Raw genomic sequence first — 57,671 nt, 5'->3', positions numbered from 1 at the left:
TGCGGGGGGCGGCGGGCGAGGAGTCCTCGAGGGAGCCGCTCTCGCGCTGCCGGTTGGTCGCGCTCCTGCTGGCCTACTGCCGCGGCGAGTGGGACGGGCTGGAGCAGGAGACCGCGCTGCTTCTCGAGGAGTACGGCGGCCGCCCGTTCGACCGCATCACCGCCGAGACCGTCGCGGCCTGCCTGGCGCTCGCGCACGGCGACCTCGACACCGCCCGGCGCGATCTGCCCGACGTCGTCCAGCGCGTTCTGGTCCTGGGCGGCTACGAGTTGCTTCCGCTGTCCGTCGCCGGGTTCCTCAGGCTGTCCACCGCACGCGGCGAGCCCGAGGCGGCGCTGGCGGCGACCGGCGCGGCGGTCGCGGTGTGGGAGACCAAGGGGCTCTGGCCGATGGCGGTACGGGCGCTGCCCGCGCTGGCCGAGGCGATGGCGGCCGCGGGCAGGCTCGACGAGGCGGCCCGCCTGGTCGATCGGCTGTCCGTGCAGCTCGACGGCCTGGACGCGCCGATGACCGCGGCCGCGGTGCCGCACGCGCGCGGGCATCTCGCGGCCGGAGAGGCGGCCGCCGCGGCGGAGTACCTCATGGCCGCGGCCGCCTACGACCGGCTGGGCGCGCCGTACGAGGCGGCCCAGGCGCGCGAGCTGGCTGCCTGGCGGCTGTTCGCCGCTGGGGACCCGCGAGCCGAGGAGCCGCTGCGCGCGGCGATCACGACGTTCCAGGAACTGGCCGCCCGGTGGGACCTGGACCGCGCGGCGCAGCTGGCCCGCAGGCACGGGGTGACGGTGCGGGGCCGCTACCCCGGTGGCCCGCAGGGTTACGGGGCGGACCTGTCACCCAGGGAGCGGGAGATCGCCGAGATGGCCGCCGCGGGGCTGACCAACAGGGAGATCGGCCAGCAGCTGTTCGTCTCGCCCAGAACGGTCGAGAAGCATCTCGGCGCCGCGCTGCGCAAGCTCGGGCTGCGCTCCCGTGCCGCACTCGGCGCGCACCTGGGCGTCGAGCGCTGAGCCCGCCGTACCCCCGTAGTGCCCTGCCCGGCCTCGGCCCGCTGAATGGGGTGCCCTACCCATAGTCCCCGCGGGCCGCGCAGGCGACGCTTACGGCATGTCCGAAACCGACTCCACGGATGGCCGTCCGGCCGACACCGCCCCAGAGGCCGGCGCAGACCAGAAAGGACCGGTGTCTTCGCCGGACGAGCCGGCCGTCGAACCCCTCGACGACGCCCCCGAGGGATTCGAGCCCGTCTGATCTCCCCTCCCCCTTCAGTAGCCGAAAGGGCAGTTCCGCATGTCCCCACGCAGATCACCTGACCGTCCTCCCCCCTTCCTCCGCCGCAGGAGCGCGCTCCTCGCGGCCTCGACCCTGGTGCTGGGCACCCTGGTGGCGCCGGGCACGGCCGCCGTCGCCCAGGAACAGGAGCCGGCACCCGCCGCCCCCCTTCCCGGCCAGGTCACCGGCCCGATCGCGCTGAGCGGGGTGGGCCCGGGCTCGCGCACGATCACCCTGGTCACCGGGGACAAGGTGCGGCTGAGCGACGCCGGCGGCGGCAAGTACGCCGTGAACCCCGAGGCGAGCATCCGCCCCGACGGGACCCGTGCCCGTTTATCCACCCTGGCCACCCCGGACGGGGTGTACGTCACCCCCAGCGACGCCGCTCCGGCCATCCAGGCCGGACGCCTGGACCGGGAGCTGTTCAACGTCACCTACCTGGCGGAGAACGGCTACGCCGACGACGCGGCCAAGCACCTTCCTGTCATCGTGCAGTACCCGAAGCAGCAGAGCGACGCCGCCGTCGCCTCCGCCGCCAAGGCGATTCCGGCCAGCGAGCCGGTGCTCACCCTGGAGAGCGTCAATGCCTCCGCGGTCAAGGTCACCAAGGCCGAGGCGGGCACGTTCTGGAACTTCGTGCGGGCCGTACCGGAGAAGAAGGGCGCGGACGGGATCGCGGGGCTGGCCAACGTGCCGGACACCCTGCGCGGCGGCATCGCCAAGGTGTGGCTGGACCGCAAGGTCAAGGCCGACCTGGACGTCAGTGTGCCGATGATCGGCGCGCCACAAGCGTGGGCGGGCGGGCACGACGGCACCGGCGTGAAGGTGGCCGTCCTGGACACCGGCATCGACACCACCCACCCCGACCTGGCCGGCAAGGTCGTCGCCGGCAAGTCCTTCATTCCCGGTGAGGAGATCAAGGACGGGCACGGTCACGGCACCCACGTGGCCTCCACCATCGCCGGGTCGGGCGCGGCGGCGAACGGCAAGTACAAGGGCGTCGCACCGGGCGCCCAGCTGATCATCGGCAAGGTCCTCGACAGCGCGGGCTCCGGCACGGACTCCGGCGCCATCGAGGGCATGGAATGGGCCGTGGCCAGCGGCGCCAAGGTGGTCAGCATGAGCCTGGGCAGCGGCCCCACCGACGGGACCGACCCGGCGAGCCAGGCGGTCAACGCGCTGAGCGCCTCCAGCGGCGCGCTGTTCGTGATCGCCGCGGGCAACTCCGGCGCCTCCGGCACCGAGACGGTCTCCTCCCCCGGTTCGGCCGACGCTGCCCTGACCGTGGCCGCGGTCGACAAGGAGGACAAGTGGGCGAGTTTCTCCAGCCAGGGGCCGCGCTTCGGTGATGGCGGGCTCAAGCCGGACATCGCCGCACCCGGCGTGGCGATCATCGCCGCGCGTGCCGCGGGCACCACGATGGGCACGCCGTTCGACGAGCACTACACGGCCGCGGCAGGCACCTCGATGGCCACCCCGCACGTGGCGGGAGCGGTGGCGATCCTGGCCCAGCAGCACCCGGACTGGACCGGCCAGCAGATCAAGGCCGCGCTGATGTCGACGTCCAAGGACGACGAGCTCAGTGTGTACAAGCAGGGAGCGGGCCGGGTCGACGTGGCCAGGGCGCACGCCCAGCAGGTCTTCGCCACCACCACCGGGCTCGACTTCGGCGCCCTCACGGACGAGGGCGAGCCCGCGAGCCGGAACCTGACCTACACCAACCTGAGCGGCCAGCCCGTCACCCTGACCCTCACGCCTGGCCTGCGCAAGTCCGACGGGAGCGTGGTGGAGGGCGCGCTCAGCGTGGCCGACACGACGCTGACCGTGCCCGCCTCGGGGACCGCGACGACCACCGTCAGCCTCGACTCCAAGGGCCTGGCCCTGGACACCTACACGGGTGTGGTGACCGCGGCCGCCGACGGCGTCCAGCTGCGCACCCCCGCCGGTGCGGTGCGCGAGGCGCCCAAGGCCACGCTCACCATCCACACCCTGGGCCGGGACGGCAAGCCGTACAGCCCCTGGGGCCAGGACACCATCGACGTGTCCGGCCACAAGGGCGTCATCGGCGGCACCGTGCTGACCGAGGTGGGGACCACGGTCGTCCGCGTCCCGCAGGGCGTCGTCAGCGTGACGCAGGGACTGGACTGGGTCGGCGACGACGACCGGTTCAACCTTGCGTTCCTGTTCCAGCCCGAGATCATCGTGAACGGTGACACGGAGATCACGCTCGATGCCCGGAAGCTGTCCGAGGTGCGCTTCACCACCCCGAAACCGGCCGAACCGCTGAACAACTCCCCCACCATGGCCTACCAGCGCACCGTGGCCGACGGCACCTCCTTCATGGGGGCCATATCGACGAACACGCCGATCGGCTCGTGGGCCCGGCTGTGGGCCCTGCCCACGGAGAAGGTCGCCAAGGGCGGGTTCCGCTTCCACTCCCGCTTCACCCTCGGCCAAAGCGAGGTGGCCATGAGCGTGCGCGGGCGGGGCGGGCTCACCCTGCACCCGGCCGCGCCGATGCACGGCTTCGACGTCTACGGAGAGCACCGGCAGCAGGACATCTTCCCCGACTTCCGGCCGTTCACCGGCACCCGTGATCTGGACGTCGTCGACGTCGGCGAGGGCAGGCCCGAGGACATCGCCGGACGTGACCTGCGCGGCAAGCTCGTCCTCATGGAGGCACCGAAGGCGGCGGGCCTGTTCGGCGACGTCTGCGGAGCGCAGATCGAGCGGATCGGCCCGATCCGCGACGCCGGCGCGGCCGCGATCGCGCACTTCCCGAAGCCCGGAACCGACTGCGCCATCCCCCTGAGCATCACGCAGAAGCCGTTCACCGGAGAGCCCAAGCCGGTCGGCATCCCCAACGTGTCCCTGCCTTCCCTCGAGGCGCTCGACCTGCGCGAGCGGCTCGCCGGCGGGGAGCGGCTCACCATTCAGGTGACCGGAACCGAGGAGTCGCCCTACACCTACACCTTCGCCCCGTACGAAGAGGGCCGCGTGCCCCGCTCGTTGCACTACACCTTCACCGAGCGCGACCTGGCCCGGATCGACTTGGACATCCACACTGTCGCACCGCAGCGCTACGGCGACTGGCGGTACGCGTGGAAGACCGACGACCTCCTCCCGCTGGTGTCGCAGCCTTCGGAGTGGGGCGCCCCCAGGCTCACCCTGCCGAAACGGCGTGACTGGGTCGGACCGCTCGACCCCGAGGTCGTCAGCTCGCACGGCATGTGGGAGATCTCCGATCCGCTGAGCTTCGACGATGCGCGACCGCAGTGGGCCCTGGAGGTGTTCGACAAGCCGATCCGCACCCGGCAGTCGTGGCTGACCGCCCCGTTCACGCCCGGCGCCGCGACCGGCTCGGACGCCCTCTACAAGCTCGCCAAACCGGGCGCGAACCTCGCCTGGAGCTTCCGGTGCATGATCTGCGTTCAGGGCGACAGCCTGTGGGCGGAATTCGAGCTCAGCAACGGCTCGCCGGGCACCAGACAGTACAGCGCCGACTACTGGGCCAACCCCTTCGAGCCCGGCATCGACGTCCGCCTCTACCGGGACGGCAAGGAGATCCCGCGCGCCCGCGTCGGCGGCACCGACGTCCTGCCGCTCTTCACCATGCCCGAAGGCCCGGGCAGCTACCGGCTGACCGCCAAGAACGCCCAGCACGACACCGAGTGGACCTTCACCACCCCGGTCGCGGCCGACCCCCTGCCCGGATCCTTCTGCTCCCTCGAAGCGCTGTACGGCACCGCGAAGCCCTGCAAGCCGGCCCCGGTCGTGTTCGTCGGCTACGACCTGGGCGACACCCTGGACGCCGCCAACAGTGTGCGTGCGGGCCGTACGCACCGCTTCACCGTCTCCCCCTACCACTCCCCGTCCGCCTCGAAGATGCCCGACATCGCCGGCCTGAAGCTCTGGGCCAGCACCGACGACGGCGCCACCTACACCCGCGTCGACGTCAAGCGTGAGAAGGACGGCACCTACACGGCGAAGGCCCGCTACGGGTCAGCCAAGGGCGCCGTCACCCTCAAGGTCGAGGCCTGGGACAAGGCAGGCAACACCGTCAAGCAGACCACCGTCCGCGCCTTCAACCTCCGCGACTAGCAGCCACTGGGAGCGGGCGGACCCCGGGTCCGCCCGCTCACTCACGCTCCCATCAGCACGGTCTCGATGAAATCGCGGCGCTTCGGAGGCGGCGCGGGCCAGCCGCAGGGTCGACTGCCATCGGGCTGAACGACGCAAAGCGCGGGATCTGATCGAGGCGACCTTGAATTTCTGCGAGCTGGAGGGCCGGTTCCCCGAGGAGCGCCCCGCGCCTATACGCCGAGGAGCCCCAGTGCGGCCTTGAGTGCCGTGTCGAGTGCCTGGTCCGCCGAGACGGGTACATCGGGGACCACTCCAACGCCTTCCCAGTTGGTGCCGGTGACGCTGTTGATGGTCCGGGCGGTCGGTACTGTCACGAGGATGTGCTCGGTGACCGCGTGGCGGGCCGTCGGATGCGCCCCGCCACGTGTCGTCTCACCAACGAGGACCGCCCGGCCGTGCGCCTGAAGGGTGTACGCCACGTCCTCGCCCCCGGAGAACGTGATCGCGCTGGTGAGCACATAGACCGGGCGGTCCGCATAGCGCGGCGCGGGAAGGTGCGCGGTCGTCCAGAACTGGCGTGTGGCACCGGTGGACCGCTCGTAAATGTCGTTGAGGTGCACCTGGTCATCGCGGAAGAAGTAGCTGCACCACATCGCGGCCCCCTCCGGGGCCCCGCCAAGGCATGCGCGCAGGTCCAGGATGAGCGCGGAGCTGTGGGCGACCAGTTGCATGGCCGCGCCGATTGCGCCGGCGCCTTCGTCGGCGTACGCGATGCGCCGGACGTCGATGAGCCCGACGTTCCCGTCCAAGTGCTCGACGCGGCGGACTCCCTGATTCTCCGCCCTGAGCAGCGCGAGGAACGCGGCCCGGCCCTTGTCCTCGTCCGCCGAATCCAGCGACTGCGGCTGGTCCACCCAGAGCAGCCGCAGATGCTTGTCCGGGCACACCTCCTGAAGGTGAGCGGTCACCGTCTCGCAGAGCACCGGCCCGTCCAGGTCGCCGTACTCGCCTGCCGCGAGACGGCGCCGGATCGCGGCGTCGATGTCCACGGTCTTCTCGGGAAAGACGTACCCTGTCTCGATTCGGTCCAGGGCCTGTTCGATAATCTGTTCGTTTGTGAGCACGGCGCGCCATCATAGGCCGCGTACAGCCTCATGACCAGCGATTTGCGGCGAAGCACCACCCCTCCGAGGCCCATGGCATCGACTGCTCGACACGGGCGGACCGGCAGTTGGGCGCAGCAGGCCCTCCCTCATTTCAACAACCCCGAAGATCGTTTCACCGTACTCAACCTCTGTGGTCAGTACACCTAGGACTTGGCCGACCCCACGAAACGGCGTATCGGCCGTGGTGGGAGCGTACGAACGCTGCCGTTCCCGCCAGTCCTATGCTCGTCCGGGAATTGAGCCAGGAGGGATGCCGATGTCGAAGCTGGATGAGGTTGGTGCGTGGCTGGGGCACCGGCTGCCGGATGTGCTCGCCGGAAGCCGGGTGCCGGGGGCGGCGGTGGCGGTCTGCGCGGGTGGCGAGGTGGTCGACGGCGCGGCTGGGGTGCTGAGCACAGCCACGGGCGTCGAGGCCACGGTCGACTCGCTCTTCCAGATCGGCTCGATCACCAAGGTGTTGACCGCGACGCTGGCCATGCAACTGGTCGACGAGGAGAAGCTGGACCTCGACGCCCCGGTGCGGACCTATCTCCCCGAGTTCCGGATCGCCGACGAGCGGGCTGCCGAGCGGGTGACCGTGCGGCAGCTGATGTGTCACGTCGCGGGGTTCGAGGGAGACATCTTCACCGACACCGGCAAGGGCGACGACTGCATCGAGAAGTTCCTGGGCGCTCTGCACCAGGTGCCGCAGCTGTTCGAGCCGGGCGAGATGTTCTCGTACAACAACGCCGGCTTCTGCGTGCTGGGCCGGATCGTCGAGAGCGTCCGGGGGAAACCGTTCGACGACTGCATGAGGACGCACCTGTTCGAGCCCCTGGGCCTGACCCATGCCGCGAACGATCCATACGAGGCGATCATCCACCGTACGGCGGTGGGGCACATCGAGCGGACGCCGGGCGGCCAGCTGGAGCCGACCCACGTCTGGGCGTTGGCCCGCTCGAACGCGCCGGCCGGGTCGATGCTGGCGATGCGTGCTCGCGACCTGCTGGCCTTCGCTCGCATGCACCTCGCCGGTGGCCTGGGTCCGGACGGCAGCCCCGTACTGAGCCCGGCGAGCGTCAGGGCGATGCGGCAGCCGCAGATCGAGCAGCCCGACATCAACCAGGGCGCCGCCTGGGGCCTGGGGTGGGAGCTCTTCGATCTTTCCGGCCCCACCGTTTTCGGCCACGACGGCAACACCATCGGCCAGTCGGCGTTCCTGCGCGTGGTGCCGGAGCGGGACGTGGCGCTGGTGATCGTCACCAATGGCGGGTCGCCGAAGCAGGTGTTCCGCGAGATCGCGGGGCACGTGCTCCACGAGCTTGGCGGTGTCGAACTGCCCAGGCAGCCGGTGCCCGATCCGGCTGCGCCTGCGCTGGACGCCTCTCGGTACGTGGGCACCTATGTGTCGAGCACGAGTGAGACCACGGTGAGCCTGGACGAGGAGGGGCGGCTGTGGTTGGAGCGCATTCCCATGGGAGTCACCGCAGAGCTGGACGAGGCACCGTATCGGACTGAGCTGATCGCCTGGCGCGGCGATGCGTTGCTCCCGGTCGAGCCCGAGGGCGGCGTCCGCGCGCCGCTCGCGTTCCTTGGCGACGACGGAGAGGGACGCGCAGCTTACCTGCACACCGGGCGGGCCGATAAGCGTGTGCCCGGATCGTCCTGATTTTAGTGCCCGCACCCCGACGATCAGTTCGTCCGGGCGGACAAATGCAGGCCCGAAGGTTCGATGGACGCAACAAACACCACCAGGGGGCTTGCGTCCCACTATCGTCGGGTGGATTTGGAGAGCACTACCGTGATCACGGCCGATGGTTCCGGGAACACACGCGGGCCTGCGGACGGCGATCGCGTGCTGACGATTCGCGACCTGTCGGTCGAGATCCGGCGCGGCGAAAGGGGCGTCCGGCCCGTCTCGGACGTCAACCTGGTGCTGAACCGGGGCGAGACCCTGGGCATCGTCGGCGAGACCGGGTCCGGCAAGTCCATGACCGGTCTCGCGATCATGGGCATGCTCCCGGCCGGAGGCCGGGTGACCAGCGGCTCGATCGACTTTGGCGGCAAGGAACTTGTCGGGCTTCCCGCAGCGCAGTACCGGGCCATCCGCGGCAACGACATCGCGATGGTGTTCCAGGACTCGATGACGGCGTTGAACCCGACCCGGCGGATCGGCGAGCAGGTCGCCGAACCGGTGCGCCTGCACCATGGCGCGTCGAAGCGAGCGGCGCGCCGACGCGCTGAGGAGATGCTCGCCCTGGTCGGGCTGCCGCGGCCGGCCGAGCGGCTGGACGATTACCCGCACCAGCTCTCGGGCGGCATGCGGCAACGCGTGATGATCGCGATGGCGCTGGTCTGCCAGCCGCGCGTCGTCATCGCCGACGAACCGACCACGGCGCTCGACGTCACCATCCAGGCGGAGATCCTCGAGCTCCTCGACGACCTCAAGTCCCGGCTGGGCATGTCGATGATCCTCATCACGCACGACATGGGGGTGATCGCCCGGCATGCCGACCGCGTCGGGGTGATGTACGGCGGGCGCGTCGCCGAGACCGGGCCGACGCCCGCGCTCTTCAGCCGGACGCGGCACCGCTACACGCACGCGCTGCTGTCCTCGATCCCTTCGCTCACCCATGACCGGAGCGAGGAGCTCTTCAGCATCCCGGGCGCGCCGCCGGACCTGACCGTGGCCCAGGTCGGCTGTCCCTTCGCGCCGCGCTGTGACGCCGCGACGGACCGGTGCCGCGAGGAGAAGCCCGCACTGTCGGTGGAGGAGGACGGCCACGCCCACGCGTGCTGGCACCCGGCCTCCGGTCCAACGGTCAGGGCCCGCTCGCGGTTCGTCACCTCGCCGGCGATCCTCCCCGAGCAAGGAGCGGCGCCGCGGTTGCGCGTCGTCGACCTCAGGCGCGAGTACCCGGCGGGCAGCGCGGGTCTCTTCGGCGGGCGCCGCACCGTGAAGGCGGTGTCCGGCGTGAGTTTCGAGGTGGCCGATGGCGAGACGTTCGGGCTGGTCGGAGAGTCGGGCTGCGGCAAGTCGTCGCTGGGCAGGATGCTCGTGGCCCTGGACCGGCCCACCTCCGGCGAGGTGATCTTCGATGGCGAATCGGTCACCAGGATGAGCGCGCGTGCGCTCGGGCCCCGCCGTACACAGCTGCAGATGATGTTCCAGGACTCCAACGCCTCCCTCGACCCTCGGATGCGCATCGGCACGATCCTTCGTGAACCCCTGGCGATCCAGGGCGTCGGCAGCCGAGCCGAGAGGACCGCTCGTGCTCACGAGCTGCTGCGGGATGTGGGACTGCCCGCGAGCGTCATGGAGCGCTACCCCTACGAGCTCTCCGGTGGCCAGCGACAGCGTGTCGGCCTGGCCCGCGCGCTCGCCCTGGACCCGAAGGTGCTGGTCGCCGACGAGCCGGTCAGCGCGCTGGACGTCTCCATCCGCTCCCAGGTCCTCAACCTGATGCGCCGCCTCCAACTCGAGCGCGGGCTCAGCAGTGTGGTGATCTCCCACGACCTCGCGGTCGTGCGGTACCTGGCCGACCGGGTCGGTGTCATGTACCTGGGCAAGCTAGTCGAGACCGGCACCACCGAGGAGGTGTACGGCTCCGCCGCGCACCCCTACACGGCGGGGCTGCTCGCGGCGGTCCCGGACGCGGACCCGGAGACGCGGCGTCCGCAGGTGAGCGCGAGGGTGCGCGGTGAGCTGCCGAGCCCCATCGATCCGCCCAGCGGCTGCCGGTTCCGAACCCGGTGCGCGCTGGCGACCGAGCTGTGCGCCGAGGTGGAGCCCCCCTTGCAGCCGGTCACCGACACCCAGCAGGTCGCCTGCCACCACCCGTTGCAGCCGAAGCAGATCTCGCGGAGAGGGGAATCGCACCCATGACGTGGTACGTGGTCCGACGTCTGGCGATCTCGCTCCTAGTCCTGCTCGGGATTTCCGTGGCCGTCTTCCTCCTTCTGCACCTCGTGTCGGACAGCCCCGGGCGCGTCGTCCTGGGACAGCGCGCCTCGCCCGAGGCGGTGGCGGACTTCAACCGCGAGCACGGGTTCGACCGCCCGGTCGTCGTGCAGTACGTCAGCTACCTCGACCAGCTGATGCACGGCGACCTGGGGAGGTCCTACAAGCTCAACGAGAACGTGGGGACCCTGTTGTGGCAGAACGCCGGCCGTAGCGCGATGCTCTCGCTGGCCGGCCTGGTCCTGGCGCTGCTGATCGCCATCCCGCTCGGTATCCTGCAGGCGGTCAAACGCAACAGCTTCGCCGACCGGGTCGCCACAGCGGCGTCGTACGTGCTCTACGCGACGCCGTCGTTCCTGCTCGGGCTGATACTGATCGCGCTCTTCAGCCAGTCCCTGCCCATCTTCCCGGCCGAGGCGTCCCAGTCGCACTCGCCGTGGGTGGTCTTCACCGATCCGCGAGCCATGGCGCTTCCCGTGGTCACGCTCGCCGTGACCAGCGTCGCGATCTTCGCCCAGTACCAGCGCTCCTCCGCCCTGGACCAGCTCGGTCAGGACTACATCAGGGTCGCGCGAGCCAAGGGACTCCCGGAGCGGCTGATCTTGATACGCCACCTGCTGCGGAACGCCTGCCTGCCGCTGATCATGCTGGTCGGCACGCTCATTCCGACGCTCCTGGCGGGCAACCTGATCGTCGAGTCGCTCTTCAACTACCCCGGCCTGGGTCTGCTGTTCCTCAACAGCCTGCAGCGCGAGGACTACCCGGTGCTCCTGGCCTACACCCTCATCGGCGGCGTCCTGACCGTGGCCGGCAACTTCATCGCCGACATCATGGTCGCGGCCGCCGACCGCCGAATCGAGCTGAGAAAATGACCTCACACGATGTGGACGCCATGACCGCCGCGACGGACACGGCGGTGCGGAACCCGGTCTCGATCCGGTCGGTGCCGCGCTGGTTGCGGCAGAATCCGCTCGGTCTCACCGGCGGCCTGCTCCTGGTGCTCCTGGTCGGGTTCTGCTTTCTCGGCCCGCTGTTCTACCAGACCAACCAGACCGATGTGGACCTGGTCAACGCGGCCCTGCCCCCTGGCCCGGGACACCCGCTCGGGACGGACACGAACGGGTTCGACGTGCTCGGGCGGCTGATGGCAGGCGGCCAGGTCTCCCTGCAGATCGGGCTCCTCGCCGCGCTCTTCGCGACCACGATCGGCACCGTCTACGGCGCCGTCGCCGGACTCGCCGGGGGAGTGGTCGACGGGTTCCTGATGCGGCTGGTCGACATCATGCTGTCGATTCCCTTCCTGTTCTTCGTCCTGATCCTGTCGGCTCGCTTCCACGCGAACGCCCTGTCGTTGAGTCTCGTCATCGGCGGCTTCTCCTGGCTCGTCTCCGCCCGGCTGGTCCGCGGTGAGGTCCTGACGCTGCGGGTCCGGGAGTTCGTGCTGGCCGCGAAGGTGATGGGGGCGTCCCGCCGACGGATCATCCTCACCCACCTGATCCCGAACGCGCTCGGGGTGATCATCGTCAACATCACCTTCCAGGTCGCCGACGCGGTCCTCGTCGTCGCCGCCCTGGGATTCCTGGGCTTCGGCCTGACCTACCCCACAGCGGACTGGGGCAGTCAGCTCGCCAGCGGCGTCACCTACATCTCCGCCGACTACTGGTGGCTGATCTACCCCGCCGGTGCCTGCGTCATCCTCACCGTGCTGGCGCTCAACCTGCTCGCGGACGCGCTCCGGGACGCGGTCGGGCGACGGGGCGATTGAGGACCTGTCCACCACGACGGACGCGGGTACGCGGAATTGTCGGGCCGACCAAACACGGGTGGATGCCGGTGGGGCATCTTCGACCCACGCCGCGGAGGTCCCGGCCACGTGTCCACACCCCTCCGCACATCTCCACCCCACATGTAGGGAGCTATCAATGACGCACGTGTCCGGCATGCAGCGAGGACGTCTCGCCGTGGCGCTCGCCGCCGTGGTCGCCATGCTCGCTACAGCGTGCAGCGGCGGCGGCGGCGGGGGCACGACGAAGGACGTCGCCAGCAGCTACAACACTCCGCCGAAGCAGACGGGCAGCCCCAAGGACGGCGGGACGGCGACGGTCGCGTTGACCCCGGGTCTCAGCCCCAACTACATCTACCCCTACCCGCCGGCGGCCGCCAACGGGACCGTCATCGCCCGCGGGCTGATGTGGCGTTCCCTCTACCGGCCCAGCGGAGAGGGCGACCAGATCGCGGACGCCGAGCTGAGCCTGGCCGAGCCGCCCACCTACAGCCCCGACCGCAAGACCGTGACCATCAAGATGAAGGACTACAAGTGGTCCAACGGCACCCCGGTCACAGCCGATGACGTCGTCTTCTCCCTGGCGCTGCTCAAGGCCGCACTCGCGGAGAGCCCGGCCAACTGGAGCTTCTACACCCCGGGCCAGTTCCCCGACGGAGTCACCGCGCAGGCCACCAAGCCGGACACGCTCACCCTCAAGCTGGAGACCGCGTACAACCCGTCGTACCTGCTGTCCATGCTGACGCTGCTGTACGTGATGCCCTCCACGGAGTGGAACATCGCCGGCTCCGGGGGCCCGCACCTGGACTACAAGCAGCCGAAGCACGCGAAGGCGATCTACAAGTACCTCACGAAGGAGTCCGAGTCCCAGTCCACGTTCGCCGGCAACCCGCTCTGGCAGGTGGTCAACGGCCCGTACCGGCTCAAGAGCTTCGACCCGACGACCGGTTCGTTCTCCCTGGCCCGCAACGAGTCCTACAGCGGTCCCGGCGAGTCGCGGCTCGACCAGATCGACTTCAAGGCCTTCACCTCCGCCGCCGCGGTGCTCAACCAGTTCAAGGCCGGCAACCTGACCGTCGGCACGCTGGACTCCAGCTACGTCACCCAGATCGACGCGCTGAAGGCCAAGGGCTACAACGTCTACGGCGCCCCCGCGCCCGCCCGGTTCGACTCGTTGACCATCAACTTCAAGAACACCGTCGACAACTTCGACAAGGTCATCTCGCAGGCGTACGTCCGGCAGGCCCTGCAGCGCCTGATCGACCAGCAGGGTTACATCGCCAGCAGGGGCATCTACAACGGCGCCGGCTCCCCGAACTACAGCACGGCGGGCAACGACTCCCCCTACCCGCCAGCGTTCGGCGACCAGCCGCCTTACCCGTACGACCCCGCCGCCGCCGAGAAGCTGCTCACCGACAACGGCTGGAAGGTGGCGCCGAACGGCTCCACCACCTGTGAGCGCCCCGGCACCGGGACCGGCGAGTGCGGCGCCGGCATCCCGAAGGGGCAGACGATCAGCTTCACCCTGGCCTCCGCCAACAGCCCGGCCTTCGTCGGCGCCCGCGACGTCGCGTTCGCGTCGGCGGCCAAGAAGCTCGGCATCGAGGTCAAGATCGTGACCAAGTCGCTCAACTACATGTACGCCAACTACGGCAACACCTTCGCACCCGCCACCAAGAACCAGTGGGCGATGCAGGACTACGGGCCCCTGTACCTGGCGGCGGGGTACCCGAGCAGCAACACGGTGTTCAACACGGACGGCAGCTTCAACCTGGGCAGCTACCAGAACGCCGAGGTGGACAAGTTGATCAAGGCCTCGACCTTCGGGGCGGACGAGAAGTCCCTCGCGACCGAGGTGAACGCCCTCGCCGAGGACCTGCCCGTCCTCTTCTTCCCGACCCCGCACACCCTGGTCGTGTGGAAGGACACACTGTCCGGTCCGCAGTCGTCGTTCAACGCCCTGATCAGCTTCCTCTACACCCCAGAACTGTGGTACTTCCACCGCTAGGAGCACCTGTGATCCTCGACCTCGACAATCTCGACATGGTGCGTGACCTGGTCGGCGATGCGCGGGTGGTGGCCCTCGGCGAGGGCGCGCACAACATCACGGAGTTCTACGAGCTCAAGGACCGGCTGCTGCGGACTCTCGTCCGGGAGCTCGGGTTCTCGGGCTTCGTGATGGAGTCCGGCTTCGCCGAGGGACTGACCGTCAACGAGTGGATCCACGAAGGTCCGGGCGAGGTCGAGGCGGTCGCCCGGACCGGCATCACCTACGGGTTCGGCGAGTGCGAGGCGATGCGGCGGCAGTTGCGCTGGATGCGCCGGTGGAACTCCGAGAGCCCGGCGAAGGTCAACTTCTACGGGATGGACCTTCCCGGCTCCTCCACCTCACCCGGGCCGGCCGTACGCGCCTGCCTCGACCGGATGCCGGGACGCCCGGGTGATGAGGAGATCCTTCGCCTGAGCGACCTGGGGGGGCGGACGGAGGCGGCGGTCCGCTACCAGGCCATGCCCGCCACCGATCGGGCCCGCTTGATCGAGGGCCTGCGTGCTCTGGTTGAGCGCGCGGCCTTGCACGACGACGAGGTCGTGCGCCGGTGCGCGGCCTCGCTCCACGCCTTCGTCGCGGAACTGGACGCACCCGCGGCTGGGCCGTACCCAAGGGAGGTGTTCATGGCGGAGACCGTGAGCTGGGTCCTGGAGCGAGAGCGGCGCATCGTCGTGAGCGCCCACAACGCCCATGTCCGGCGCACGCCGTTCCTGGGCCGGCCGATGATGGGCGGCCTGCTCGCCTCCTCGCTCGGCGCCGGCCTGGTCGTCATCGGGATGACCTACGGCTCCGGTCCGGAGGTCCGGTTCACGCAGCGCTCGCCGCGCCCGTTCGACTGCGACGTCTCCCTCGAAGCGCGAACCCTGCCGCCGCCGAACTGCATCGAGTCGCGGCTGGACCGCCTCGGCCCGCCGGTGGCCGCCGTCGACCTCCGCCGTGCGCCGAGCGAGTTCTTCGACGGCGTCGACGGCACGCTCGCCAACGGTGGTCTCGACCCCGTCGACGACTTTCCGGCGGCCTACGACGCGGTCATCCACGTCCGCGGGGCCACCCGGGTCCCCGGTGCGTTCGAGCGGCTCCGCGCGGAGCTCGGGGCAGCCGACGCAAGCCAGTCCCTTGAAGAGCCGGAGTCACTGTGACCGTTCCTTACCCGCCCACTCGCACCGTCGAGGTCTTCGAGGACGTCGCGGGCGTCCGCGTCCCGGATCCGTACCGCTGGCTGGAGGGGGAGAGCCAGGACGTACGGCGATGGCAGCGGCGGCAGGCCGAGCTCGCCACCGCCCTCATCTACGACGGGCAGGACCCGGCGGCCGTCCGGGACCTGATCCAGGCGTACGACACCGGCTCCCGTCCGGCCCTGCCGAAGTACGCGGCCGGCCGCTGGTTCCGCGCCGTGACCCCGCCGGACAGTGCGGCGCCCACGGTGGTCGTCGCCGACCAGCCGTTCGGCGCCGGACGACCGGTGATCGACCTGGCGGAGTTCGGCAGCGACGAGAACCCGGCGTTCCTGTCCTGGCTGGCGCCCGCGCCGGACGGCCGCGTCCTGGCCCTGGGCATCTGCACCGACGGCAGCGAGCACAACACCATCCGGCTCGTCGAGGTGGCCTCGGGGCGGCTGCACGACGGCGCGCCCGAGCAGGTCCTGCACAGCGCGTGGGCCGGCGGTGTCTCGTGGCTGCCCGACAGCAGCGGCTTCTACTTCTTCGCCCTCACCGGCTCACCGCAGGAGTTCCGGCAAGCGGTGTTCCTCCACCGGCTCGGCACGCTGCCAGGGAAGACCACCGTGGAACCGATCCCGGTCGGAGAAGGTTCCCGGGAGTACACGCTCGTCCAGATGTCGCCGGACAGCCGGTGGGCCGTCGCCAGCCATCGAGTGGGCAGCCCGATCCCTGTCGCGGTTCGCGACCTGTCCGAGCCGGGGACGGCGTGGCGTCCCTTCGTCACCGAGTGTCCCGGGACGATCGCCGGCCATGTCGTCGGCGACCGCTACATCGCCGTGACCGATGTCGCAGCCCCTCGCGGGCGAGTGGTCGCCATCCCGCTCGACGCGGCGAATCCCCACGACCCGGCAGAGTGGACCGAGCTCGTCCCGGAAGGCGACACGGTGCTGCGGTCCCTCTTCCCGGTCGGTGAGCACCTGTACCTCAGCGAGTTCGACCAGACGTTCGCCAAGGTCCGAATCATCGATCACTCGGGCGCCACCACCGGTGAGGTCCCCCTCCCCGGCCGCGGCGCGCTCGCCGCTCCCTTCTTCGCGCTGACCGCCCTGGCCGTCGGCGCTCCCGCGGCCGACTTCGTCTTCGCCTTCTCCACACTGACCAGCTCCTGGGGCGTCTACCGGCACCGCCCAGGCGAGACGGAGCTCGAGACGCTGTCAGCCCCGACGGTCACCCTCGACGCCGAGCTGGAAGCGGGGTGGGCCGTCGCACCTGACGGCGTCGCGGTCCCGTACCACGTGGTGCGCCCGGCTGGGAGCGACGCGACGCGCGCGGCACCGACACTGATCTCCGCGTACGGCGCGGCGAACGTGCCCCTCCTGCCCCAGTACCAGCCCGACATGGCCGCCTTCGTCGCCGCCGGCGGCGTCCTCGTCCAGGCGTACCTGCGCGGGGGCGGTGAGTTCGGCCGGGACTGGTACCAGGCCGCACATCGGGAGAAGCGACACGTCCGCGACTCCGACCTCGTCGCGGTCGCCGAGCACCTCATCGCCAAGGGCCTCACGACCGCCGACCAGCTCGCGTTGACCGGGGGGTCCGACGGCGGCCTGATGTGCGGAGTCGCCGTCACCACGCGGCCCGACCTGTGGCGTGCCGTACTGCCGCGAGCGCCTCTGCTGGATCTCATCGGCGGCACCCGCGACCCCTACCTCGACTTCGTCATCCGCAAAGCCTGGGCGGACCCGGACGATCCGGCGGAGGTCCACCGGCTCCTCGGGCTGTCGCCGTACCATCTGGTCAGCCCCGGTGTCTTTCCGGCGGTCTACATCCAGGCCGGGGCGACCGATCCGCGGTGCCGGCCCTGGCACGCGCGCAAGTTCGCCGCACGGATGCAGGCCGCCCAGGAGGGAGAGGCACCGATCCTGCTGCATGTCTTCGGCAACGCCGGCCACGGCGCGGCGACCCCCCATGACGTCGCGGTCGCGCAGGACGCCGAATGGTTGGCGTTCCTGGTCAAGACACTCGACCTGCGGGGCCGTCTCAGTCGTCCGGGGCCGACCTGATGGACATCAGGCGCAGCTGCAGCATGGCCGACAGGCGCGCGTTCGGGTCTTTGAGGTCGATGCGGCCGACCTCGGCCGCGCGACGCAGCCGGTAGCGGAACGTGTTGGGGTGCACGAACATCGTGGCGGAAGCCACTGCGACGTCGCCGAAGGCGTCGAGCCAGGTGCGCAGCGTCTCGACCAGACTGGTCTGCTGCTCCTTGTCGTAGGCGACGATGCGCGCGACGGAGCCGCTGGGGATGTCTCCGCGCGGAACGAGATCGGCGAGCTCGAGCAACAGCGCCTCGACGTGGACGTCGTCCAGGAGAGCCACCTGCTGCCCGGCGATTCCGGACCGCAGGACGCGCAACGCTCGTTCGGCCCCCGAGCGCGATCGGGCGAGTGCCGAACTGTCCTTGGCGAGCTGTCCCACCCCGACCAGTGGGCGCAGGCGGGAACCGACGCGAGCCAGGAACTCGGTGGCGATCCAGACGGCACGTTCCTCGGCGTCCTGCCGGTTCTGCGGAAGGGGGAGGATGCCGTAGGCGACGTCGCCGATCAGCGCTGCGGTGGCGCGCGGGTGCACGGCGGACAGGTGCATGGCGAACGCGTCGGCGAGCCGCTTCCGTTCGGTGGCGAGCTGCGCCGGCAGGGGATGCTCGGTCGTCGAACCGACGACGGTGAGCGCGAGGACGACCGCAGGCTCGTCCTTCAGGCCGAGACGGCGAACCGCGTCGAGCGATCCCGGTGCGCTTTCGAGGGCGGTGCTCAACAGCTCCGCCCGCAGCCGTCGCTCCATGTCCGCGTCGGCACGCTGCCACACCATGTGCATCGCGACGAGCTTGGACGCCTCGTAGAGCGCTTGGCTGCGTTCCTCGCTCAGGGGCTCGGGAACGACCACCCAGATCGTGCCGAGAATCTCGTCCCCGGCGCGCACCGCAATCGCCGCACGGGGCATCTCGGGCGGCTGCAACGTGTCGCCCGTCTCGGGCAGAGGTGCCACGAAAACGGGTCTGTCGCTGCGATACATCGCCTGGAACACCCCGCGCTCCTCCAGGATGCGGGTGTATTGCTCCGGGACCTGCCGACCGAGGATCGTCTGGACCCGTGACGGGTCCACCTCCTCCTGTCGACTCGAGAAGGCCAGCAGGCGCGAGTTGCGGTCCTCGATGGTGACGGGTGCGTCGAGCAGTGCGGCAATGGCGTTGGCGACCGCGAAGAGATCACCGGACCGGATCCGGCCGAACGTGGGGGCATCGGTGTTGTACAGGCCGCTCTCGGCGGTCAACGTCCGGAGCATCCCCGTCAGGTGCGTCCACGATGCACCGCGGGCGAACGCGAGGACCGCCACACCCGATGCGCGTGCCGCCGCGACGAGCCGCTCATCGGGTACGACAGGCGCACGGACCACCAGCCCGGCGGCATCGCGCTGCCCGAGCCGGGTCACGACCCGCGCGATGTCGGCGAGATCATGCAGGCCGACGCCCATCACCAGCGCGTTCCTCGGCAGCTCCGGCTCGTCGAGCGTGTCGTAGATGACGACGCCGCCGATGTCGTGGGCAAGCTCGACGTCGCCACAGACCACGTCGAGCAGCGTGGTACCGAGTTCCTCCAGGACGCGCCCGAGGCCGGCTCGCGGGAGGCTGGTCACGGGGACAAGCACGCGCCTGAAGCTAGCGCAGCGCGGGTGCGTCGTCGTTCGTTCTGCATGACGAAATGATGCTATCCCGTTCGTCGAACGGGACATCTCATCGGGGAGGAACGGGCACCCATGTCGTCATGACCGTGACGGCATCCAGGACGTCCTGGATCGGGGTGACGCCGAGCCCCGGTCCGGTCGGCACAGCGAGGTGTCCGTCCTCGAGGCGGAACGGCGGCGTGATGTCGGTCCGGTAGTAGCGGTCGGACGCCGAGGTGTCGCCGGGCAGGGTGAATCCGGGCAGCGCGGCGAGCGCGACGTTGGCGGCGCGGCCCAATCCCGTTTCGAGCATGCCGCCGCACCAGACCGGGACGCCTTGCGCCGCGCAGACGTCGTGAATCCGCCGGGCTTCGAGGTAACCCCCCACCCGGCCCGGTTTGATGTTCACGACCTGGCAGGCGCCCATCGCGATCGCGTCAGCGGCGGCGCGAGCGGAGACGATCGACTCGTCGAGACAGATCGGCGTGGCGATCTGCTTGGCGAGCCGCGCGTGCCCGAGAAGGTCATCCTCCGCCAGTGGCTGCTCCAGCAGAAGGAGGTCGAACGGGTCGAGCCGGGCCAGGTGCCGGGCGTCGCCGCGCCCGTAGGCGGTGTTCGCGTCGACCTGCAGCAGGATGTCGCCGAACCGTTCGCGCACGGCGCGGACCGGCTCGACGTCCCAGCCAGGCTCGATCTTCAACTTGATCCGCAGGTAGCCCGCGTCCAGGTAGGCGCCGACCGTGTCGAGCAGCTCGGGGATCGACTCCGTGATCCCCACGGACACCCCGCACGGCACGGTGTCGCGGATGGCGCCGAGGGCGTGGCCGAAAGAGACGCCGCGGGCGCGGAGATCCGCGTCCAGCACCGCCGTCTCCAGTGCGGCCTTGGCCATGCGGTGGCCCTTGAACGGCGCCAGGGCCGGGGCGACCTTGTGCGCGGACAGGTCCGTCACCCCGGCCAGCGCCGGGACCAGGTAGCGGCTCAGGGCGTCGGCGGAGGCGTAGGTGTACTCCGAGGAGTACAGCGGCGCCGTGCCCGCGCCGCATTCGCCCCACCCCTCGGCCTCGTCGGTGACGGCGCGCAGCACCAGTGCCTCTCGTACGGTCTCCGTGCCGAACGACGTCCGGAAGGGCGACACAAGCGGCACCTGGATGGTGCGGATCTCGACTCCGGTGAGCTTCACTGCGTCTCCTGTCTGTCCATGATGTACCAGCCTGCGCGGTCGAAGCCGCGCACCCGCGCACCCTCTGAGAGGAGTTCGCCTAGAACGTCCCGCAGTGCCGTACGCCACTCCGCGGCGCAGGCAGGGTCGCTCTCCCGCATGGCCTCGACGTCGCCGGGGACGCCGACGAGCACGGTGCGCGCGTCGGCCCGTCCCACGACCGGCCCGCCCGCGGCGGAAACGCCCAAGGCCGCGACCGCACCTCTCGCGCGGGCAGCCTCCGCATCGGCCGGCCTGGGCCGGCCGTCGCAGGCCGCTTCGGCCTCGGGTGACTCCAGCCGCCACCGGACCAGGACCCGGTCGGTGTCGTCGCTGCGGTTGATGTCGTCGTCCATCGGGCCGTAGAAGTTCGGGAGGTACTCGGCCGGATCGGCGGCCAGCTTGGCGATGTTGAAGTAGGCGTTGCGCCGTACCAGAGGGTCGTACGTCCAGCAGACCTCACTGACGCCGCGCGACATCGCCCAGGCACGTTGGTGCAGCTTCAACGCGAAACCGACGTTGCGTCCCTGCATGCGCGCCAGCACCCCGGCGATGTGACTGTGCAGGGCCCCGCGCGCCGGAGGGGAGAAGAAGCCGAAACAGGCGCCCACCAGCTCGCCCTCGTCGAAGGCGCCGCTCACGTAGCTGCCCGCCTTCGTCATCGCGCGCAGCAGGTCGGCCGTCACCGGAGGGTTGTTCTCGCCCGTGCGCCAGATGTGCTCGTACAGACGGCGGACGGCCTCGAGCTCGCTGACGCTGTCCAGGGGGCGGATGTCGACGCCCGCTATGTGCGCGGCCGCCTCGGCTGCGGCGCATGCCGCATCGACAGGCCGGGACTCGCGACGGTCGCGGATGAGATCAGTCACGCCGGTCATGGTTTCAGCCGGTTCCGCTTCATAGATGGTCCGAGCGCACGGCAGGAGGGGGCCCGTTTCGTTCGGACGGACAACCCGCCGTCGCCAGCAGCTCGGCGACCAGCGCGGTGAGCAGCCGCGTTCTCTTCGGCAGCTCTGCTACGAGCACGTGCTCGTCATCGGCGTGCGCACCGCCGCCGACCGCCCCCAGTCCGTCGAGGGTGGGCGTGCCGACACCCGCGGTGAAGTTCCCGTCAGAGGCACCGCCGACGGCGACCGAGGTGAGCGGGCCGACCCCGAGGTCGTCCGCGAGCCGGCGCGCCCGATCGAACAGGTCCTTCGACGCCGTGGCCGGGAGTGGCGGTCGATTCGGGCCGCCGCTGACCTCCACGCCGGCGCCGGGCAGTTCCGGCCGCAGGCCGTGCAACGCCGCATGGACGCGGTGCTGCTCGGCGGCCTCCCATACCCGGACGTCGACGTCGAAGCGTGCCGATCCGGGAATGGTGTTCGCCGTGGTGCCCGCCTCCAGACGGGTCGGCGTGACGGTCGTGCCCAGCGCGGGATCGCCCAGCTCCACCACGGCCATGATCTGGCGGGCCGCCTCAACCGCCGCGTTCACGCCACGCTCCGGCTCCAGGCCGGTGTGCGCGGCCCGTCCCCGCACCAGCACCTCGTAGCGTGACACGCCCTTGCGTTCGGTCTTCAAGGCCCCGCCGGGCCCGGCGGCTTCCAGGACCAGCGTTGCCGCACACTGTCGCGCCTCGTTCTCGATGAGCTCCCGTGACGAGGGTGACCCCGGCTCCTCGTCACCGGTGACGAGGAGGGTCACACCGTCCAGGTCGTCCAGCGCCGCCAACGCGTGGAACGCCATCACCAGCCCCGCCTTCATGTCGAAGCATCCCGGTCCGCGCAGCACCCCGTCGCGGACCTCGAACGGGTGCCTCTCCAGCGAGCCGACCGGCCACACCGTGTCGTGGTGCCCGATCAGCAGCACCCGCGGTTCGCGGCCGAAGCGCCAACGGACATGGGTGCGCCCGTCGATGACGATGCGCTCCGCCTCCGCTCCCAGGTGCCACGCACCGACCTCAGCGACCATCTCCGCGCTGCGGGCGACCGCGGCCAGGTCGTCGGACGGGGACTCGCAGCGCACGAGCCGTTCGATGTCGGCGATCAACGCAGCTTCGCGCGCTTGTTCGTGGGGCCCGGGCTGAGCACCGGCCCTTCGCAGGTCCCGGTTGGCCACGGCGCGGTGTCCTGTCATGGTGGATACCTCCAGTCGACGCATCGCTCAAGCATCGTCAGTCACACCGCGAGCGGACCTGTCCGGTAGGCCAACATCGGCGCGTGAGGTTGGGATGCGACGATGAATCGAGCCTCGGTGGGGCGCATTCCTGCTGCGACCCGACCAGATGTCGCAATCGAGGACTGCAACGTTCATCGGCTGTCGGATGCCGAAGCGTGGGGTCGAAAGACAGTCTGGCGACCATGGTCGAGGAGAAGATCGTGAGCAAGGTCTACGTCATCGGCGTCGGCATGACGAAGTTCGAGAAGCCCGGACGCCGGGAGGGCTGGGACTACCCGGCGATGGCCAAGGAGTCCGGCACCAAGGCGCTGGAGGACGCCGGGATCGCGTTCGAGGAGATCGAGCAGGCCCACGTCGGGTTCATGTTCGGCGAGTCCACCTCCGGCCAGCGCGCGGTCTACGAGCTCGGCATGACCGGGATCCCGATCACGAACGTGAACAACAACTGCGCCACCGGGTCGACCGCGCTCTACCTGGCAGCGAACGCGATCCGCGGCGGCCTGGCCGACTGTACGCTCGCGCTGGGCTTCGAGAAGATGCGGCCCGGTTCGCTGAGCGCGGCGTACGAGGACCGCGAGTGGCCCCTGAAGAAGCACGTCCAGGCGCTGGCCGAGATGCGTGAGTTCTCCTCCCCGCCGGCCCCGTGGATGTACGGTGTCGCCGGGTTGGAGCACAACGAGAAGTACGGCTCCACGCCGGAGCACTTCGCGAAGATCGCCGAGAAGAACCACCGGCACTCGGCGAACAACCCGTACGCCCAGTTCCAGGACGTCTACACAGTCGAAGACATCATGGACGCCAAGATGGTCTACGCCGAGGCGGGCCTGACCAGGCTGATGTGCTCGCCGACGTCCGACGGCTCCGGCGCCGCGGTGCTCGCCAGCGCGCGGTTCGTCGAGGAGAACGACCTCGGTGACCGCGCGATCGAGATCGTCGGCCAAGCGATGGTCACCGACATGCGCTCGACCTTCGACACCAACAGCGCGATCAACCTGGTCGGCACGGACATGAGCCGGAAGGCGGCGGAGAAGGTCTACGCCCAGTCCGGGCTCACCCCGGACGACGTCGACGTGATCGAGCTGCACGACTGCTTCGCCCCGAACGAGCTGTTCACCTACGAGGCGCTTGGCCTGGCCAAAGAAGGTGAGGCGCACATGCTGGTCGACAACAATGACACCACCTACGGCGGCCGCTGGGTGGTGAACCCGTCCGGCGGCCTCATCTCCAAGGGCCACCCCCTCGGTGCCACCGGCCTCGCCCAGTGCGCCGAGCTCACCTGGCAACTCCGCGGCGAGGCCGACGCCCGCCAGGTGGATGGCGCAGCCGTCGCCCTCCAGCACAACATCGGACTCGGCGGCGCCGTCGTCGTGACCGCCTACCAGCCCGCCAACCGTAGAGGCACGCTGTGACCCCGCTGGCATTCGGAGACACCGATGGCCAGCCAGTCGCTTGTTACGACGCCACGGCCGTGACCCATTCCGCGTCGCGGATGCGCGAGGTGTCCTCCCTGATGGCGGACACCCTGGAAGAGATCCGGCGTGACTACTTCGAAGCGCGGACCGGGGACCCCGGCGCGATCGTCGCGGTTCTGGTCACGCCCGTCCAGAGAGACGCGGACTACGGGCTGGTCTTCGTGGCCGCCGACGGACCACTCGGTGGCTGTGGTGAGGCGAGCATGTTCGCCGCGATGCTCGTTCTCGGGTCCCGACCTGAGGTGAGGCTCGAGACGGGCGCGGGCTTGATCACCGCTCGGTCTTCAGGGGAGGCCGGCATCGTCCTCACCATGCCTCTGGGGACCTCTCGGGTCGACGTCGCCGAAGTCCACTACGAGGGCAAGCAACTCCAGGTCCGTACCGTGACGGCCGGAGGCAACGTCTTCGCCGCGGTTTCCGCGGCCGAGCTGGCGTTGGAGATCTCCGCCGCAGAGGCGCACGCCCTCACTGAGCGTGGCTCAGCTCTGCTCAGAGCCCTCCGCGCGGGCGCGCCGGCCCTAGCGCGACCGAACATGCTCCTGCTCACCACACCGGTGAACTCTGCGCGCACGACGAGCGCGGTGATCTGGGGCGACGCGATCCTGAACATGGGACCGTGCGGCACCGGCACGTGTGCTCGCTACATCCTGGCGGTCGAGGACGGCGACGTGGTTCCGGGCAGCCGCCTGGCGCACGTGAGCCCGTTCGACAATGCCTTCACGGCGAGCTCCGTTGACGGTGATCTGCACGGCTCACCGGACAGGCCGATCCAGATCGAGATCTCAGGCCGTGTGACCGTGACCGGCGGCGAGGCGTCAGGGCGCCCGCCGAGCGGGACTTCCTTCGTCGGCTGAAGCCGATCGCAGCCCCAGGAGGGTCGCGATCTTGAGGCCGAGATGAAAGGCCAGTCGATCCCCGCCGTTCGACAGCTGGGCACCCGTCAACTCCTCGATGCGCTGGAGCCGGTAGTAGAGGGTGGTCCGGTGAACGTACAACTGCTCGGCAGTCGCCGGCCCGTCGCCCGCGTTCTCGAGATACGCCTCAAGCGTGTCGACCAGTTGCTTGCCCTTGGCGCCCGAACTCAGGAGATCAAGGAGTCCCCGCGGCACGCTTGAGGCGCTCAGCTCCCCCTCCGGGATCCGGGCGAGTACGCCGTACACGCCGAGCTGGTCGGCTCGCACGATCGTGCCCAGGCCGTCGACGAGGCGAGCGACCCGCCCCGCCCTTTCGGCATCACGATGGGAGCGGTAGGCGTCCGCGAGATCGTCGACGACCTCGCCGACCCCGATCAACGGGGTCGTACCCGGCAGGTCACGAACCAGGTCCGCGAGCAGATCCTGACAGAGGCGATCCCGTGCGCGACCGCTGATCAGTGGATCCCTGTCCGAGAGCACCAGGAGTCCGTGGTCGCGCCGAGCCAGACCCAGGTGCCGCCGTTCGCTGAGTCTGCGACCGGTGCCGTCGAGTCGACCCTCCAGCGCACTGCGCTCCTCGTCCGACATCGTTCTGCGGCCCGCGTGGAGGGAGACGACGAGGACGAACAGCGGCTCGTTCGGCACGAAGAGCTCGGCCTCCAGCAACTTCTCAGCCGCTGCACGCCGCGCGGGTGCTTCGGAGGCGAAGATCAGCTCGGTCGCCAGCTCCCTGACCTGGGCTCGGTACAGCTCACCGGCCAACTGCTCGCGCTGCATGACCACCGCAAGACTGTCGGCCGCGCTGAGTGCGGTGGCGAGTTCGTCGCCGGAGAGCTCGGTCTCGCCTTCCAGGATCCACAGGAACCCGACCAGAAACCCGTTCCTACGGATCGGAAGGCACAAGCGCTGCTCGGTCCCGCCGATGCCCTCATTGAGCGGAGGACGCAAGGGCCCTCGAGCGTTGAAGGCACCGGCGGAGCGGAGCCACGCGGCCACCTCGGGAGGCAGGTCTCTTCTCAGGATCGTCTGCTGTCGGAGCAGGTCGATCGGTTCGTAGACGTGCGACGAGAACGCGATCTGGTGCATCGTCGGGTCGTCGACGGACACGTTGCGCTTCAGGCTGTGGCCGAGGGCGTCAGTCAGACGCTGGAGTTCGGACGCCATGGTCACCATGCTATCCGCGCCACCCGGCGTCGAAGCTGACAATCAAGCTCCCCTCCGGCGGCCCCACGAGCCTTGCTCAAACCCCGGATCGGTCCTCGCCCCATCCCACGAGGTGGTCGGGAACGGGCATACCCGCCGGCACGTAGTCGTCCGGCACTGGGGAACCAGCGACAACCCTGAGCGGGAGCTGACCTGCCCAGACGGGCCGGGATCGGTCGGCGTCCGCATCATTGGCATCACCGGTGCGTACCTTTGCCGACACCTCGGTGATCGGGAACGAAACGAGGAGCACGGATCGCAGCTCGGCGTCGGTGAGAGGACGAAGGAACGGGAGCCGACCCGGAGCCCACTTGTCGATGAGCGCATGCATCCGCGGCAGCACCTCGTCCAGATCTTCGACGGCTCGTCCCTCCCCCATGACAACAGCGGATCGGTAGTTGACCGAGTTCTGGAGAACGCTGCGTCCCAGGACGACCGAGTCGATCACCGTGGCCTCGATACACACCGGGGCCCCTGCCGCGACCTTGTTCATCATGCGGTTCTGCCGCGCACCATGGATCAGCAACTCGTCACCGATCCTGACGTGCAAGGTCGGCAGTACGACCGGATCCCCGCCGTCTACGAAGGCCACGTGACACAGCAGCGCATCGTCGAAGATCGACCGAACAAGGTCCAGGTCATACGACCCACGCGCGGGACGTCGCCGAATCTTGACCCGCTCACTGACGGGGGCGGGTTTCTGGGCCTTCGACGATCGTTCGGTCATGGAGTAGATGCTTCCGGACCCGAGGTCGCAGCTCTAACGACGAGCGTCGGAAACTTCGGTGCGCCTCCTCGACACGCGACGCAAGCCAAGGACGACACAGCCGCTCTACGGTTCAGGTGACGACCGGCGGCAGCCGTACGTCCCGCAGCCCGAAGTCCGCGAACAGCCCTCACGAAAGAGCCTCCTGGCGTCGTTCGGCGAGCTCGGCCGCGACCCGCTCCGACAGTTCCCTGGTCACGGGGTAGGCGAGGAAGATCGCAGCGCCGGCCAGCAGCACGGCGGCAGGCAGCAGCGTCATCGCGAAGACGATCCCGTCCAGCGCCTGTTCGCTCTGCCGGGCGCCGCCCACGTAACCGGTGAACGCGAGCGTGTAGGCCACCATCGCGCCGCCCAGCCCAGCGCCCGCCTTGGCGGCGAAGGCTGCCAGCGAGGTGAACGCGCCCTCCGCACGGTCGCCGAAGCGCCATTCGGCGTAGTCCACGAGTTCGGCGATGGTGGCGTTGGCCGCGGTGAGCGTCGCGCCGCCGCCCACGGCCGTCAGCCCCATCAGGACGAGGACCAGCGTGACGTTCGAGTGCGCCAGCCAGATCACCACGGACGGCCCGGCCGACAGCATCAGCGCGCCCAGCAGGGCGGCCTTGAGCCCGATGCGCCGGATCAGCGCCGGCACCAGCAGCGCGCCCAGCATCGTCGGCGGCACCATGGCCAGGGCCGCGATGCTGATCAGCGACCTGTCGCCCACGTTGTAGGTGAAGTAGTAGACGCTGGCGCCGCCGGCCGCGATGGCGGTCGAAGCGCTGAGCTTGGCGGTGACCAGGACCATCGCCGCCCGGTTCGTCAGGATCAGCGTGACCAGCCGGCGCAGGCCGTACCGCTGCGGGTTCACCGGGCGGACGCGCTCGCGCACCCTTCCCGGCACGATCGCCATGATGGCCAGCGACGCGAGGACCAGGCAGAGGGCCCAGACCTGCCAGCCCGTCCGCTCGTCGGCGAACGAGGAGACCACCGGGATGGTCGCCACGTTGATCACCAGCACGCCGAGGATCCGCCCGAACGTCGACAGCCCTGCCAGGCGCGATCGCTGGGCGGTGTCGGCGGCCATCGTCGGCAGCAGTGAGATGAACGGCAGGTCGACCAGGTCCGCGACGAAGCCCCAGACCAGGTAGGTGACCCAGGCGGCCAGCAGCGGCCACGGCGTCCAGAGGGGAGCGAAGAAGACCGAGAGGAAGCTGACGGAGGCCAGGAGCGCGCCGGTGAACAGGTACGGGCGGTAGCGGCCTCCGCGCCTTTCGGGGAGGTGGTCGATCACGTACCCCATGAGCGGGTCGCCGACCGCGTCCAGGAGCCTGGCCACCAGGAGCAGCGTGCCGACGGCCGCCGCGGCCAGCCCGACCACGTCGGTGAGGTAGATGAGGATGTAGGAACCGATGGTCCCGCTCAGGAGGTTGATCCCGAAACCGCCGCCGAAATAGGCGAGCCGCTCGCCCCTCGTCGTCTGCCCAGTTAAGACGGCCATGACCGAGCACCTCCGTTGACACGGATACTGTTGGCGGAAAAGATACGGTCGTCCGTACAAATTGGGAAGAGGGCGGATGACCGACATCGACTGGGCGCGGCGGCTGGCACTCGAACCCGGCGCTGCCGTACCGCTCTACTACCAGCTGCGCGAGCGCCTGCGCGTGGTGATCGCCGACTGCGCCCCCAACACCCCCATCCCCGCCGAGAAGGACCTGATGACCTTCGCGGGGGTGAGCAGGGCGACCGCGCGGCGGGCGATCGGCGACCTGGTCCAGGAGGGCCTGCTGGTGGCCAGGCAGGGCAGCGGCACCTACACGGCGCCGCTCGGGGTCGCCTCCGAGCTGGGCGCCAGGCCCGCGGGCTTCACCGAGACGATGGCCAGGCTGGGACGCAAGCCCACCACGCGGGTGCTGGAGGCGAAGCCGCGGCCGTGCCCCGCCGCCGTGGCGCCCGCGCTCGGTCTCGAGGCCGGAGCGGAGATCGTGTTCCTGGAGCGGATCAGGCTCCTCGACGGCGAGCCGTGCATGATCGAGAGCGCCCATCTCCCGTCGGAGCTGGTGCCGGGCATCCTCGAAGAGGATCTGACCGGCTCGCTGTACGGCCTGCTGCGGCTCAGGTACGGGCTGAGCCCCGCCTCGGGCAGGGAGACGATCGGCGCGGTCAACGCCGACTACCGCCTGGCCGAGCTGCTTCACGTCCCCATGGCCGCGGCCCTCCTGGCGACCAGCAGGACCACGGTCACCGAGGCGGGACTGCCCCTGGAGTACACGATCCGCCACGCCAGAGGCGATCTGGCCGTCTTCTCCGTCGAGCTCAACGACGCGAAGAACGTCCTGCTCGGCCAGGCCAGGCCATGAGCTCCTTCGGCGAGTGGACGCTCCTCCACGGCCTGCCCGCGTTCTCCTACACCATGGACCAGGAGCGCGACCCGCGCGCGCGGTGGGACCCGATCCTCGACCCGCCGACGCGGCGGCACGTCGTCCACCTCGGGAACCGGCGGATCACACTGGTCGCCGACAACTCCGGCCGTTCCGACCTGTTCGACGAGCACACCGGGCTGCGCTGGCTGACCCGCGGCACCGGCGTGAGCAGGATCGGCGAGCTGTCCACCGCGGGAGCCACGGCCGAGCGCCTGTTCGGGCCGACGTTCGCGGTGGTGCGGGTGGCCGACGAACGCGTGTCGCTCGAGCGCACGGTGCTCTGCCCCGAGGGGGAGCAGCCGTGGGTCCTCATCCGGCTGCGGGTGCGCAACCTGACCGGCGAGCCGGTACGGCTGGCGCTGACCGAGGAGTGGGAGTCCCGCCCCGCCGACGTCAGGCTGATCAGCGGTCCTGTTCCCGCGGCGGATCCCGGGCTCGAACTGGAGCTGCTGGGCGGGGAAAGAACCGGGTCGGGACGGCTCACCGTCACGCTCGACCTCGAAACCGAGACGATCATGGAGTTCCGCTACGGCCTCCTCACCGAGTGCACTGTCGGATTCAAGGGCGCCGGCTTCGAGGACAGCCTGGCGAAGCTCGTCGCGCGGCTGCCGCGGGCGCATGCCGTACAGGCTCCCGAGGCCGAGCGGGAGATCCCGTGGCACGCGGCGCTGCTGACGGGTGGCGCGTGCGCCGACGGCCTGCTCGGCGGCCACACGCTGGACCAGGGCTCGTGCTACTCGTTCAGGCACGGCTTCAACGGGGCCGCGCGTGATCCGCTGCAGCACGCGCTGCCGCTCGTGTACACCGAGCCCGACCTGGCCCTGTCCGTGCTGCGCAACACGTGCGCGTGGGGAAGCCCCGACGGGGACCTGCCGTACGCGCTACGGCCGGACAAGTCGCCGTGGACCGACCTGTTCCGGCCGTCCGACCAGAACCTGTGGACGCTGTGGCTCGGAGTGGAGTACCTGGCCGCGACGGGGGACGTGCGGGCGTTCGGCGAGGCCGTGCCGTACCACCCTGTGCACGCCGCGGAGGCGGTGCCGCTCGGCGAGAACCTGCGCCGCCAGTTCCGCTTCTTCGCCGACGTCGTGGGCCGGGGCGAGCACGGGCACGTGCGGATGCTCAACGCCGACTGGAACGACCTGGCGATCTCCACGAGCGGCGTGCCGAGGGAGGAGATGATCGAGCACGGCGAGTCCGTGCTGAACTCGGCGATGGCCGCCTGGGTGCTGCCTCGCTACGCGGCGCTGGCCGAGCGGCTCGGCGACCACGCGACGGGGGCCGAGGCGCGCAAGCTCGGCGAGGAACTACGGGACCTGGTCGCCGGCGAGTGGAACGGGCGCTGGTTCCGCCGCGCCTACGGTCCCGGAGCCGTGGTCGGCGAGGACGACCTGTGGCTGGAGGTCCAGCCGTGGGCGATCCTCTGCGGCGCCGCCTCGCCCGTGCAGGCCCGCGGGCTGCTGGAGCGGATCGAGGACACGGCCGCCGCGGGGTCACCGCTGGGCGCCAGGGTCAGGTGGCCCGCCGCACCGGGAGCCGGCGGCGCGATCTGGTACGCGATCAACATGACACTCGTCTGGGCCGCCGCCGCGCACGCTCCGGAGCTCGGGTGGGCCTGGTGGCGGCGGATGTCGCTGGCCGCGCACGCGGCGGCCTACCCCGACGTCTGGGAGGGCACGCTGTCCGGGCCCGACGCCTACCTGCCGCCAGAGTCGGTCCGCCCGGGCCGCACCTGGGACCTGGCCGGCGTCGGCGTCGCCATGCAGGCCTACCCGGTGGCCAACCTGCACGCGCACGCCCAGCCGTTGCTGGCCTACCTGCGGCTCCTGGGCGTCGAACCCGAGATCTCAGGCGGACTCCGTATCGGCGGCGGGGCCTCGTTCGAGAGCAGGGTGCTGACCGTCGGCGCCGCACTCCATGGAGGGACACCGGCATGAGGTGGATCAAGCGCGCGATCGAGCTGCTCGGCGAGATCGAACGCACCCAGGAGGAGGCGATCGAGGCCGCGTCCGCGATCGCGGCCAGGGTGATCGGCAGTGGAGGAGTCGTGCACACCTTCGGCACCGGGCACTCCCGGATGGGCGTGGAGGAGATGTTCCCCCGGTACGGCTCGTATCCGGGCTTCCATCCCGTCGTGGAGCTGTCGATGACGTTCTACACGCAGGTCGGCGGGCCGAACGGGATGCGGCAGGCGATGTTCATCGAGCGGGTCGAGGGACTGGCCGAGCAGATCCTGGCCAACTACGAGCTGCGGCCGACCGACGCGGCGATCGTGTTCAGCGTCAGCGGGCTGAACGCGGTCCCGATCGAGATGGCCATGGGGCTGCGCAAGGCGGGCGTGCCCGTGATCGCGGTGACGTCGATGCGGGAGACGAACGCCGTCGAGCCCGGCCACCCGAGCGGGACCCGGCTGGCCGACCACGCCGACGTGGTGATCGACCTCTGCACACCCGTGGGCGACGCCTTGTGCAGGATCGACGGACTGACCGAGCCGGTCGGCCCCGGCAGCACGGTGGCCGCCGTCGCCGTGGTCAACGAGATCAAGGTCCGTACGGCCGAGCGGCTGGCCGAGGACGGCCTGGTTCCGCCGGTCATCTCCAGCGCCAAGCTCGTCGGGCCGCGGCGAGCCGAGGAGCTGTTCGAGGCCGCCTATCTGGAGCACGCCCGCAGAGCGGCCGAGGTGCTGAGGAAGCCATGACCGTCCTGGTGGCCGGATCGCACGGCGGCATCGGCAGGGCCTGCGTCGAGGCCGTGGAGGCCACCGGCGGCACGGCGTTCGGCGTCGATCTCGCCGACGGCATCGACATCACCAGGCCTGGCGGCGCCGAGCAGGCCGTCGCCACGGCGGTGGCCGCCCACGGGAAGCTCACCGGAGTCGTGCACGCGGTCGGCATGTCCGGCAGGTCGCTGGGCGACGGTGGCATCGCCGACTGCGGCGACGCGGCCTGGAGCGAGGTGCACAGGGTCAACCACGAGTCGGTGTTCCGGCTGCTGCGCGCCGCCGTCCCCGTCATGGAGGAGGGCGGGTCGATCGTGGTGATCGGCTCGGCGCTGGGCACCTCGATCGACGACGACTTCCGTACCGTGGCGTACGCCTCGGCGAAGGGCGCGCTCATCCCGCTGATCAGATCGGCCGCCCGCGAGGCGGCCCCGCGCGGGGTGCGGATCAACCTGATCTCCGCCGGTCTGGTCGCCACCCCGATGAGCCGCCGAGCCCAGGCCGACCAGGTCATCCAGGCCAGGCTCCCCGAGCTCATGCCCCTGGGAGCCAGGCTCTGCGCCCCCGCCGACGTCGCCGCCGCCGTCTTCTGGCTGCTCTCCCCTGCCGCGCATCGCACCACGGGCGCGGTCATCCCGGTCGACGGCGGCTGGCACCTGCGGTGAATGTGCGCGGGGCTCGGCGAGGTGGCGAAGGCGGCGCTGACCGGAACCCGCACGCCGCCTTCGCGCTCCGCGGCAGGTCAGCTGATCCACGGAGAACCTGTCGCCCGACCCCACCAAGCGGGGGGCGGGCAGGGAGATCGGCACCACCGACGTGATCAGGCCGCCCGACTTGGTGGCCGTGTTGACCGAGCCCGCCCGCGCCCTGGGAGTGGCCGACGGCGCCGACCTTGGTGACGTCGAGCTTTCCGTAGAAGACGCTGGCCGGATCGGCGTTCCTGTCGACCAGGTACCGTGCGGCGTCGATCATCTCCGAGCCGGTGCCCGTCGTCTTGTCCGTCGAGGCGACCACCGCGAAACCCCAGGACGCGAGCTGGTTGAGCACGCCCGAGTACTGCGACGGCACCGCGTTGGTTCCGTTGCCCCAGGTGATGATCGGATGCCTGAAGCCTCCGGCGCCGAGATCGGCCGGGTGGTGTACAGCCTCCACATGTTGTACGGATGACCGTATCTTTGACTGGCCCAGAACCACAACTGGGTGCACGGGCTCGCTTCCTCCAAGCTCGCCATCCAGCAGCAGGTGCTCTAGGCCGACATGGTCGTCGGCGGCTCCTCGGGGGCCGATCGCAGCCGTAGTGTGACCGGCCCGGTCGGCACCGCGGAGCAGGCCAGCACCACCCGCGAACCCGGCGGAAGTGCCGGATCGACGAGATACGAGACTTCGCCCTGCACCAGGTCGAGCGCGCAGGTGCCGCAGGCCCCGGACCGGCAGGAGTAGGGCACGGGTACCCCGTGTTGCTCGGCCAGCTCAAGGAGCGTGCCATCGGCGTTCGTCCAGGTCGCCTCCGTGCCTTCGGGAAGGTAGGTCACCGGGTGTGGGCCTGGACTCGGCGCGGGTCGTCGGATAGGCGGGTCGGTCGCAGGCGAGAGGAACGGGTCGGCATGGATACGATCCGCGTCGACCCCAGCTGCCCGGAGGGCTCGGGACACCGTGTCCACGAAGTCGGTCGAGCCACACACCAGTGCCTGTGCGTCGACATGGCGGTCGCCGGGCAGGACGTCGAGGACGTCGCGCGGGGTGGGACGTCGCGCGGCCGCGCTCGCCGGACGGGTCTCGAAGAGCGTGGCAGTCCCGCCGGATCGCCGAGCGTGCTCGACAACCTCGGGCCACAGCGCCGCACTCTCCTTTCTGACGTCGACGTGCAGCACGGAGACCGGGCGGCAGTCGGCGGCCGCCACCAGCTGCTGCAACACCGCAGCCACAGGGGTGATGCCGATGCCGGCACTGACCAGGTACAACGGCCGCTGCTCCCGGGAGAGCGCCGGGGCCCCGAACGGACCCGAGACGAGCAAGCGGTCGCCGCTGACCAGCGACGCGAGGCGCTTCGAGACCTCCCCGCGCAGACGCACCGTGATCCGAAGCCGGTCGTCCCGCCGACCGGAGACGCTGTAGGCGCGCCAGGTCAGCCCACCGTTCGCGGTGGGCAGGTGCACCCGGACATGCTGGCCGGCCATCACCGGCAGCAGGTAGGGCTCGCGGAGCCACAAGCTGACCGTCCGGGCGTCCTCGCGAACCATCTCGACGACCTCGGCCTCCCGCGGCCATGTCCGCGTCACCTCATGGCGTTCCCTCAGCCCGTCGACGAGCCGAGTGGGGTCGGGCCGGCCACCCACGACCACCGTCGCGCCGACGCGAAGCCGGGTGGGCTCGACCAGGCGCGCGTAGACACCCAGGTGCGGGTGGCCGACGGCTCGGGCGAGCATGGAGGGGAGCTCGAGGTCCCGCTCCCCGGTGCTCGGGTTCGCGGACGTCGCGCGGCAGCGCTGGATGGGGCGGATCACCTCGACCTCGCAGTCGCCGAGCCGGATCCGCCGACCCACCCAGGACAGCTCGGCGAACGCGGACAGGCCGTCGAGGTGAACGTTGGCGCGGAATCGCCGGGTGTCGAGCACACAGCCGGTGAGTCGCTCGAGCGCACGCACCGAGGCCAGATTGAGCAGGGACAGTTCGGCGTCCGAGCAGTCCCACAGGCCCGACGCGTCGGCGTGGACGAGGCGCAGCCCAGGGTCCCCGAACCACTGGCGCAGGACGGCCTCCTGGTCTTCCGGAGGCTGGTCCGAACGCACCGACGGCCCGCCTGGGTGAGCGCGGTGGCGGAGCTCGACCACGCCGGGCCCGAGCATCGTCACCGTGACCTGCGTCATGTCTGGATCGCGCGCCACCTGCTTGAAGGCCGATCGCGGCCGCCACGTCGTCCGGAGCGGCACGGGCTGGTCGCCACGCGCGATCGCGAATGAACGGTCGTGCAGCGCGCCAGTGCCAGGCAGGACGTCGACCTCACCGACCGACACGCCCACGGCGCCCTTGACCGGGTACACCCACAACGAGTCGACGAGGGATCTCTGTGGGATCAAGGCCGGCCCAGCTGGTCGCGATAGACCGGCACCCGGTGCTCCCGGAGCGCGGCGACAGCTTCCTTGGCGTCGGGCTCCGCGGCGAGACGCCCGGTCATCCGCTGCTCGAACTCGTAGCCGGCCTTCAGGTCCATGAACTCGATGGTGTTCATCGCCTCCTTGGCATGGCGCAGCGCGGCCAGGCTGTGTCGCGTCATCTTCTCGGTCAGACCGAGCGCCGTTTCGAGCACTTCGTCGTCCGGGACGACCCGCAGCACGGACCCGAACCGGACGAGATCGGAGGCGGGCCACGGGTCGGCCGTGAAGTACATCGCACGCACGATCGGTTGTGGAATCAGGCGGGCGAGGTGGGCGGCTCCGCCCATCACGCCGACGCTCACCTCAGGCGTCCCGAAACGAGCGCTCTCACCGGCCACGACCACATCGCAACTCGCGGCGATCGCCAGACCGGTACCGAGCGCCGCCCCCCGGACCGCGCCGACCACCGGAACCGGGCAGTCGTAGATCGACGCGAAGGCGTCCCGGACCAGCCGCATGCGTCCTGCGGCGTTGGCCTCGGTCAGCGTGAGGAACTCCTCAAGCTCGTTCCCTGCACAGAAGTGCTTGACGGCGCTGGTGAGCACGACCGCCTTCACTTCCGGCAGTACTTCGTCGAACCGGCCGAAAAGGTCGCGGATCTCCTCGTACATGCTCAGGTTGACCGCGTTGACCGGTGGCTTGTTCATCGTCACGACGGTGGTCGCGCCGTGTTCTCGGATGGACAGGTACTGGTAGGACATTCGATCCCCTGCGCTCTTGATCAGGTGGTCGGACAGATGGGCAGCACCACGTGTGAGGGGTGCGACGCGTCCCGGTAGACGGTCTGTGTCGCCGCGATCGGATCTCCTGGCGCGCCACCCAGGTTGGTGTTCCGGTCGAACCGCGGGAAGTCGGCGGAGCTGATGTCGACGCGGATCCGATGGCCGGCCTTGAACCTGTTCGCGGTGACCCACATGTCGATCTCCAGCGGGTAGATCTCACCGGGCACGAGGGGTTGGGCGCCGCGATCGAGGTCGCGATACCTCGCCCGCAGCAGACCGTTCTGCAGTTGGACGGCCCGCCCGTCCGGGGAGACATCGCTCAGCCGTACGGCGAAGTCGGTGTCCACCGCGGACGAGCTCGCGTAGAGCACCATCCGCAGTTTGCCCACGACATCGAAGTCGTGCTCCAAAGGCTCCGTGGTGTAGGTGAGGACGTCGCTGCGCTGCTGGACCACACTGACGTCCACACTTCCGGGCGGATAGACCCAGGAGACGATGCTGCCGCCCACGGTCGGGGTCGGGTCGAGCGGGTCGTAGACGTACTGGTCCGCAGCCTGCTGCTCCCGCGGAGCCGCGGCGCTCAGCGTCCCGTCAGCACCCAGGTAGAACGGCGTGTCCTCGGCCTCAGGAAGCGGCCAGTCGTCCGCGCTGCGCCACTCGTTGGCGCCCATGAGGTAGTAGATGACGCGAGGCCAGTCGTCGATCGAGCCGTCCCGCACGGTCTGGTACCAGCGCAGCGTGAAGTCGACGTTGGACCAGTGGTTGTGCTGCAGCTCCGGGTGCTCCCCCATGCGTTCCTTGTATCCGGGGAGGTTGTGCGCGGACGGGGTGATGATGATCCGGGCCTGGGAGCGCAGCGGTTCGGGCGCGTGCTCGCGCAGGAGCTCCCAGGTGGCCAACGCGTCGTTGATGAACCAGTCGTACCAGCCGGTACGCAGCAGCGGGATCGCCTGGAAGTCGGCGACCTGCCGCGCGGGGTCGACGGCGGGCAACGTGTGCCGGTCGATCGAGATGCCCTGGCCGAAGAGGGGCCCGATCTGCTCGGCGTCGACCATGGTGACGTGGGGTGACCCTGTGACACCCCGGATGAAGTCGGCCCGTTCCGCGCACGTCAACGAGCAGTAGTGCGCCCACAACCACGCCTGCGCCTCGACCGGGGACAGGCCCTTGAGCGCGGAGAACGACTCCGCCAACTCCGCCAGCAACGGACTGACGAACGGCTCGTTGAAGAAGCCCGTCGACAAGGTCTCGTCCAGCATCATCGGCTCGAGCTGCCAGAACGGTACTTCCGTCTTGTCCGCACCGTGGCCGATCGTGCGCGCGAGGGCATTGACCACCATGTGGTACGACGCAGTCTTGACGCCTACCCCGATACCGCTGACCTCCGGAAGGATCGTGGTCATCTTCGGGTGTGTCGCCATCGGCCACTGCACCTGACCGACGTACGAGCCGCCGACGGAACCGATGAACCCGTCGCACCAGCCCTGGGCGCTGACCCACTCGACGAAGTCGTAACCGTCCTGGGGCTCGAACATGTAGAAGTCGTGGTCCTCGGGTTCACTGCCACCCGTGCCGCGAAGGTCCTGCACCGCCACGACATAGCCCCGGCGCGCGAACGCGATGAAGACCGCCACCAGCCGGTCGGAGTCGCGACCGTAGGGAGTGCGCACCGCGACCACCGGGGCGGGCAGCTCTGGGGGCAGGTAGAGATCGGTGGCGAGTCGGACGCCGTCCCGCATCGTCACGAACACTGTCTCGATCGTGATGTCGGCCGCGGCGAACGCGACCGGCGTGCGCGGTTCCCTGCTCATCAGCATGTACTGGAGGTCATCTGACACAGTCATCTGGTCGGCCTTCCCATCACTTCACGGAGAACGCGCAACACGTTCTCGCCGAGCACCTGGCGAATGTCTGACTCCTCGAACCCGCGGCGCACCATCACCTCGGTGATCTTCGGCAGGTCTGAGGGGCGGGAGATCTCGGCCGGCAGGTACGCACGGCCACCGGTGGGGGGAGCCCATCCGCCGAGCCATCCGCCGAGCACGTTCTGGTAGTAGTCGTCGATGAAGTCCGGTCCCAGACCCACGTGGTCGATGCCGGCCACGTCGATGACGCGCTCGATGTGGTCGACGACGCGATCGGCCGACGGACTGGTCGGGTCGATGAAGGACGGAATGGCGGCCGCGACTCCGATGACCCCGCCGAGCTCGGCGATCGCCTTGATCTGCTCGTCGCCGAGGTTGCGGTGGCTGTCGGTGATGCCCAGGCACGCCGAGTGCGTGGCCAGGAACGGTCGCGTCGCCAGGGAGAGCACATCCTCGACGCCGGCGATCCCGAGATGGCTGATGTCGAAGACGATGCCCAGCTCGTCAATCTCGCGAAGCGCGGTGATGCCCTCCGGAGTCAGGCGGCCGCGCGAGGTCGTGTCCAGGCCGCTGCCGTCGGCCAGGAAGGTGCGGCCGAAGTGCGCCATGGAAACCACCCGGACCCCCACCCGTGCCATGGTGCGCACCAGCGCGGGATCCTGCCCGACAGCATGGGCGCCCTCGAGGGCGATGATCAGAGCGATGCGCCCGGACGCGGTGGCGGCGTCGACGTCGGCGCCGGTCAGGCACACCGCCACGTCGTCGCTGTGCTCGGCGGCGAGTTCATGGATCCGCTCGACCAGCAGCAGGGTACGGCGCAGGGCCCCCTCGGACTGGAACTGATCTTCGATGCAGATGGGCAGCACCTGCACGTCGACGCCCCCGGCACGCAGCTCCGGCAGCCAGAACCGGGCGAAATGGTCAGGTTGTTCCCGTCGGTCGAAGTGGTCCACCAGCAGGATCAGGTCGTTGTGCGTGTCGACCACGACAGCGTCACTGTGCAGTCGATGTGGATCAGCCATGCGTGCCGGCTCCTCTCGTTCAGGTTCGCCAGGTGGACGTCTTGGAGCCGAAGGAGACTCAGGACAGGGTTGCCGGGTCGCTGTTGCCGCCGCACACGCTCACAGCGACGCGTTCGTTCGCCTCGGGCACGTAGCCGCCGTTGACGAGCGCCGCGAGCGGCGCGGCGGCGCCCGGTTCGGCGCAGATCCTCAGCTCGTCCCACAGGCGTTGTCGCGCATCGAGGATCGCCTCCCCCGGCACGACCACGACCTCGTCGATCGCGCGCTGAGCGATCTCCCACGCGATGGCGCCGATCCGGCTCGCACCCAGCGCGTCGGCGGCGACCCCGCCGACGCTGATCGTCACCCGCTCAGCTGCCGCGCGGGCCGCGGCGAGTGTGGGTGAGCCCGACGCCTCGACGGCCACCACACGTACGCGGCGGTCGAACCAGGCGGCTATCCCGCCGACGAGACCGCCGCCACCGCACGCCACGAGCACCGTATCGACGTCCGGGCACTGCTTCTCCAACTCCAGTCCGACGGTGCCCTGGCCGGCGACGACCTCCATCTGGTCGTAGGCGTGCATGAGCAGCGCCCCGGTCTCGGCCGCTCTGCGCTCGCTCGCCACCACGGCCTCCGCGAAGTCACGGCCGACCTGGTGTACGCGCGCCCCGTAGTGGTGCAGCTTCGCGATCTTGACCGCCGGGGCGGTTTCGGGAACGAACACCTCGACGGCATGGCCGAGCTGCTTGCCCACGTGGAGCAGTGCGAGAGCGGCGTTCCCGCCCGAGGCGATGACCAGGCCCGCGGAGGGCACGTCCTGGGTCAAGGCTCGGTTGAAGACTCCCCTGGGTTTGAACGACCCGGAGTGCTGCAGCAGCTCGAGTTTGAGCACCAGCGGTGCGTCGACGCCGAACGTCCCGGGCGCCACCTCGATGAGCGGCGTCCTTCGCACGTGACCGTGAATCCGGTCCGCGGCGGCCGCGACATCGTCCGACGTGGGGACCGGGACATCCGTCCCGTTCACAGCGATCGGGAGATGAGGTCCTTCATGACCTCGTTGGCTCCGCCGTAGATCTTCTGGGCGCGCGCGTCGGCGTACAGGCGGGAGACGAGGTATTCCCGCATGTAGCCGTACCCGCCGAAAAGCTGTAGACATCGATCGGTGACGTCGCACTGGTTCTGGCTCAACCACCACTTCGCCATCGACGCGGTCGTGGGATCGAGGGTGCCGGCGATGAACTTCTCGACGCAGTCGTCCAGGAAGACCCGGGAGGTCCGTACGACTGTCGCCAGCTCGGCGAGCTCGAACTTGACGTGCTGCATGGCGAACAGAGGCGCGCCGAAGACGTCACGGGTCTTCGTATAGGCAATGGACTCCTCCAGCGCGCGTTCCATGGCCGCCACCGCGTTGACGCCGATGACCAGGCGCTCCCGGGGGAGGTCGCGCATCATCATCCCGAAGCCCGCGCCCTCCTCCCCCAGCAGGTTCTCCGCCGGCACCAGCACGTCGTCGAAGAACAGCTCCGAGGTGTCCTGGCTGTGCATGCCCAGCTTGTCGAGCACCCGCCCACGCCGGAATCCCGGCACGTCCGCCGTTTCCAGGACGAGTAAGGAGATCCCGTGGCGACCCGCCGCCGGGTCGGTCTTGGCGACGACGATGATGAGATCGCATTGCGCACCGTTGCTGATGAACGTCTTGGACCCATTGAGCACGTAGTGGTCACCACTGCGCGTGGCACGTGTCCTGACGTTCTTGAGGTCGGTGCCGGCACCGGGTTCGCTCATGCCGACCGCGCCGATGATGTCACCGGTCGCCATCCCGGGCAGCCAGCGCGCTTTCTGCTCCTCGGAGCCGTAGGCCACGAGGTAAGGGGCGACCACCCCGCTGTGCACCGGGTTGCCGAGCCCGGTGTCCCCGGAACGCGCTTGCTCGCTGAACACGACGGCGTCGTGCGCGAACGTGCCCCCTCCCCCGCCGTACTCCTCGGGCACCTCGCAGCAGAGCAGTCCGAGCGCCCCTGCCTTGCGCCACACCTCCCTGTCCACGTACTTCTGCCGGTCGAAGCGTTCAAAGTGCGGGACGACCTCGGTCTGGAAGAAGTCGCGGGCGACTTCGCCCAGCGCGGCCCCCTCGTCATCGACCCAGCGCGGCCGTGCGACGGTTGCGGTGCTCATTGATTCTCCTCCTGCCGAGTGCACTCAGTTCACGGCTCGGTCGCGCTCGCCCCAGAAGCGCGCTCGCAGTTGCTTCTTGTCGACCTTGCCCAGGGGTGTGAGCGGCAGGGCGTCCAGGAACTCCAGACTCTTCGGGGCGTGCACAGGTCCCTTGAGTTCGCGGACGAGGGCGATGAGCTCCTCGGACGTCACGGTCGCACCGGGGGTTCTGACGACGAAGGCCGTCACCGCTTCGCCCCACTTCGGGTCCGGAACTCCGATCACCGCCGCCGCCGCGACCTCCGGATGCGTCACCACCGCGTCCTCGACTTCTCGCGGATAGACGTTGAACGCGCCGGTGATCACCATGTCCTTCTTGCGATCGGTGAGGTACAGGAAGTTGTCCTCGTCCAGGTAACCGACGTCGCCGGTGTGCAGCCATCCGTTCCGCAGGGTCTCCGCGGTCAGCTCGGGCTGCTTCCAGTAACCGTCCATGACCAGCGGACCGCGAACGCAGACCTCTCCCCGCTCGCCGACTCCGCAGGGCTGGTCGTCGTCGTCGAGGATGGCGACGTCCAGCGTCGGGTGCGGCTTTCCGCAGGATGCGAGCAGCTTGGGCCGCCGCAGGTCGTGGTCCTCCTTGCTGAGGCACGTGACGGTGTTCGGCGCCTCGCTCTGTCCGAAGAACTGCACGAACACGGGCCCGAACACATCGAGAGCCTGCTCGAGCCGGTCGGGTGACATCGGCGCCGCGCCGTAGAGGATCGTCTGCAGGCTCGACAGATCCGCGGGGTGTTCGGCGAGGTGGTCGAGCAGCACGTAGATCATGCTCGGTACGAGGAAAGTCGCCGTGATCCGGTGTCTCTGGACGGTCTCGCAGAACTCCGCAGGATCGAAGCCCTTGGTGAGCACCACGCTTCCGCCCTGATGGAACACCGGCGGCACTATGCCCGCGAGCGCATGGGTCAACGGCGTCGAACCCAGGAACCGGAGCTCGGTGGGGAGCTGCCAGTGCGCCACGCTGAGGTAGAGGTGCGTGACCAGCGAACGATGGGGCAGCATCACGCCCTTGGGCCGGCCGGTGGTCCCGCCGGTGTATCCGAGTAACCCGATGTCGGACTCACGCGCCAGTGCGGGGATGGACCTGTCCGTGTCAGGGCCTGCCAGGACGTCGGACGGCGATCCTCCGCCGATGTGAAGCACCTGCGGACCTGCTTCCAACTCGGCCGCGAGAGCCGCACCGTGGTCGGCGTACTGCGACCCGTCAGCGACGATCGTCGTGATCTCGGCGTCGGCGCAGACGGTGACGTGGTCCGCCAAGGAGCCCATCGGATGCAACGGGGTGTACCGCGCACCCAGCGACATCGCGGCGATCAGCGTGGCGAACGCCTCGGGTCGGTTGGGGGCGAGCATGGCCACGCCGTCCCCCGACTTCACCCCGGCGTCCTGCATGGCGAACGCGATCCGTGCGATCAGCCGGCGTAGCTGTTCGTACGACAGGTCGCCGGTCGGGGTGATGAACGCGACGCGATCCGGATAGTTCTGGAGCGAGCGCGAAACCATGTCGACGAAGGTCGGCCGACGATAGAGATCTGTCATATGAGCCATCACTGCTCCTGTCTGGCCCGTCGCTTGATTCGCCGCAGCTCGGCCTCGAACCCGTCGAGCAGGCAGCGGAACCCGAACATGAACTGCTCCTCCGGGTCCACGGCGAGCACTTCGCCGAGGCGGCGTAGCGGCGAGTCCGCCGGTGTGTCCTCGTGCACGAACGTGTCGACCACCTGGTGGGCGAATTCCTCGCCGCCGCTGCGGAACCTCGAGATCTCCCAGGCCATGGCGCCGAGGAGGTAGTTGCGCAGCACCATGAACCCGCGGATCGACGAGTCGTTGTCGAAGCCGGCCTTGTGCAGCAGATCGATGATGTCGAGCCCGACGGCGGCCGCGCCCGGCCCGCGAACGGAGCTCTCCAGGTGGATCTCGATGAGGGCCGGGTGCCGCAACGCGTTGCGCCGGGACTCCAGCGCGAACTCCTCGAGGCGCACCCGCCAGGGCCGTCTGTCCTGAGCGACGCGCGGAGACTCGGACAGTGCGAGGTCGACAACGGCGTCCAGCAGTTCCTGCTTGTCGTTCAGGTGTCGGTAGAGCGACATCGGGCTGCCACCCAGCGCGTCGGCCACGCGGGCCATCGTGACGCCGCTGAGACCGTCGCGATCCGCGATCGCGAGCGCGGCGGCGACCACCGTCTCTCGGTCGAGCGCGCCGCGCGGCAACCGCTCCGACTTCCGCACTTTCGGTTCTGGCGTCAAGGCGTGTGTCCCCTGTTCGGTTCGGCGTGGGCGGCGCTCTTGCGCAGCATTGCGTACGAGCATAGTGTATGTCCATACCCAGGCTAAAGGTTCGGGCGGGAAAAGTCTGCATCATCCGTCGAGACCGGGTGAGTGCGTCCGCGACTCCCTTACACCGGACGACTGATTTCCCCTCCACACGAATGCTGAAGGAGCACTCTGCCCATGACCGCCAGCCTCTGGCTCCACGGCGCCACTCTCATCACCGCGACCGGGCGCGACCCCGAAGCCGCCGGACTCCTCATCGAAGCCGGGAGGATCGCTCAGATCGGCGGGTCCGCCCCGCCCGACGCCGAAGTCGTCGACTGCACCGGCCTCACCGTGACTCCCGGCCTGATCGACGCACACGTTCACATGGGCTTGGCCAGCCGGCTCGAGGCGAGCGTCGGGTACGGCATGTCCGTCGCGGAGATCGCCGCCGACATGTTCTCCAATTGCGCCCAGACCCTGCGCACTGGTTTCACCACGGTGCGAGACTGCGGGGGCATCGACGCCGGCCTCGCCCGCGTCGTCGCATCAGGCAAGGTCGCCGGGCCCCGGATCGTGCAGTGCGGCCCCATCCATTGCCAGACCGGAGGACACGGCCAATACGCCTCTGAGTGGGAGCCCTCCGAGATGTGGCGCGGCCGGGTGGTTCCCGGCTTGCGGACACTGGCGACGCTCTCGGACGGGCCCGATCAGATGCGAAAGAACGCGCGCGAATCCTTCCGGGGCGGTGCTGAGTTCCTCAAGCTGTGCGTCACCGGTGGCGTCATCTCCCACCACGACAAGCTCACCGACACCCAGTTCAGCATGGAGGAGATCGCAGTAGCCGTCGCCGAGGCCGCGGCCCGAGGCACCTACGTCACCGTCCACGCCCACAACGTCGAAGGCATCCGCAACGCCGTCCTGGCCGGCGTACGGTGCGTGGAACACGGCACCGGCATCGACGAGGAGACGGCCGCGCTCATGGCCGACCACCAGGTTTCCCTCGTGCCCACACTCGCCGCCGTCGAGGCGGTGATCTGGAACGTCGACGGGCTCGGCCTGCCCAGCCATTTCGCCGAGCGAGCGGCGCGGGTGCGCGACGCGATGATCGACGGATTGCTCGCCGCCAAGGCTGCCGGCGTCCGCGTCGGACTCGGGTCGGACCTCATCGGGCCCGATCAGAGCCGCCGGGGTGCGGAACTGACCCTGCGGGCAGCAGTCGAGTCCCCCATGGAGGCTCTGATCGCGGCCACGCGAGTCAATGCCGGCCTCCTCCGACTCGACAGCGAGATCGGCACCCTCGAGGTCGGGAAGCAGGCGGACATCGTCGCGTTCGCGGAGAACCCCCTGGAAAACCCCGCCCTGTTCGCCGAGCCGGACAACGTCGTGCTCGTGCTGCAGAACGGCGTGGTCGCGAAGGACGAACGAACGACCTGATTCCCTGACTCGAGATCACGGCATGGCCGCGGGAGAAGGGCGCTGCCGTCAGCCGCAGACCGCCTCCATCACGCGCACGAAGTTCGCGCCGAGAACCTTGGCGATGTCCTCGTCCGACCAGCCGCGCCCGACGAGGCCGCGGGTGATGTTCGGGAAGTCCCGGTAGTCATCGAACCCGATCAATCCCTGCGTCGCGACCAGGCCGTCCTCAGGGCGGAAGCCGGTCTCGGCGAAAATCGGCTGGACGAGATCACGGAGCATCCACTCGGGCAGCTGCAAGGGCCAGTCGCTCCCGATCCCGACATGGTCGATGCCGGCCACCTCGGCGACGTACTCGATGTGGTCGAGCATCGAGTTGATGGTGACCGATGATCCCGGGGCGAGGAAGAAGGGAACAGCCACGATGCCGATGAACCCGCCCGTGCCGGCGATCGCGCGCAGCTCTTCGTCGCTCTTGCCGCGCGCGTGCCCGAATACGCCTTGTGCCGCGGTGTGTGAGGCGACGACCGGTTTCTCCGACACCTCGCACGCATCGAGCGTGGTCTGCCGGCCCACGTGGCCCGTGTCGACGATGATGCCGAGATCGTTCATGACCTTGACACTGGCCACGCCGAACGTCGACAGCCCCGCGTCCGAGCGCTCCGTGCAGCCGGCGCCGACCTTGGTCAGGTTGTTGTAGGTGAGCTGGCACATCCGCAGGCCGGCGTCGTGCGCGTAGAGCAGCGTGTCGAAGTCACGCCACGGACCCAGCATGACCTGTGTGCTCATCAGGCCGGCGTGGGTGCCGGTCTCATGCGCACGGCGGATGTCACCGGCGGTCAGAGCCTTGGTCAGCCACGGGAAGTAGTCGAACTGCTTCTGCATGAACGCGAAAGTGCGCCCCCACTGATCATCCACCAGCTCCACCTGACGGTTGCCGCAGGTGATGCCGCTCGCGTCCCAGTGATCCTTCACCGCGTCCATCCGCCCCTCGAACGCCCGGCGGATCGGCAGCATCAGCCCGTCAGCGAAGGTGCCCAGCTTGTCGCCTTTCCTCGCCTCCAGGGCCGAACGCAGCTCCTTGTGCATCTCCTCGTCGAACACCCGGTACCCGACCGGACCCTGGAACAGGGCATCGACGATGATGCACTCGCGATGCAGCCGCGCGGCACGCTCCTCCTGTGCCTCGTTCAAGCCGAAGTCGAACGTGCCGAACTGTTCCGTCATCAAGATCCTCCAGAGCTTTCGTCGGTGTTAGTTGTCGCCCATGCGGCGAACGAGCCGGTCCATCAGGAACAAGAACTCCGGGTGTCCGGATCCGTCATCCCCGACGCCGTAGCCGAAGGGCGGTTGATCGGGGTGGTCGGCCAGGGCCAGGCCCCGTTCGCCGATCGGTCGCAACCGGACCGGGGGCGGATCCGAACGGTTGCGGCCGAGAACCGGGTCGGTGAACCTGGCCTGGTAGGAGAGCGCGTCGCCGTCGTCGGTGATGGTGAGCTCGCAGCCCCAGCAGACGTACCTGCCGTGGTACCGGCTCGGCTCCGGCTCCGGATCGGAAAGGTCGGGCGCCACCGGTGTGGACAGACCGAACCGGTCCTGCAACAGGGCCTCGGCGAGCTCCTTGTGGAAAGGCATCGAGGCCGGGCCCCCATTCGCGAAGGCGATGTAGGCGGCGCCGCTGTCGGGGAGGACGCCGACCATCGCGACGCCGCCGTAGGAGCCCCCGCCGTGGGTGAGCACGACGCGATCGCCGTACTGCTTGCGCAACCAGCTGAGGCCGACCGAGCCCGTTTCCGGCACCGGGAAATCGAGGTGGTGGGCGGCCATCCGGTCGACGGACTCGGGGCTGAGCAGGCGCTTGGCCGACGTGAGGGTCGGCAGGTGGCTCCCCACGAAGGTCAGCGTGTCCTGCACCGAGGTGATGAGCGTCGTGCCCGCCGGCCCCAGGCATTCGGGCAGCATGAACAGTTTGCTCGGCACCATTCCGCTGTCTCCCGGAGAGTGGCCGATCGCCATCCGGTGCAGGATCGCCTCCTTGGCCGTGAACATGCTGCGTTCCAGGCCCAGCGGCGCGAACAGCCGTTGCCGCATGGCGGTGGAGAAGCTCTCACCGGTGACGAGCTCGATGATCCGGCCGGCGAGCACGAAGCCGGCGTTGTTGTAGGAGAAGTACTCCCCGGGCGCGAACAGCTGACCGACATCGCGCAGCAGCGGCACCCAGTTCGCGATCGCTTCGTCGCCGTCCCCGACGTCGGCGATCAGGTCCGACGCGTCGATTCCGGTCGAGTGGGTGACGAGGTGTCGTACGGCCAGCGCATCCGCGGCCTCCGAGTCACCCAGGACGAGATCCGGCAGGTAGTGCTTCACCGGCGCGTCGAGGTCGACCAGCCCCTGCTCGACGAGGGACATGAGCAACGTCGTGGTCCAGACCTTGGTGATCGAGCCGGTCAGGAACAGCGTGTCCGGCGTCATCTCGACGCCGCTGTTCATGTTCGCGACGCCGGCGGCCGCGGTCTCGATCCGGCCGTCCTCGAGGACGCCCACCACGGCACCGGGGACGCCGGATCGGGCGACCAGCTCCTGCACCGTCTCCTGGAGTTTCGTCATGCGAGGTCTCCCGTCACCCGAGGCAGGATCGGACCGCGTCGGCGAGGTTGTGGGCCCGCCGTTCGCCGACCTGGTAGGAGTAGAGGTTCATGACGTAGCCGAAGCCGACCTCGGCATCGGGGTCACCGAAGGCGATCGATCCGCCGGAGCCCGGGTGGCCGAACGACTTCGGCCCCGCCATCGGCATCGGCGGGCAGGCTCGCCAGAACCCGAGCGACATGTTGAAGGAACGGTCGGCCGGGAGGTCCAGGTCAGCGGGCAGTCCGTGCATCCGGGTCTTGTCGGTCTGGATCTCGATCGCCTGCTCGACGGTGGCCGGATTCAGCAGTCGCACGCCGTCGACCTCGCTCACCGTGGCGGCGTACATACGCGCCAGCGATCGCGCGTCCGTGAGCATGTTCGCGGCCGGGAACTCGGCGGCGCGGTAGGCGCGCGCGTGCATGAACTCGGACATGTTGTCAAAGGCGCCGCCGAGCGAGCCGGCGCGGGCCTGGATCGAGCCCTCGCCCCACACGGCGGCGATCCACCTGGTGACCGTGTCGGCATCGAGCCCGGTGGTCTCGATCATCCCGGCGGTCATCTCCTCCAGGGCGAGCGGAGCGGAGTCGATCCGGGCCACCTTCCCCTCCTCTTCCTCCGGCAGCCCGATCCAGGCGTTCAGTCCGAGCGGACCGGCCACCTCGTCGGCGAAGAAGGTGCCGAGCGACTTGCCGGAGATCCGACGCACGACCTCGCCGACCAGGTACCCGTAGGTGATGCTGTGGTAGACGTGCTCGGTGCCGGGCTCCCACTCCGGCCTCTGGGCCTCGAGCGTACGGATCACCGGACCTCCGGCGCACGCGTCCTCGAACGTGAACCGACCGTCGACGACCGGCAGGCCGGCCTGGTGCGAGAGCAGCCAGCGCACCGGGATCTGGTCCTTGCCCTTGGCGCCGAACTCGGGCCAGTACTTGACGACCGGGGCGTCCAGGTCGAGCTCACCGCGCTCCGCCAGCATGTGCGCACAGATCGCGGTCGCGCCCTTCGTCGTGGAGGCGACCAGGGCGATGGTGTCCTTCTTCCAGGGGCGCTGGGTCTCGCTGTCGGCGAGCCCGCCCCAGAGGTCCACGACGGGACGGCCGCCAACGTAGACGCAGCACGACGCGCCCACCTCGCCGGGGCTCCCCTCGAAGTTCGCGCGGAACGCATCCGCGACCTTGCCCCAGCCGTCCTCGACATGTCCGTTCACTGCTGCCCCGCTCTTCGTGTTCATGCTGTTGTCCCTCCTTCTTGAGGGTTGTTCCGAGTGGCAGCCGTTACTCGATCGGCCCTGCCGGAGTCGTGTACTTGAAACACTTGCAACCCTTGTCGAAGCTGGACACTGCCGTCAGCTCCATGCCGTCGTGCCGGTCGGGCCCGAACTTGGTGGCACCGCCCAGGGTGAGGGCGCTGATGTAGTCCGTGCCGATCTTCTCGATACCTGGCACGAGCTTCTCGGTCCCGCCCAGGCCACCGCTGTTGATCAGGCCCTGCTGCAGCAGTCGCACAGCATCGCACGCCTGGAAGACAGTGATCTGGACCGCGATCTTCTGGACCGCCAGGCCCGCAGTGCGTGCATCCGCCAGGCAGGCCTCGCGCACCTTGGCCTGCTCCGCAGACGGCGCCGGCGGTTCGGTCACATCGATGTCGGGCATGCCGCCGAAACCGCGCATGTTGGTCAGCTGGTCTGCCGAGTAGACGGTCATCGCGTTGGCACCGCCCTGCGAGTGGAAGAGCAGGTACTGCGGCGACCACTTCTGCGTGTGCGCACCTTGCGCGAAGTAGTAGAGGACCCCGTTCTCGTACAACGTCAGGAACATGACGCTGTCGACGTCCTGGGACTTGAACTTCAGCGCGAGCGACTGGATCAGTGCGAGGTTCGGCCCGTTGTCGGCGTACCCGTGGGCGCACTTGACCTCCGCCTTGACGAGGGCGATGCCGCCCTTGTCGGCGATGGGCTTGAGGGTCTTGTCGTAGGCGCGCTCGTTGTAGGGGCAGTCCTCGATGACGACGCCGATCTTGCTGCCGGAGCGAAGGTGGTCGGCCGCGATGGCCTTGTTCATGATGCTCTCAACTCGACGGTCAAGACTCACCGAGTTGACCGCGATCAAGCCGGGGTGCTTCTTGAGGTCGTCGCTGTCGCCCACGGCTGATCCGGTCGAGCCGCCCATGTACAGGATCGGAACGCCTGCCTTCGTGAGGCAGCTGTTGAAGCTCCCGTTGTAGATGGTGCCGTCGTAGACCACGGCCTGGACGTTGTTGTCCTTCGTGAACCGCTGGCAGATCGCTTCGAATGCCGTGTCGTGGTTGGGGGCGCTGAAATCGATGGCTTCGTCAACGACCTTGATCTTCCGGCCCTTGATGCCGCCGCCGGCATTGATCTTGTCGAACATGGCATGCGCCGCGTCGCGGTGCGGGCTCACGATCCCGACGCCGTTCCGCGCGCTCTCGGCACGGGTGTCGGTGATCAGCATCCCGATCTCGATCGGACCGGAGGTGGTCGGCTTGAAGTCCGAACCGCCGACCTTGGAATCTTTGCCGCTGCTGCCGCCGCCGCAAGCGGCCAGGACAACAGCGCCGCAGACCGCAAGAACGATCATCCGAATACGCATCATCGATCCTGACTCCCTCAATCTCAGCACCGGCGGGTAGTCGCCGCGGTGTTCAACCACGTATGACCGCCCGGGGCCGCCGGCGAGGTGCCGAGCAGGATCACGTATGTACATACACTATGGAGGTACGCCTGCGGGGATGGCAAGGCCCTTCGGCAATTTCCGCGGAAGCGGTCAGGGTCGGCCGACCACCTGCGTGGCCAGCTTCTTCAGTCCGTCGACCGCGCCGTCGCCGGCGCCGTGGAACGAGAGCGAGTACCAGGTGTCGCGGTCCAGCACCTGCACCTCACTGACGGCGGCGAAAGCTTCGTCGCCGAGGTCGACGGCCTCGGCGTTCGGGTACGCGAGCTTGGTCTGCTCGAACAGCTCGGTCACACTCGTGCCGTTGCTCTTGAACACGCCGGCGAGGCGGTCCTGGCTCAGCACGGTGATCGAGAAGGTCGCCCCCGACGCGGCGCCTGCGCTCGTCCAGACGCACTGGTCGGCACCGGTGTCCTCCTGGTGGGTCAGCTTGCCGTCGCCGAACGGGCTGCCGAACGTCGCCTTCAGGTCGCCGGGGGTCAGCAGCTTGCAGACGTCCTCCCCCGCGTCCGCGCTCTTGTCGCCGGGCGACGCGGACGGGGTGTCCTTCGCATCCTTGCCCGCACCGTCGCCGCCGCAGCCGGTGACAGTGAGCGCGAAGACCAACAGGGATCCGGAAAGACCAGTGAGGAACCTCATGGGCGGAACTCCCTTATCACGTATGTATGTACACTATGCTGATACGCCTACGGTGGCGCAAGGCCATTTCAGCAACCTGCGGAAGCGAGCAGCACAGTGGATTCCCTCTCAGGCCGCACGGCCTTCGTCACCGGTGGAGCGCGCGGCATCGGGCTGGCCATCGCGCGCTCGCTCGCCGGCCGGGGTGTCTCGGTTGCGGTGGCCGACCTCGATGATCCGGCCCTGGAACGAGCCGAGGACGAGTTGTCGGCGGTGACGAGCGCTCGGTCCTACAAGCTCGACGTCCGCGATCGGCAACGGTATGCCGACGTCGCGGACACCGTGGAGGCGGAGCTCGGCCCGGTGAGCATCGTCGTCAACAACGCCGGCATCCTCGATTCCGTCTCGCCGTCGCGCATGGACCACGCCCTGTGGGACTACGTCATGGGAGTCAACGCGAACGGCGTCTACAACGGCCTCCAGGCGTTCGTGCCGCGCATGATCGAGCGCGGGCTCGGTGGACACATCGTCAACACCGCCTCAGCCGCCGGTCTCTTCGTCGATGGTGAGTCACTTCTCTACAGGTCAGGCTTCCTCTACCACGCGTCGAAGTTCGCGGTGGTCGGCCTGAGCGAATCGCTGCGCGTGGAGCTGGCCCACCACGGGATCGGTGTGAGCGTCCTGTGCCCCGGACCGGTGGCCACCGATGGGGTGGACAACGCCCGGCGCCTCCGTCCGGCGGACGCGCCGGAGCGCTCGGCCAAGATCGAGACGATCCTGGAAGCCGCGCAGAACATGGTGCGCGATCAGGGCGTTCAGCCATCGGTCGTGGGCGAGCTCGTCGTCGACGCGATCATCCACGACCGGCCCTACATCCTCACGGCTCCCGACAACGCCGCCCCGATCCGGGCCCGGATGGAAGCGTTGCTCGACGCCGTTCCGACGGGCCGGGTCGAGTGAGCCCGGCGGCCGCACCGGTGCCGGAGCGCTCGATCGCCGTGATGCTCCCGCCCAGGTAGGCGTCGACGACTTGCGGGTGGGTACGGACGACGTCCGGCGGGCCTTCGGCGATGAGATTGCCGTCGGCCATCGCGATGATGCGATCAGAGATCCCCATGATGAGCGGGATGTCGTGCTCGATGACCACGAGGGTCAGGTTGAGCTCGCGCTTGAGCTCGGCCAGCAGCTCCCCGAGCGCCTCGGTCTCGCGCTGGGCGACGCCGCTGGACGGCTCGTCGAGCAACAGACACATCGGCTGCAGCGCCACGAGGCAGGCGATCTCGGTGATGCGGCGGGTGCCGGTCGAGAGCTCCTGGATGGGCTTGTCCCGATAGCGGTCGAGACCCATCGCGGAGATGAGGGCACGTGCCTGGCGCTCCTTCTTCCGCTCGCCGAGCATCACTCCCAGCGTCGACGTCAGGAAGCCTGTCGGCTGCACTCGCTCGAGCGCGAGCATGACGGTCTCTTTCGCGGTCATCGTCGGGAACAGCGCGGCATCCTGGAACGACCGGATCAGACCGCGCTGCGCGCGCCCCTCCGGACCGACCTTGCTGATGTCCTCACTGTTGAAGAACACCTGGCCCGTATCCGGTTTGGTGAAGCCGCCGAGCAGCTCGAAGGTCGTCGTCTTGCCGGCACCGTTCGGACCGATCAGGCCGACCGTCTCGCCGGCACGTACCTCGAACGACACCCCGCGTACGGCGTGCACGCCGCCGAAACTCTTGCGGAGATCGCGCGCCTCAAGCAGCGTCGTACCCGTCGAGGGAGCCGGTTGCTCCGAAGCCACCGCACCAGGCTCGCTGACGCGCAGACCGCTGATCCGGACACCCTGGGCCGTCGCGGTGGCGTCAGCCGGGTCATCGCCGGCGTACAACGGCTCGGGATCGATGCCGTGCCGACGGGCGATGAACTTCACGATCCAGTCCCGGATCGGTGCGACGACCTGGATCAGACCGCCGACCTTCCACAGGATGAGGAGCAGCGCACCGAGCTTCGTCGCGGCCAGCCCGATGTTGCCGATGTCGAGCAGCGGCAGGCCGAGCACCCAGATCGCCCCCAGCACCGGCCCGATCAGCGCGGACACGCCACCGAGCACCGTCATGACGACGACGTCGATGCTTGCGGACGTCGGGAACGACCCGGCACTGATGTTGGACAGGGAGTGCGCGTAGGTCGCGCCGCCGATGCCGGCGATGAACCCGCCGACCAGAAAGCCCTGGAGCTTGACGAGACTCGCCCGCACAGCGAACGCGCGCGCGTTCTCCTCGTTGTCGCGGATGGCGACGAGCAGGCGGCTGAAACCGCTGCGTCGGATGTTCCGCGCCAGGACCAGGGATACGACGAACAGCGCCAGCGCGAAGTAGTAGTAGTCACGGCCGGTGTCGAGCGCGCCGTCGAGCGGCCAGCCGGAGGGTTTCCCGGGGTCCTGACCGTCGCCGAGCATCCACGGCTGCGTGAGCAGCCACGCCGGGGCCGCGAGCGCGAAACTGAGCGTGGTGACGGTGAGCATGAGGCCACGAATGCGTAGCGCGGGCAGGCCGATCACGACCGAGACGAGCCCCGCGCCAAGGCCGGCAAGGACCAGCGCGAGCGGGAAGCTGCCGGAGCTGCTCGACACCTTGAACGAGATGACCGCGCCGATCGCGGCGACGGCGAACTGGCCGAGCGTCAGCTGCCCACCGAGACCGGTCAGGACACCGATCGACAGGCCGACGATCGAGAAGGCGATGATGCCGGTGAGGGTCACCGACAGGCTGTTGGAGACGAAGAGCGGCAGGATCGCGAGCGCCGCGATGGTCGTGATCGTGAAGGTCGGGCCCATCGCGCGAACCGCCCACAGGCGCTGCAGCTTCTCCGGGACCGAGCGCAGGCCCTGCACCGCGGCCCAGCTGCCCTTCTCCTCGTCGCGGCCCCCCCGCCGGCGCTGCACCAGCAGCGCCACGAGGATGATGAGGAACATGGCCACTTCGACGAGACCCGACTGCGGGTAGTTCCACAGCAGCAGCTGCTCGAGGATGCCCAGACCGACACCGCTGGCCAGGGCGATCGGCAGGCTCTGCATCCGGCCGATGACAGCGGCGGTCAGAGCGCGCAACAGCAACGCGGGACCGAAGCTGTCAGCACCGACGAAGCCCTGCGTCGGTGCGGTGAGGATCGCGGTGAAAGCTGACAAGGCACCGGCGATCGCCCAGGCCAGTGTCGACATCCGGCTCGCGAAGATGCCGGACATCCGCGCCGCCTCCGGATTGGCCGCCGCCGCGCGGATGGCGAGACCGAACCGCGACCGCTTGAGGAACAACGCGATCGCGAGAACGAACAACGGCGACAGGAACAGCATGCCGGAGTAGGCCTCCGTCACGCGCAGGTCACCGACGTCGAAGGCCGGCAGCCACGCCGGTTGCGGGTACAGCGGTCCGGACGCGGTGGAGTTGATGAGCGCGGCGAAGATGACCAGGAACTGGCCGACGCCCAACGTCGCGACGATGGACACGATCCGCGGTGCGCTGCGCAGCCGTCGTACGACGGCGGTCTCGGCGGCGGCCGCGGTCGCCGCGGACACGATCAGTGCCATCGCGAACGCGATCCAGTACGGGATGTGCCACTTAACCGCAGCGACGCCGAAGAACGCCGCTCCGAACGCACCGATCTGCCCGTGCGCGAAGTTGATGATGCGGTTGCTCCGGTAGACCAGCACGATGCCGACCGCCAGCAGGCCGTAGGTCATACCGACCATCGTGCCGAGCAGGATCACCGGGAACGGTGTCGCTGCCTGGATGACGTCGTGCTTGTCGAGGATCGCGGACACGATCTTCGCCAGTACGACTGCGACCACGAACGCCAGGAGCTGAAGGAACGGCTTGCGGGCTCGCTGGAGAAGGCCACGCCGGCTGACCACCGATTCCTCGACGGCCTCGAGCGCGTTCTCGACCAGATCGGGCCGCGCGGTCACTTCGCCGCTCCCGCACCCTGCAGGAAGACCGCGCGCAGCAGGTCGTCGCGGGCCAATAATTCATCAGCGCGGCCGTCGAAACGCATCTCGCCCTTTTCCATGAAGTACGCGTGGTCAACGAGGTTCAGCGCGATGTTCACCGACTGCTCGACCAGCACCACGGCAGTGCCATCGGCGTTGATCCGCCGGACCATGCCGAGGAGCTGGCCGACGATCACCGGGGCCAGGCCGAGCGAGAGCTCGTCGATGAGGAGCAGCCGCGGACGGAGCATCAGCGCCTTGGACAGCCCGAGCATCTGCTGCTCGCCACCGGACAACGTCGAGGCGAGGGAGTTGCGGCGCTCGTACAGACGCGGGAACGCCTCGAAGCACGTCTGGATCCCTCGTTCGACCGATCCGCGGTCCCTGGCCATCGTGTATCCGTAGCTGCGCAGGTTCTCCACGACGGTCATCGGCCCGAAGACCGCGCGTCCGCCGGGGATCTGCGTGATGCCCAGCCGCATCCGGCGTTCGGCGTCGAGATAGGTGATCTCCTGCCCGCGGTAGCGCACGCTGCCCGCGGTGGGCAGGCCGATTCCGGAGATGACCTTGAGCAGGGTCGACTTGCCGGCGCCGTTGACACCGAGCAGCGCCACCATTTCACCGTCGTCGATGGTGAAGTTCGCGTCGAAGAGGACCTGCAGCTGGCCGTAGGAGAAGTCGATGCCGCGGCAGGACAGCATCGGCAGGTGCCCGCCGCTGTGCTTGATCCGCTGGATCTCCTCGTCCTCGACCACCTCGTCGATCATTCGGTCGAGGTCGTCCTCGATGAACCGGCCGGCACTGGAGATGATGAAGGCGCCGAGCACCCCGGGGATGGCGATGGCGACCATCGTGCCGCCGATCCCGAACTGGTCCTGGACGCCGGCGAGAAGCACGGCGCCGGCCGTGCCGCCGATCGCGACGAAGATCCCAGCAAGCGCTTGTGCATGCGGTCGCATGTGTGCGGGAACGATGGAGAGCAACGAGATGCCGAGCATCGGATGCAGGAGCCCGATGCAGGCCCCGGCGATTCCGAAGCAGATCACCATCGGCACCAATGCCGGCATCAGCCCGCCCAACGCGATGAAGACGACTGTCCCCGCCAGGAGGAGACCGGCAGCCCGGAGCACGCGCGCGGGCGAGGCACGGAACTGCTTCTCGCCGCGGCCTCCGTAGATGACCAGGGCGATGACGCCGATCCCGAAGAACATCGAGAAGAACAGACCGCGTTGCCCCGGCCCGAGGTTCCACCGCTGGTCGAGGAACACCGAGATGAAAGTGCCGAGCGGCACGGTGAGCACGCCGTACACCGCGAACCCGGCGTAGACCCTCCTGTTGGTGGGAATGAGGAGGACTCGGCGGCAGATCTCCCAGAACCCGAGCGCGACGTCCTCGGCGGACAGCGAATCCGCCGCCTCGCCGTGCTCCTGACGCACGCTGGCACGCAGCTGCTCGGTGTCCCACTTCCCGTAACCGGGGTCGCGCAGCCTGATGGCGCAGAGGGTCATGAGGAGCGAGGCGATTCCCAGGGCTAGGAAGACACCACGCCAACTGAGGCCGGCGACGGAGGCGAGAATGCCCACCAACAGGGGCGCGAGCGCCTGGCCGAAGGTGCCGATCGCGGTGTACGCCGTCAGCGCGCGCACCCGCGCGGCCGGAGGGTAGCTGTCGACGATGAGCGGCGCATGCAGGGCACCGACCGACCCTGTGGTGAGCCCGTCAAGACAGAGGATGAGGATCAGCGCCACCAGCGAGGTGACGAATCCGGTCGTCAGTGTGATGACGCTCCACACGATCCCGGTGAGGATGCAGAGCATCGCTCGCCGCGCCCCGGACTGGGACAGCCACGCCATGGGCAGCGGGGCGACCGCGATCGCGAGCTGGAACAGCGCGCGTGCTCCGACGATGGCAGCGATGGAGATGCCCAGTGTGCGGCTGATCTCCGGTGTGAGGACCGTGAACGCATAACTCTGGAAAGCCCCGGTGACGAACAACAGGCCCAGGGCGACGACCGGGTAGTAGCGCAGATCGTGCTTCCGGACCAACGCCCGGAAGCTCTCCGTGTTCTCGTCGCCGGTGACACCCAGCGTGGCTCGCGCCTTCTCGCGCAGTGCCGCGCTCGTCTGCTCGACGTCTGTGCGGGCCGCCTCTTCGCTCGCGGGCTGGTGTGACACGTCAGAAACCAACCTTCTTGATACGGACTTCGAGCTCCCAGGCCGACTCGCCGATGCGACGTCCGGAGGTGTCCATCAGCACGATCGTGATGGTGTGCAGTTGCAACTCCTCCTTGCTCCCGGGGAGATTCGGGATCGATGGAATCTCGAACGACTTGTTCGTCGTGGTGTAGACGTCGTGGTTGGTCAGGTAGGTCTCGTCCGGGCAGCTCGACGACCCCTCACAGAGCGAGTCGCCCTCGGCCACGTCGTCCATCGTGTGGCCAGGCTCGATCGGCGGCTGATCGACGAAGATCGCGAAGTAGCCGGCGTCGTGGGACGGTGGCTCGCTGCCCTCCGCTGCGATCCGGAAGTCGTCCATCCTCCAGGTGATGGTGGCCGGAGGCTTCACTGTCGACCGGGCTTCGGGGCTGACGAAGTGCAACCGATCGTCAACGCGGAAATTCAGGTCGTCCAGATCGGTGAGGCCACATCCCGCCAGAGCGACAACGGCGACAATCGCCATCGCGCCGCGAGCAAGCCAGCGTCCGCGCTTCAAAGTGCACCCTTCGCGTCGATGACCTCTACCTCCATACCTCGCGAGCCGCGAGGTATGGACCAAGCGCCAAGCGCGATCACGTATGTACGTACACTATGAAGGTACGCCTAAGGTTTCGCAAGACTTCGCGACACCCGCGTCAGCAAGCGGTCCAGAAGACGGCCGGGCGATGCGCATCGAGACCGTCGTCAACGCGCCCCATGACCTGGGTTGCAATGCCCGCCTGCCCAACCTTGAGAAGCTTCAGGCCAAGGCCAACCCACACTGGAAGTCGAACGTGCCGGCCAGGGCTGCGTCCTTGCGAGTCCAGCCTTCGAGCGGATCGCGATCGCTAGGAGATCTTGCGGCGGTAGGTGTTCATGGCGAAGGCGTAGGCGACGATGAGGAGGCCGCCGCACCAGGCGAGGGCGATCCAGATGTCGGTGC

General features: G+C 69.1%; 42 protein-coding genes (1 of these 42 running past the window's edge). 18 read left to right on the top strand and 24 right to left on the bottom strand.

The features are described 5' to 3' along the window. The 3 genes from ABZ911_RS35285 to ABZ911_RS35275 form a co-directional block, all read left to right on the top strand. Positions 1-1,007, top strand: the 3' end of a protein-coding gene (locus tag ABZ911_RS35285; protein WP_358066211.1) for an AAA family ATPase. 1,843 nt of this gene lie to the left of the window's left edge; 1,007 of the gene's 2,850 nt are visible here — the last part of the coding sequence; its start codon lies off the left edge, out of view; it ends in the stop codon at positions 1,005-1,007. Positions 1,008-1,104: 97 nt separating this feature from the next. Then, positions 1,105-1,248, top strand: a complete 144-nt coding sequence (locus ABZ911_RS35280) for a hypothetical protein (RefSeq protein WP_358066209.1) — start codon at positions 1,105-1,107, stop codon at positions 1,246-1,248. 39 nt (positions 1,249-1,287) lie between these two features. Continuing rightward, on the top strand, positions 1,288-5,370 hold the full coding sequence (locus tag ABZ911_RS35275; protein WP_358066206.1) for a S8 family serine peptidase: 4,083 nt from the start codon (positions 1,288-1,290) through the stop codon (positions 5,368-5,370). Positions 5,371-5,582: 212 nt separating this feature from the next. Here the strand turns inward: ABZ911_RS35275 and ABZ911_RS35270 are convergent, their stop codons facing one another. Then, positions 5,583-6,476 (bottom strand): S41 family peptidase, encoded by an 894-nt coding sequence (locus ABZ911_RS35270; RefSeq protein WP_358066203.1) that lies wholly within the window; start codon positions 6,474-6,476, stop codon positions 5,583-5,585. Between the two features lie 292 nt (positions 6,477-6,768). On the opposite strand from ABZ911_RS35270, the gene ABZ911_RS35265 reads away from it, so the two are divergent. The 7 genes from ABZ911_RS35265 to ABZ911_RS35235 all read left to right on the top strand — a co-directional run bounded on the left by ABZ911_RS35265 (position 6,769) and on the right by ABZ911_RS35235 (position 17,511). Next, the gene (locus ABZ911_RS35265; RefSeq protein WP_358066200.1) at positions 6,769-8,166 is read left to right on the top strand and encodes a serine hydrolase; all 1,398 of its coding nucleotides are present in this window, start codon (positions 6,769-6,771) and stop codon (positions 8,164-8,166) included. A 186-nt stretch (positions 8,167-8,352) separates the two neighbouring features. After that, a complete protein-coding gene (locus ABZ911_RS35260; RefSeq protein ID WP_358066197.1) occupies positions 8,353-10,383 on the top strand; it encodes an ABC transporter ATP-binding protein in 2,031 nt (676 codons plus the stop codon). An 8-nt stretch (positions 10,384-10,391) separates the two neighbouring features. After that, positions 10,392-11,330: an ABC transporter permease gene (locus ABZ911_RS35255; protein WP_358066194.1), complete on the top strand. Its 939-nt coding sequence runs from the start codon at positions 10,392-10,394 to the stop codon at positions 11,328-11,330. Then, entirely contained in the window at positions 11,327-12,223 is an 897-nt protein-coding gene (locus tag ABZ911_RS35250; RefSeq protein ID WP_358066191.1) for an ABC transporter permease, read from the top strand. Before ABZ911_RS35255 ends, ABZ911_RS35250 begins: the two co-directional genes overlap by 4 nt. Positions 12,224-12,380: 157 nt before the next feature. Next, positions 12,381-14,249, top strand: coding sequence for an ABC transporter substrate-binding protein (locus ABZ911_RS35245; RefSeq protein WP_358066188.1), 1,869 nt, complete (start codon positions 12,381-12,383; stop codon positions 14,247-14,249). A gap of 8 nt (positions 14,250-14,257) precedes the next feature. Then, positions 14,258-15,430 carry an erythromycin esterase family protein gene (locus ABZ911_RS35240; protein ID WP_358066185.1) on the top strand — a complete coding sequence of 391 codons (1,173 nt, stop codon included), beginning with the start codon at positions 14,258-14,260 and terminating at the stop codon, positions 15,428-15,430. Beyond that, complete coding sequence (locus tag ABZ911_RS35235) at positions 15,427-17,511, top strand: prolyl oligopeptidase family serine peptidase (RefSeq protein ID WP_358066182.1); 2,085 nt, start codon at positions 15,427-15,429, stop codon at positions 17,509-17,511. Before ABZ911_RS35240 ends, ABZ911_RS35235 begins: the two co-directional genes overlap by 4 nt. On the opposite strand, the gene ABZ911_RS35230 is transcribed toward ABZ911_RS35235, so the two are convergent. From ABZ911_RS35230 to ABZ911_RS35215, 4 genes are all read right to left on the bottom strand, one after another. Continuing rightward, positions 17,489-19,153 carry a helix-turn-helix domain-containing protein gene (locus ABZ911_RS35230; RefSeq protein ID WP_358066179.1) on the bottom strand — a complete coding sequence of 555 codons (1,665 nt, stop codon included), beginning with the start codon at positions 19,151-19,153 and terminating at the stop codon, positions 17,489-17,491. The two genes, ABZ911_RS35235 and ABZ911_RS35230, sit on opposite strands and share 23 nt — an antisense overlap. A gap of 85 nt (positions 19,154-19,238) precedes the next feature. Continuing rightward, on the bottom strand, positions 19,239-20,351 hold the full coding sequence (menC, locus tag ABZ911_RS35225) for an o-succinylbenzoate synthase (RefSeq protein ID WP_358066176.1): 1,113 nt from the start codon (positions 20,349-20,351) through the stop codon (positions 19,239-19,241). Further along, positions 20,348-21,235, bottom strand: coding sequence for a GNAT family N-acetyltransferase (locus tag ABZ911_RS35220; protein ID WP_358066173.1), 888 nt, complete (start codon positions 21,233-21,235; stop codon positions 20,348-20,350). Before ABZ911_RS35220 ends, menC begins: the two co-directional genes overlap by 4 nt. A 28-nt stretch (positions 21,236-21,263) precedes the next feature. Beyond that, the gene (locus ABZ911_RS35215) at positions 21,264-22,484 is read right to left on the bottom strand and encodes a M20 family metallopeptidase (RefSeq protein WP_358066171.1); all 1,221 of its coding nucleotides are present in this window, start codon (positions 22,482-22,484) and stop codon (positions 21,264-21,266) included. A gap of 242 nt (positions 22,485-22,726) precedes the next feature. Between ABZ911_RS35215 and ABZ911_RS35210 the strand changes: the two genes are divergently transcribed. Beyond that, positions 22,727-23,935: a lipid-transfer protein gene (locus ABZ911_RS35210; protein ID WP_358066168.1), complete on the top strand. Its 1,209-nt coding sequence runs from the start codon at positions 22,727-22,729 to the stop codon at positions 23,933-23,935. Beyond that, complete coding sequence (locus ABZ911_RS35205; RefSeq protein WP_358066165.1) at positions 23,932-24,852, top strand: proline racemase family protein; 921 nt, start codon at positions 23,932-23,934, stop codon at positions 24,850-24,852. The genes ABZ911_RS35210 and ABZ911_RS35205 overlap by 4 nt, the downstream gene beginning before the upstream one ends. Here the strand turns inward: ABZ911_RS35205 and ABZ911_RS35200 are convergent. The 3 genes from ABZ911_RS35200 to ABZ911_RS35190 form a co-directional block, all read right to left on the bottom strand. Beyond that, positions 24,814-26,076: a helix-turn-helix domain-containing protein gene (locus tag ABZ911_RS35200; protein ID WP_358066162.1), complete on the bottom strand. Its 1,263-nt coding sequence runs from the start codon at positions 26,074-26,076 to the stop codon at positions 24,814-24,816. The two genes, ABZ911_RS35205 and ABZ911_RS35200, sit on opposite strands and share 39 nt — an antisense overlap. Positions 26,077-26,152: 76 nt before the next feature. Then, a complete protein-coding gene (locus ABZ911_RS35195; RefSeq protein WP_358066159.1) occupies positions 26,153-26,842 on the bottom strand; it encodes a pyridoxamine 5'-phosphate oxidase family protein in 690 nt (229 codons plus the stop codon). A gap of 169 nt (positions 26,843-27,011) precedes the next feature. Continuing rightward, positions 27,012-28,358 carry a glycoside-pentoside-hexuronide (GPH):cation symporter gene (locus tag ABZ911_RS35190; RefSeq protein ID WP_358066156.1) on the bottom strand — a complete coding sequence of 449 codons (1,347 nt, stop codon included), beginning with the start codon at positions 28,356-28,358 and terminating at the stop codon, positions 27,012-27,014. 76 nt (positions 28,359-28,434) lie between these two features. On the opposite strand from ABZ911_RS35190, the gene ABZ911_RS35185 reads away from it, so the two are divergent. From ABZ911_RS35185 to ABZ911_RS35170, 4 genes are read left to right on the top strand one after another with little or no spacing between them, the layout of a single operon-like run. Beyond that, positions 28,435-29,217 carry a GntR family transcriptional regulator gene (locus tag ABZ911_RS35185; RefSeq protein WP_358066153.1) on the top strand — a complete coding sequence of 261 codons (783 nt, stop codon included), beginning with the start codon at positions 28,435-28,437 and terminating at the stop codon, positions 29,215-29,217. Beyond that, the gene (locus ABZ911_RS35180) at positions 29,214-31,217 is read left to right on the top strand and encodes a hypothetical protein (RefSeq protein ID WP_358066151.1); all 2,004 of its coding nucleotides are present in this window, start codon (positions 29,214-29,216) and stop codon (positions 31,215-31,217) included. Before ABZ911_RS35185 ends, ABZ911_RS35180 begins: the two co-directional genes overlap by 4 nt. Next, positions 31,214-31,978 carry an SIS domain-containing protein gene (locus ABZ911_RS35175; protein WP_358066149.1) on the top strand — a complete coding sequence of 255 codons (765 nt, stop codon included), beginning with the start codon at positions 31,214-31,216 and terminating at the stop codon, positions 31,976-31,978. The genes ABZ911_RS35180 and ABZ911_RS35175 overlap by 4 nt, the downstream gene beginning before the upstream one ends. Further along, the gene (locus ABZ911_RS35170; protein WP_358066146.1) at positions 31,975-32,664 is read left to right on the top strand and encodes an SDR family oxidoreductase; all 690 of its coding nucleotides are present in this window, start codon (positions 31,975-31,977) and stop codon (positions 32,662-32,664) included. Before ABZ911_RS35175 ends, ABZ911_RS35170 begins: the two co-directional genes overlap by 4 nt. A 582-nt stretch (positions 32,665-33,246) precedes the next feature. Here ABZ911_RS35170 and ABZ911_RS35165 read toward each other — a convergent pair. Genes ABZ911_RS35165 through ABZ911_RS35130 form a run of 8 tightly spaced genes read right to left on the bottom strand, consistent with a single transcriptional unit; the run spans position 33,247 to position 43,187 of the window. Then, entirely contained in the window at positions 33,247-35,076 is a 1,830-nt protein-coding gene (locus ABZ911_RS35165; RefSeq protein ID WP_358066143.1) for a 2Fe-2S iron-sulfur cluster-binding protein, read from the bottom strand. Then, on the bottom strand, positions 35,073-35,855 hold the full coding sequence (locus ABZ911_RS35160) for an enoyl-CoA hydratase-related protein (protein WP_358066140.1): 783 nt from the start codon (positions 35,853-35,855) through the stop codon (positions 35,073-35,075). The genes ABZ911_RS35165 and ABZ911_RS35160 overlap by 4 nt, the downstream gene beginning before the upstream one ends. Before the next feature lie 20 nt (positions 35,856-35,875). After that, positions 35,876-37,720 carry a CocE/NonD family hydrolase gene (locus tag ABZ911_RS35155; protein WP_358066137.1) on the bottom strand — a complete coding sequence of 615 codons (1,845 nt, stop codon included), beginning with the start codon at positions 37,718-37,720 and terminating at the stop codon, positions 35,876-35,878. Further along, the gene (locus tag ABZ911_RS35150; protein WP_358066134.1) at positions 37,717-38,763 is read right to left on the bottom strand and encodes a membrane dipeptidase; all 1,047 of its coding nucleotides are present in this window, start codon (positions 38,761-38,763) and stop codon (positions 37,717-37,719) included. Before ABZ911_RS35150 ends, ABZ911_RS35155 begins: the two co-directional genes overlap by 4 nt. Positions 38,764-38,821: 58 nt before the next feature. Then, on the bottom strand, positions 38,822-39,769 hold the full coding sequence (locus ABZ911_RS35145) for a threonine/serine dehydratase (RefSeq protein WP_358066131.1): 948 nt from the start codon (positions 39,767-39,769) through the stop codon (positions 38,822-38,824). Then, positions 39,766-40,920, bottom strand: coding sequence for an acyl-CoA dehydrogenase family protein (locus ABZ911_RS35140; RefSeq protein WP_358066128.1), 1,155 nt, complete (start codon positions 40,918-40,920; stop codon positions 39,766-39,768). Before ABZ911_RS35140 ends, ABZ911_RS35145 begins: the two co-directional genes overlap by 4 nt. Before the next feature lie 24 nt (positions 40,921-40,944). Continuing rightward, a complete protein-coding gene (locus ABZ911_RS35135) occupies positions 40,945-42,462 on the bottom strand; it encodes an AMP-binding protein (RefSeq protein ID WP_358066125.1) in 1,518 nt (505 codons plus the stop codon). Positions 42,463-42,506: 44 nt separating this feature from the next. Beyond that, positions 42,507-43,187 carry a TetR/AcrR family transcriptional regulator C-terminal domain-containing protein gene (locus ABZ911_RS35130; protein ID WP_358066122.1) on the bottom strand — a complete coding sequence of 227 codons (681 nt, stop codon included), beginning with the start codon at positions 43,185-43,187 and terminating at the stop codon, positions 42,507-42,509. Positions 43,188-43,409: 222 nt separating this feature from the next. Here ABZ911_RS35130 and ABZ911_RS35125 point away from each other — a divergent pair, with 222 nt between their 5' ends. Then, positions 43,410-44,648 (top strand): amidohydrolase family protein, encoded by a 1,239-nt coding sequence (locus tag ABZ911_RS35125; RefSeq protein WP_358066119.1) that lies wholly within the window; start codon positions 43,410-43,412, stop codon positions 44,646-44,648. Positions 44,649-44,696: 48 nt separating this feature from the next. On the opposite strand, the gene ABZ911_RS35120 is transcribed toward ABZ911_RS35125, so the two are convergent. From ABZ911_RS35120 to ABZ911_RS35100, 5 genes are all read right to left on the bottom strand, one after another. Beyond that, positions 44,697-45,854, bottom strand: coding sequence for a membrane dipeptidase (locus ABZ911_RS35120; RefSeq protein WP_358066117.1), 1,158 nt, complete (start codon positions 45,852-45,854; stop codon positions 44,697-44,699). Between the two features lie 27 nt (positions 45,855-45,881). Then, positions 45,882-47,234 carry a serine hydrolase domain-containing protein gene (locus tag ABZ911_RS35115; protein WP_358066114.1) on the bottom strand — a complete coding sequence of 451 codons (1,353 nt, stop codon included), beginning with the start codon at positions 47,232-47,234 and terminating at the stop codon, positions 45,882-45,884. Positions 47,235-47,247: 13 nt separating this feature from the next. Further along, complete coding sequence (locus tag ABZ911_RS35110) at positions 47,248-48,486, bottom strand: serine hydrolase domain-containing protein (protein WP_358066111.1); 1,239 nt, start codon at positions 48,484-48,486, stop codon at positions 47,248-47,250. A 43-nt stretch (positions 48,487-48,529) separates the two neighbouring features. Further along, positions 48,530-49,867 (bottom strand): ABC transporter substrate-binding protein, encoded by a 1,338-nt coding sequence (locus ABZ911_RS35105; RefSeq protein WP_358066108.1) that lies wholly within the window; start codon positions 49,865-49,867, stop codon positions 48,530-48,532. 171 nt (positions 49,868-50,038) lie between these two features. Then, the gene (locus tag ABZ911_RS35100) at positions 50,039-50,584 is read right to left on the bottom strand and encodes a hypothetical protein (RefSeq protein WP_358066105.1); all 546 of its coding nucleotides are present in this window, start codon (positions 50,582-50,584) and stop codon (positions 50,039-50,041) included. A gap of 96 nt (positions 50,585-50,680) precedes the next feature. Between ABZ911_RS35100 and ABZ911_RS35095 the strand changes: the two genes are divergently transcribed. Continuing rightward, complete coding sequence (locus ABZ911_RS35095; RefSeq protein WP_358066102.1) at positions 50,681-51,523, top strand: SDR family oxidoreductase; 843 nt, start codon at positions 50,681-50,683, stop codon at positions 51,521-51,523. On the opposite strand, the gene ABZ911_RS35090 is transcribed toward ABZ911_RS35095, so the two are convergent. From ABZ911_RS35090 to ABZ911_RS35080, 3 genes are read right to left on the bottom strand one after another with little or no spacing between them, the layout of a single operon-like run. Further along, complete coding sequence (locus ABZ911_RS35090) at positions 51,441-54,512, bottom strand: ATP-binding cassette domain-containing protein (RefSeq protein WP_358066099.1); 3,072 nt, start codon at positions 54,510-54,512, stop codon at positions 51,441-51,443. The genes ABZ911_RS35095 and ABZ911_RS35090 overlap by 83 nt on opposite strands. Beyond that, positions 54,509-56,707, bottom strand: a complete 2,199-nt coding sequence (locus tag ABZ911_RS35085; protein WP_358066096.1) for an ATP-binding protein — start codon at positions 56,705-56,707, stop codon at positions 54,509-54,511. The genes ABZ911_RS35090 and ABZ911_RS35085 overlap by 4 nt, the downstream gene beginning before the upstream one ends. 1 nt (position 56,708) lies before the next feature. Then, on the bottom strand, positions 56,709-57,245 hold the full coding sequence (locus ABZ911_RS35080; protein WP_358066093.1) for a hypothetical protein: 537 nt from the start codon (positions 57,243-57,245) through the stop codon (positions 56,709-56,711). Positions 57,246-57,671 lie beyond the last annotated feature (426 nt).

The organism is Nonomuraea sp. NPDC046570 (assembly GCF_040645915.1).
Taxonomy (GTDB): Bacteria; Actinomycetota; Actinomycetes; order Streptosporangiales; family Streptosporangiaceae; genus Nonomuraea.
Note: the sequence above shows the minus strand (reverse complement) of the source record. Positions and strands in the feature narration are given on the sequence as shown.

What these genes read in the sequence shown, in the direction of transcription:
- ABZ911_RS35280 (WP_358066209.1), top strand. Translation starts at nt 1,105, where the DNA reads ATGTCCGAAACCGACTCCACGGATGGCCGTCCGGCCGACACCGCCCCA.
- ABZ911_RS35275 (WP_358066206.1), top strand. Translation starts at nt 1,288, where the DNA reads ATGTCCCCACGCAGATCACCTGACCGTCCTCCCCCCTTCCTCCGCCGC.
- ABZ911_RS35265 (WP_358066200.1), top strand. Translation starts at nt 6,769, where the DNA reads ATGCCGATGTCGAAGCTGGATGAGGTTGGTGCGTGGCTGGGGCACCGG.
- ABZ911_RS35250 (WP_358066191.1), top strand. Translation starts at nt 11,327, where the DNA reads ATGACCTCACACGATGTGGACGCCATGACCGCCGCGACGGACACGGCG.
- ABZ911_RS35245 (WP_358066188.1), top strand. Translation starts at nt 12,381, where the DNA reads ATGACGCACGTGTCCGGCATGCAGCGAGGACGTCTCGCCGTGGCGCTC.
- ABZ911_RS35215 (WP_358066171.1), bottom strand. Translation starts at nt 22,484, where the DNA reads ATGACAGGACACCGCGCCGTGGCCAACCGGGACCTGCGAAGGGCCGGT.
- ABZ911_RS35200 (WP_358066162.1), bottom strand. Translation starts at nt 26,076, where the DNA reads ATGGCGTCCGAACTCCAGCGTCTGACTGACGCCCTCGGCCACAGCCTG.
- ABZ911_RS35195 (WP_358066159.1), bottom strand. Translation starts at nt 26,842, where the DNA reads ATGACCGAACGATCGTCGAAGGCCCAGAAACCCGCCCCCGTCAGTGAG.
- ABZ911_RS35190 (WP_358066156.1), bottom strand. Translation starts at nt 28,358, where the DNA reads ATGGCCGTCTTAACTGGGCAGACGACGAGGGGCGAGCGGCTCGCCTAT.
- ABZ911_RS35185 (WP_358066153.1), top strand. Translation starts at nt 28,435, where the DNA reads ATGACCGACATCGACTGGGCGCGGCGGCTGGCACTCGAACCCGGCGCT.
- ABZ911_RS35180 (WP_358066151.1), top strand. Translation starts at nt 29,214, where the DNA reads ATGAGCTCCTTCGGCGAGTGGACGCTCCTCCACGGCCTGCCCGCGTTC.
- ABZ911_RS35175 (WP_358066149.1), top strand. Translation starts at nt 31,214, where the DNA reads ATGAGGTGGATCAAGCGCGCGATCGAGCTGCTCGGCGAGATCGAACGC.
- ABZ911_RS35170 (WP_358066146.1), top strand. Translation starts at nt 31,975, where the DNA reads ATGACCGTCCTGGTGGCCGGATCGCACGGCGGCATCGGCAGGGCCTGC.
- ABZ911_RS35160 (WP_358066140.1), bottom strand. Translation starts at nt 35,855, where the DNA reads ATGTCCTACCAGTACCTGTCCATCCGAGAACACGGCGCGACCACCGTC.
- ABZ911_RS35155 (WP_358066137.1), bottom strand. Translation starts at nt 37,720, where the DNA reads ATGACTGTGTCAGATGACCTCCAGTACATGCTGATGAGCAGGGAACCG.
- ABZ911_RS35150 (WP_358066134.1), bottom strand. Translation starts at nt 38,763, where the DNA reads ATGGCTGATCCACATCGACTGCACAGTGACGCTGTCGTGGTCGACACG.
- ABZ911_RS35140 (WP_358066128.1), bottom strand. Translation starts at nt 40,920, where the DNA reads ATGAGCACCGCAACCGTCGCACGGCCGCGCTGGGTCGATGACGAGGGG.
- ABZ911_RS35135 (WP_358066125.1), bottom strand. Translation starts at nt 42,462, where the DNA reads ATGGTTTCGCGCTCGCTCCAGAACTATCCGGATCGCGTCGCGTTCATC.
- ABZ911_RS35125 (WP_358066119.1), top strand. Translation starts at nt 43,410, where the DNA reads ATGACCGCCAGCCTCTGGCTCCACGGCGCCACTCTCATCACCGCGACC.
- ABZ911_RS35120 (WP_358066117.1), bottom strand. Translation starts at nt 45,854, where the DNA reads ATGACGGAACAGTTCGGCACGTTCGACTTCGGCTTGAACGAGGCACAG.
- ABZ911_RS35115 (WP_358066114.1), bottom strand. Translation starts at nt 47,234, where the DNA reads ATGACGAAACTCCAGGAGACGGTGCAGGAGCTGGTCGCCCGATCCGGC.
- ABZ911_RS35110 (WP_358066111.1), bottom strand. Translation starts at nt 48,486, where the DNA reads ATGAACACGAAGAGCGGGGCAGCAGTGAACGGACATGTCGAGGACGGC.
- ABZ911_RS35105 (WP_358066108.1), bottom strand. Translation starts at nt 49,867, where the DNA reads ATGATGCGTATTCGGATGATCGTTCTTGCGGTCTGCGGCGCTGTTGTC.
- ABZ911_RS35100 (WP_358066105.1), bottom strand. Translation starts at nt 50,584, where the DNA reads ATGAGGTTCCTCACTGGTCTTTCCGGATCCCTGTTGGTCTTCGCGCTC.